The following is a 52565-nucleotide window of genomic DNA, read 5'->3' as shown; positions in this document are numbered from 1 at the left end:
CGCGTGGCGATCGCCCGCGCGCTGGCGATGGAGCCGCCGCTGATGCTGTTCGACGAACCGACCAGCGCCCTCGACCCGGAGATGGTCGGCGAGGTGCTGCTGGTGATGCGCGACCTGGCCCGCGACGGCATGACCATGGTGGTGGTAACGCATGAGATGGGCTTCGCCCACGACGTCGCCGACCGCGTGCTGTTCATGGACGCCGGCCGGGTGCTGGAGCGCGCCAGCCCCGACGATTTCTTCAACCGCCCGCAGCACCCGCGTGCGCGGAAGTTCCTCGCCGACATCCGCACCCCCTTCGCCCAACCCCTGTGAGGAACGCCATGAGCACTCCGAGTCTGCCGATCATCGATATCGCCGCCCTTGCCGGCAGCGACCCGGCGGCGCGACGGTCGGTCGCCATGCGAATCGACCGCGCCTGCCGCGAGCAGGGCTTCTTCTACGTGGTCGGGCACGGCGTCGAGGCGCAACTGGTCGAGCGCCTGGAGCGCCTGGCGCGGCAGTTCTTCGCCCTCGACGAGACGAGCAAGCTGCGCTGGCGCATGGAGCTTGGCGGGCGCGCCTGGCGCGGCTATTTCCCTCTTGGCGGCGAACTGACCTCCAACCGCCCGGACTGGAAGGAAGGCTTGTACCTGGGCAGCGAACTGGACGCTGAGCATCCCGAAGTGCGCGCCGGGACGCCGCTGCATGGCGCCAACCTGTTCCCCGAGGTGCCCGGCCTGCGCGAGACGCTGCTGGAGTACCTGGACGCAACCACCCGCGTCGGCCACCGGCTGATGGAGGGCATCGCCCTCGGTCTGGGACTGGAAGCCGACTACTTCGCCGCGCGCTATACCGGCGATCCGCTGATCCTCTTCCGCCTGTTCAATTACCCGAGCCAGCCAGTGCCGGAGGGCCTCGACGTGCAGTGGGGCGTCGGCGAACACACCGACTACGGCCTGCTCACGCTGCTCCACCAGGACGCCATCGGCGGCCTGCAGGTGCGCACCCCACAGGGCTGGCTGGAGGCTCCGCCGATACCGGGCTCGTTCGTCTGCAACCTCGGAGACATGCTCGAACGCATGACCGGCGGCCTCTACCGCAGCACGCCGCACCGGGTGGCACGCAACACTTCGGGGCGCGACCGCCTGTCGTTCCCGCTGTTCTTCGATCCGAACTTCCATGCCCGCGTGCAGCCCATCGAAGGGCTGCCCGAGGTGCCGGAACAGGATGACAGCGCCCGTCGCTGGGACCAGGCCAACGTCCACGCTTTCCACGGCGAGTACGGCGACTACCTGCTGAACAAGGTGGCCAAGGTATTCCCGCAGTTGCGCCGCGACCTGCTCTAGGCGCGCGGCCGGACGCTACGCTCCGGCCGCGCTGGCGGGTTCAGCCGAGCGGCGCCGGCGACCGCACCGGCTGGTAGGAGCGCTCGCCGCCCAGGGCTTCCGGCGTACGGCTGCTGCCCTGCAGGGCGGTGTCGAAGACCCCGGCGAAGCGCTGGCGATCCTCCAGGCTGGTGGCCAGCGCATGGCCATAGGAGACGATCGCCTGGTTCACCGGGAAGCGCTCGGCCTGGTAGCCGGCCAGGGCATCCTCCAGCGCGCAGGCGTCGCGCAAGGCCAGGTCGAGGGCGTCGGCCAGGGCGCTGGCGTCCTCGATGGCCAGGTTCATGCCCTGGCCGGTGATCGGATGCACGTTGTGGATGGCGTCGCCGAGCATCGCCACGTTGTCCGCCCAGTAGCGGTCCAGGTTCAGGTAGCCGATGGGGATGCCCTTGAAGCGCGAAGTGCCGGTGACGGCGGCGATCGCCTCGGCGCTCTCGTCGCCGACGAAGCGTTGCAAGCGTCGGCGCAGCGACTCGCCGCGGGTGTCGGCCATCAGCTCGCGCGCCTCCTCCCTGGGGAAGCTCACCACCAGTCGCGCGCGGTCGAAACCGATCGGATAGAAGTAGGCCAGCCCGCCCTGCGAGTCCACGTACAGGCGGTTGCGCTCGGCCACGCAGGGCGCCAGGGCGAAGGTGCCGACCAGCATCGGCGACGGGTAGGGGCGGCGTTCCACATCGATATCGAGCAGCCGGCGGCGCACGTAGGAGGCGATACCGTCGGCTCCCACCACCACCCGCGGACGCAGCACGCGGCCGTCGTTCAGGCGCACCTGGTCGATCGCGTGGCGCTCGTCGCGCTGCACCGCTTCGATGCGGGTCTCGAACAGCATCTCGACGGTCGCTTCGCCGTCGATCTTTTCCAGTACCAGGCGGCGCAGCGACTCGCAGGGCATGAGGATGAAATAGCCGCGCGCGTCGACGCTGGAATAGTTGAAATAGCGAAGCAGCTCGCCGTCGTGATAGACCTCCAGCTCATGGCGGACCCGCCCACCGCGACGGGTCACCTCGGCCAACAACCCGGCCGCCTCGACCACCCGGATGCCGGCCGGCTTGAGCAGGTCGGCGCCGTTGATCGCGCGTTCGCGCCGTGCCTGCTCCACTACCACCACGCGGTGGCCCTGGCGGCCGAGCAGGTAGGCGAGCATCGCCCCGCCGATGCCGCAGCCGTTGATCAGTACATCGATATGGTTGTCCGTCATGGATGAGTCTCCGTGTCGTTCCTGGCGGAAAAGGGAAGGGTGGAGGCAGCAGCATAGCGACGGAACGTTATGCAGAATGGGTGTTGTCTGCACTTGGTCGCCTGTCCGGCCCGGTTGTCCGGTCTCGCCGCCAGGCGGGAGTGCCGGCCCTTGCGGGCCGGACAGCTTCAGGAAGCGTCGATCCAGATGGTCTTCAACTCTGTGTACTGGTCGTGTGCCCAGACCGACTTGTCGCGACCGCCGAAGCCTGACTCCTTGTAGCCGCCGAAGGGCGTCGAGGCGTCGCCCTCGCCGAAGCAGTTGACGGTGACGATCCCCGCGCGGATCTCCCGCGACAGGCGCAGTGCGTGGCGCAGGCTGCCGGTGTAGGCCGAGGCGGCGAGGCCGTAGACGGTGTCGTTGGCCAGGGCGATGGCTTCGTCGATGTCGTCGAAAGAGGTGACCGAGAGCAGCGGGCCGAAGATTTCCTCGCGGAACAGCCGGCTGTGCGGCGAGACGCCATCGACCACGGTCGGCTCGACGAAGATGCCAGCCTCGGTGGCGCCGCCGAAGCGCACCGCCAACCGCTCCGTCCTGGCCTGGTCGAGGTACGCGCGGACCTTCTCGAAGTGCGCCGGGCTGACCAGCGCGCCGAGGCGATTACGCGGATCCAGCGGGTCGCCCATGCGCCACTCGCGGAGCTGCGCGCCGATGCGTTCGAGCAGCGCCTCGCGGACCTCGGCGTGGACGATCAGCCGCGAGGACGCCGAGCAGTTCTCGCCCATGTTCCAGAACGCGCCGTTGACCACGTGTTGCGCCACCAGGTCGAGGTCCTCGACATCGTTCATCACCACCGCCGGGTTCTTGCCGCCGCACTCCAGTACCACCCGCTTGAGGTTGGACTCGGCGGCGTACTTGAGGAACAGGCGGCCGGTCGCGGTGGAGCCGGTGAAGCTGACCATCGCCACGTCCGGGTGGCGGCCCAGCGGTTCGCCGGCCTCGCGGCCGCCGCCGGGGACCACGTTGAACACCCCGGCGGGGATCCCCGCCTGGCTGGCCAGTTCGGCGACGCGCAGGGCGGTCAGGCTGGTCTCGGGGGCCGGCTTGACCACTACGGAGCAGCCTGCCGCCAGCGCCGGGCCGATCTTCCAGGCGAGCATCAGCAGCGGGAAGTTCCACGGCAGCACCAGGCCGACCACGCCGATCGGCTCGCGCACCACCATGGCCAGCGCCGCCGAACCGACCGGGGCGGTGCTGTCGTAGATCTTGTCGATCAGTTCGGCATGCCAGCGCAGGGTATTGATGGTTTCCGGCAGGTCGGTGTGCTGGCATTCGCGGATCGGCTTGCCGCTGTCGAGGCTCTCCATCACCGCCAGTTCCAGCAGGTGCTCTTCCAGCAGCTCGGCCAGGCGCAGCAGCGCCGCCTTGCGCTCGGCGGGCGTGCGCGAGCGCCAGCGGCCGTCCTCGAACGCCCGCCGCGCGCTGGCCACGGCGTGCCCGACGTCCTCCGCGTCGCAGGCGGCGACCTGCGCCAGCAGCTCGCCGGTGGCCGGGTTGGTCGAGGCGAAGGTGCGGCCGCCGCAGGCATCGCGGAACCCTCCGTCGATGAAGGCGCGCTGGGGAAGGTCCAGCGTCGCGGCGATGGCCGCGTATTCCTCCCGGCTCAGCAGCTCAGTCATGGCGGCCACCCTCGACGATCCGCGCGACCTCGCCCTTGAGCCTGGCGACGATCTCCGCCAGTGCCGCCTTGCCGGCCTCGTCCAGCGCCTTCAGCGGCGCACGTACGCCGCCGGTGCGCAGGCCGGCCAGCTCGCAGCCGTGCTTGATCGACTGGACGAAGTGACCGCTTTCGAGAAAGTCCATCAGCGGCATCATCGCCGCCATGATGCGCCGGCCCTTGGCGAAGTCGTTCTCGACCACGCAGGCCTGGTACAGGGCGAGGTGTTCGCCAGGGATGAAGTTGGAGCCGGCGCAGACCCAACTGCGCGCGCCCCAGGCGAAGAACTCCAGGGCCTGGTCGTCCCAGCCGCAGGACAAGGCGATCCGCGGGTGGCGGCAGGCCAGGCGGTGCAATTGCGCGGTGGAGCCGGAGCTTTCCTTGATCGCGACGATGTTGCGGCAGCCGGCGACGGCGGCGAAGAACGCCTCGTCCATCTCCACGCCCATCCGCGCCGGATAGTTGTAGAGCATGATCGGCAGGCCGGCGGCGCGATCCACCGCCAGCACGTGCTCGGCGATCTCCCGCGAGGTCGGCAGCGCGTAGGGCGGCGAGCCGACCAGGATGGCGTCGGCGCCGATGGCGCGGGCGGCTTCGGCGTAGGCCAGCGAGTCCTCGGTGCGGATCGCGCCGGTTCCCACCACCAGCGGCAGGCGCCCGGCGATGACTTTGCTGGCGTGGGCGGCGAGGGCCAGGCGTTCCTCGGCGGTGTGCGCGTAGTACTCGCCGGTGGAGCCGCCGATCACGATGCCGTGCACCTTCGACTCGACGAGAAACTCCAGGACCTCGGCGAAGGCCTGGGTGTCGATGCTGCCGTCGGCGCTCAGCGGGGTGATGGCGGGGGTATAGATACCTTCGAATTTCACGGGGTTTCCTCCTGTGGGATGCTGGGCCGCGGCGCACCCGGCGGACGCTGCCGCGGCGGGTGGTTCAGGTGAGCGAAGCCGCCTGCTGCAGGTTCAGCGAACGGGTTTCCGGCGCCAGGGCCCAGGTCACGAGCAGCCCGAGCAGGGTCACCAGCGCGGCGGCGTACATGGTCTGGGCGGTACCCAGGGTTTCCAGGGAAAGCGGCACCAGGTAGGTGCCCACCGCGGCGCCGACGCGCGATAACGAGGTGCCGACGCCGACCGCGAAGGCGCGGATCTCGGTGGGGAACAGTTCGTTCGGGTAGACCAGTTGCAGCACCTGGGCGCCGCCGATGAACAGCGCGTAGGCACCGAACAGGCCGAGGATGGTCGCCTCCGAGCCGGCGTGGAAGACGCCCAGCCCGAGCAGCGCCAGGCCGGACCAGAGGAAGCTGTGCAGCAGCATGCAGCGCCGGCCGATGCGGTTGATCAGGCGGGTGGCGATGATGCAGCCGATGACGAACAGCAGGGTGATCGCCACCGAACCGTAGGAGGCCCAGTCGCCCTTCAGGTTCAGCGCCAGCAGCACCTTGGGCGCGAAGGCGTAGACGGCGAACACGGGGATCACCGAGCAGGTCCAGAACAGGGTGACGAAGAGCATGCGCTTGCCGTAGCCGGCGTAGAGCAGGTGCCAGATGGTGACCTTCCGTTCCAGCGCCTGTTCGGGCAGGTTCTCCAGCGAGAAGGCTTCTCCGTAGACCTGGCGGATGACCCGCTCTGCGTCCGCGTCGCGGCCCTTGCTCAGCAGCCAGCGCGGCGACTCGGGGGTGCCGATGCGTAGCAGGAACAGCACGGCACCGATCGCCGCGGTGCTGGCCAGTACCAGGCGCCAGGCGTCCTCGCCGCCGCTGCGCAGGATCAGGTCGCCGACCAGGTAGGCGAAGGCGGCGCCGGCGAACCAGAGGATGGTCAGGGTGGCCAGGCGCGGTCCGCGATACTTCTTCGGCAGGAACTCCACCAGCAAGGCGGTGGCGACCGGGTACTCGATGCCCACCGCCACGCCGATCAGGAAGCGCAGGACGAACAGCGCCGCCGCCGAGTCGACCCCGTACTGCGCCAGGGAAGCGAGGACGAACAGGCTGGGGCCGACGAAGAACAGCCTGCGGCGGCCCAGGCGGTCGGTCAGCCAGCCGCCGAGGAAACCGCCGAAGAAGATGCCGACCAGCGCCGAGGCGGCGATCATGCCCTGCCAGAAACTGCTCAGTTGCAATGCCGCGGTCATCTGCAGCATCGCCACGCCGATGATGCTCAGCACGTAGCCGTCGACGAAGGAGCCGCCGCCGGAGCGCAGGGTCAACAGCCGGTGGAAGGCGTTGAGGGGTACGTCTTCGATCGAGGTCGTAGGATTTGTCATTATTGTCTCCTGGTTCTAACCGCTGCCGGTGAATTCGGGCCGAGCGAATCCGCGAGGCTGGAACGCTCTCCAGCTCCGGTCTTCAATGGCCGTCTGAATCGAAGTCGGCGCCCGCGGGCGCGTTCCTAGGGATGCCTAGCTTTCTCTACCTGCTCGATACTGCCCCCACCTCAGGTTGAGGTTCACGCCAAGGGAAAGGAGTGGTTCGGGTGGATTGCCGCTGGGACCGGGCGCGCGCAGCAGGAAGTCGATCAGCTCGTTGCGTTCGCCCGCCAGCCAGTCGGCCAGCAGCTTCCCGGTGACGGTCCCGCGGGTTACCCCCAGGCCGTTGCAGCACAGGGCGCCATAGACGTTGGGCGCCAGCTCGCCGAAGTGCCCCATGTGGTTCCTCGACAGCGCCAGCGAGCCGCCCCAGGTGTAGTCGAAGCCGACTTCCGGGAGCATCGGGAAGCGCTGGCGGAACGAGGCGCGATGGCGTACGGCGAAGCGCTCAAGGTACTTCCCGGCGCTGCGTCCGTCAGGGTTGAAGCTGAAGCTGTTGCGGATCAGCAGGCGGTTGTCCGGGGTACGCCTCACCGTGGTGCCGTAAGGGTCGGCCGGGATCAGGCCCCAGTAGGGGCACCCGCCGAGGCGGGCCTGCTCCTCGGCATCGAGCGGCCGGGTCAGGCTGGCGTAGGTGAAGATCGGCAGCATCCGCCCCTGGAGGAAGCCGAAGCTCATGCCGAAGGCGTTGTTGGCGAGGACCAGGCGGTCGGCCAGGATGCTGCCGTGGGGATGGCTCAGCAGGGTCCTGTCGCCATATTCCACGGCGGTGATCGGTGTGTGTTCGTAGAGGCTGACGTTGCCCGGCAGGCTGTCGGCCAGGCCCTTGACCAGGGCCGAGGGCTGCACCAGCAGGGTACCGGGGGTGAACAGGGCCTTGCGATAGAAAGCGGTGCCGATGTGTCCCGGGAGGTCGTCCGCCTCGATCACCTCGTAGGCCTGGCCGAGCCGATCGAGGCCGCGCCGGTAGGCGTCGAGCACAGCCACGCCGCGCGCCTCGACGGCCGCCTGGTACTTGCCGCAGGCCTTCATCTGGCAGTCGATGGCATGGCGCTGCACCTGTTCGCGGAGCAGCGACTGGCCGGCGAGATTGAGCTTCAGGCCGATCCGGGCGGTCGCTATGTCGCCGATGTAGTCGTCGGCGCCGATGTCGTGGGGCAGGTCGATGGCGAAGCCGGCGTTGCGCCCGGCGGTACCGAAGCCGACTTCCTGGGCCTCGACCAGGACGATCTCCTCGTCGGGAAAATGCAGCGCCAGCTGGCGCGCGGCGGCGAGGCCGGTGAAGCCGGCGCCGACCACCACCCAACGGGCGGCGCTCCTGCCGTAGTGGGCCGGCTTCGGCCGCCGCGGCGGGCTGAGGTGATACCAGCCGCAGGAACGGTCGTCGGCCGGAAGGTGGGTTACTTTCGTCATCGCAGGGACCTGACTCTTGTTATTGGAACCCGGTAACCATCCCCTGCGTGACCGCCTCCGCTTCTCGGGCGGGGCCGTGGCGCGGGGGCTCGCTAACCCTCGTAGACCAGCGCCACCTCCACTCCGGCCGGTGCCGCGTACTCGGCCATGCGCCGGCGCGACAGCTCGAAATGCGCACGGACGATGTCCGCCGCCGCATCCGGATCGCGCCGCTGGATGGCATCGACGATCTGGTCGTGCTGGTCGCAGGCGAGTTCCAGGTCGCGTTGCATGTCGTCGGTGGTCGGATGGCGGTAGAAGATCTTGCCCAGCCGCGCATGGTCGATCAGCAAGCGGCGCAGGCTCGGCATGAGGTAGTCGTTGTGGGCCATCCTGCCGATCTCCAGGTGGAAGGCGTCGTTGTGGATGACGCGGTTTTCCACATGCTTCTCTTCGATGGCCTTGCGGAAATCTTCCTGGATCGCCTTGAGCGTCTCGATCTCCGCTTCGCTGGCATGGGTGGCCGCCAGTTGCGTGGTGGCGATGTAGATCAGCGGCGCGGCGAGAAAGAAGGCGTGCAGCGAGTCGTGGCTCATGGCCGCGACGCGCGGCGCACGGTTGGCTTCCAGTTCGATGTAGCCCTCGGCGGCGATCTGCCGCAGCAGTTCGCGCACCGGCGGGCGCGAGAGGCCGAACTCGTCGCACAGGGCGAGTTCGTCGACGACCGCGCCGGGCGCCAGTTCCATGCTCAGGATCCGCCGGCGCAGCGCATCGCCCAGCACCGCCTTGCGGTCGAAGGGGGCATCGGCGCTGTTCGAGTCGACGTCGGGTTGGGCTTTCATGGAGGCCTTTCTACTTGTCATGGGCTTTGTCTACAGTTTGTATAATGACTATAGGGTTCTGTTAGACAATATGTCTACAGGTTTTCGGGGCGTCTCCGCACCGTTCGTCCGCGCTGTTTCCGCTGACGCCGTGGCGTGTGAAAGGGGCAGCCCCCCGAGGGCGTATTTGAGCACATTCCCCCGGCGCGCCAGGGAGGCGCCAAGTCACATGGCTTGCGCATATGATGGAGCGCCCGGGGTTTTCGCCGTGACGGCAGGCGTCGCGGCCCGCTGGCCGGGAACAAGAAGAACAAGAGGCACGAATCGATGGAAAGAAGGCGTTTCAGCGCCGCCCTGCAAGGGCAGAACCTCAGGTTCACCGGGGCCGGGGAGGGGGGCTCGGCACGGGCGCGGGTGGGCTTCCTGCTGCTCGAACACTTTTCCCTGCCGGCCTTCACCCAGGCGCTGGACACCCTGGTGACCGCCAACCTGATCCGCAGCGAGTCCTTCGCGGTGAGCAACTTCAGCCTGAGCGGCGAGCCGGTGACCAGCGACCTCGGGTTGCTGATCTGCCCGGACCTGGCGCTCGCCTCGGCGGCGTTGCAAGGACTCGACCTGCTGGTGGTCTGCGGCGGTTTGCGCACGCCCCTGCGCTCGTCCGCCGCGCTGCGGGAAGCGTTGCAGGACGTGGCGTCGCGCGGCGTCGCCCTGGCCGGGCTGTGGAACGGTGCCTGGTTCCTCGGCGACGCCGGCCTGCTGGATGGCTACCGCTGCTGCATCCATCCCGAGCACCGCGCCGCCCTCGCCGAGATCGCCCGCAACAGCCAGGTGACCAGCGACAGCTATATGGTCGACCGCGACCGCCTGACCGCGGCCAGCCCCACCGGCGCCTTCAACCTGGCGCTGGAGTGGATCGCCCGGCGCCACGGGCGCGACCTGGTGGAGGCGGTGGTGGATATCCTCGCCTTCGAGGAGTCGCGCTACCGGCGGGTGCGCCCCGCCCTGCACGAGAAGATGAGCGAGCCGCTGCGCGAAGTGATCAACCTGATGGCGGCGAATATCGAGGAACCGCTCAGCCAGGAGCAGCTCGCCCACTACGTGGGGCGCTCGCGGCGGCAGATCGAGCGATTGTTCCAGCAGCAGCTCGGAACCACGCCGGTGCGCTACTACCTGGAGTTGCGGATCACCGAGTGCCGGCGCCTGCTGCAACATTCCGACCTGACCATGCTGGAGGTCCTGGTCGCCTGCGGCTTCGTCTCGCCCAGCCACTTCAGCAAGTGCTACACCGCCTTCTACGGCTACCCACCGTCGAAAGAAGTGCGCTACGGCAACGTCCGCTCGACGAAATGAGGGCGTTTCGCCGGACGCGGCCGGCATGCTAGAACGGACCTTTCGCCCTGGCCTGCGGAGGTCCTGCGCCATGTCCCAGCCTTTTCTCTGGCGTCGCGTCAACGACTCGTCCGGTTTCGCCGAGCCGCGGGTGTTCATCCGTGTCTACCTGGAACCGGGCAGCATCGATGCGGCCATCGCTTTCTACGAAGACCTGCAGGGCGTCGCCCACGACATGCGCTTCGACTTTCCCGAGAAACGCCTGACACTCGCCGCGGTCGGCGCCTTCCTCCTGCTGGAGGGCAGCGACGAGGCGCTGGCGCCGTTCCGCAGCACCACTGGCACCCTGCTGGTGGACGACATCGAGCCCTATCACCGGCGGTTGCTGGCTGCCGGCGCGCAGATCATCTTCGGGCCGGCGCGCGCGCCCACCGGCGCCTGCTTCAATGCGCTGCTGCCGGACGGCACGGTGGTCGAGTTCGTCCACCACCGGCCGCAGCCGGGCGAGGCCTGAACCTCAGCCGTCGCGCCGGGCGGCGCAATCGTCCATGGCCGCGCCGATCGCCTGTTCGCCGCGGGCCAGCAGCGCTGCGCTGGCGCCGCGGATATCGCGGGCTTCCTTGTTCTGGCTGAGCTTGAACTTGCCGACCAGGCGGGTGATCTCGATTTCGATGCCGACGATCAGCCGGAGCATCTCGTCGATGTAGTCGGCGGGGCCGTCGGTCATTTTCCAGGGCGTTTCCTGGGTCGCCTCGTGGGTGCGGGTCAGGCGCGCCACCAGTCCGCGCACATAGCGTTCGTCGTCGCGGATCCGCACCCGGCCGTGGGCGTGGACCACCCGGTAGTTCCAGGTCGGCACCTGGCGGTGGTGCTCCTGCTTGCTCGGGTACCACTGCGGCGAGATGTAGGCATCGCCGGCGCGGAACACCACCAGCACCTCGTCGCCGTCGCGCAGCTCGCTCCAAACCGGGTTGTTGCGCGCGACATGGGCTTCCAGGGTGCCTTGCGCGCCCTTCTCCGGGCTCAGCTCGAACGGCAGGTGGTTGGCGTCCAGGCCCGCTTCGCCGTGGCTGACCAGCAGGCCCAGCGGATAGTCCCGGATCAGCGCGTGCAGCGCCTGCGGGTCGGACTCTTCGAAATGCGAAGGCAGGTACATGTTCTGTTCTCCTCGGGGACTCGGCCCTTATACGCTGTCGGTGGGTTCCGTCGCCACGCACAGCAGGTGCGAGTCGGCGCGCATGCCGGGCATCATCAGGCGCAATTCGTCGAGCAGCAGGCCGCCCGCTTCGTGCAGGGCCGCCAGCGGCATTTCCGGCAGGCTCTCGAGGATGAACCACATGCGCTGGGCGCTGGCGTCCAGGCGGGTGCGCACGCCCTGGCGCCAGTTCCAGCGGCGGCAGGTGACGCCGAGGTCGTCGCGCCAGACCACCTCGCCGGGGTCGGGGGATTCGTCGACCGCCTCGCCGTTCTTCAGGGTGTCGAAGGTCTCGCTGCCGTCGGCGACCACCAGGCGCGGCGTGCCGGCATAGGCGGCGAGGTTCTCGCCGCCTACCGGAATGGCGAATTGCACGCTGATGGCGTTGTACAGGTCCACCACCGGGTCGATGCTCGGCAGCCCACCGTCGCGCAGCGCACGCTTGCGCAGGGCTTCGGCGGAGCAGGGGGTGCGCTGCGGCTTGGCGCCGAAGCGGCGGAACGCCTCGGCCCAGGCTGCCAGGTGCGCCTCGGCCCAGTCCGGTTCGCCACGCGCCAGCGCCTGGCAGGCGCGCTCTACGGCGCGGTCGGCGATTTCCGGACGAACGATCGGCGCCGCCTCGACGGTGAGGCTCAGGGCGCGGAAACCGGGGGCGAGGGCGGCCACCTCGGCGGCGATGACGGGGAGGATCGGGGCGTGCTCGGGCATGGTCGTCTTCAGGGTTCGGTGAGATGGAGGGGGCGGGGCATTCGGCTTGGCCGGCGCGTAAAGCGGTAGGTGGATTTTTACCATCCGGGCTCCGCCCTCACCATGAAATCAGCGAATGAATTATTAGCTGTGCTGATGATCGGGTGGTCGGGTTCAGCTGCGCTAATGGCGGGAGCGGCGTTCGCTTGCCGGCGAAGCCGGCGCCAGAGCCTTCCGCCGGCCGGGAGGGGCTGGACAGCGAGACGCGAGGGGCGCAGTGTTCGAGCGGTCAGAACCGCCACCACCCGAGGTAGAACGCAGATGGCCAAGGCAGCCGATGTGGTTGTGCAATGCCTGGAAAACGAGGGCGTGCAGTACGTCTTCGGAATTCCCGGCGAGGAGAATCTCGACCTGCTGGAGTCCCTGCGCAAGTCGCAGATCCGGCTGGTGCTCACCCGCCACGAACAATCGGCCGGCTTCATGGCCGCCACCTACGGGCGCCTCACCGGCAAGACCGGGGTCAGCCTGTCGACCCTCGGCCCGGGCGCCACCAACCTGGTCACCGCCGGCGCCTACGCCTACCTGGGCGGCATGCCGATGCTGATGATCACCGGGCAGAAGCCGATCAAGAAGTCCAAGCAGGGCCGCTTCCAGATCCTCGACGTGGTCGGCATGATGCAGCCGCTGACCAAGTACACCCACCAACTGGCCTCCGCCGACAACATTCCCTCGCGGGTCCGCGAGGCGTTCCGCCTGGCCGAGGAAGAGAAGCCCGGCGCGGTGCACCTGGAGCTGCCGGAGGACATCGCCGCCGAGCAGACCGACAGCCTGCCCATCCCGCCGAGCCTGAGCCGCCGGCCGCTGGCGGAATACAAGGCGATCTGCGCCGCGGTGGAGAAGCTGCGCGCCGCGCGCAGCCCGATCCTGGTGATCGGCGCCGGGGCCAACCGCAAGATGACCGCCAAGGTCCTCAAGCAACTGATCGACAAGACCGGCATTCCCTTCGTCACCACCCAGATGGGCAAGGGCGTGGTCGACGAGCGTCACCCGCGCTTCCTCGGCAACGCCGCGCTGTCCGCCGGCGACTTCGTGCATCGCGCGGTGGAGGCGGCCGACCTGATCGTCAACGTCGGCCACGACGTGATCGAGAAGCCGCCGTTCTTCATGGTTCGCGGCGGTACCGAGGTGATCCACGTGAACTTCCGTTCCGCCGAGGTGGACCCGGTGTATTTCCCGCAGATCGAAGTGGTGGGCGACATCGCCAACGCCATCTGGCAGATCGGCGAGGCGCTGGACGATACCGCGCACTGGGACTTCACCCGCCTGCTGGCGATTCGCGAGGCCAACGAGGCGCAGGTCGCCGAAGGCGCCGACGACCCGCGCTTCCCGCTCTATCCGCAGCGCCTGGTGGCCGACGTGCGCCGGGCGTTGCCGTCGCAGGGCATCGTCGCCCTGGACAACGGCATGTACAAGATCTGGTTCGCCCGCAACTACAAGGCACACATGCCCAACACCGTGCTGCTGGACAACGCCCTCGCCACCATGGGCGCCGGCCTGCCCTCGGCGATGGCCGCGCACCTGGTCTACCCGGACCGGCCGATCGTCGCGGTGTGCGGCGATGGCGGCTTCATGATGAACAGCCAGGAACTGGAAACCGCGGTGCGGCTGAAGATGAACCTGACGGTGATCATCCTGCGCGACAACGGCTACGGGATGATCCGCTGGAAGCAATCGAACATGGGCTTCGCCGACTTCGGGCTGGACTACGGCAACCCGGACTTCGTGCACTACGCCGAGGCCTACGGCGCCCACGGCCACCGGGTCGACAGTGCCGAGGGCTTCCTGCCGCTGCTGGAGCGCTGCCTGGGCACGCCCGGGGTGCATGTGATCGATTGCCCGGTGGATTACTCGGAGAACGACCGCATCCTCAACGTCGAGCTGCGCGAACGCGCCCTGGCGGTCTGAACCGCCGGAGCGTCGCGCCGGCGTGCGTTCCGGCGCGACGGCTCAGAACAGCGACAGGTTGTAGCTGGCGATCAGGCGCACCTCGTCCACGTCGCGCGCCGAGCGCTCGAAGTCGGTGCGGTAGGTGGCGTTGCGCAGGCGCAGGCTGAGGTCCTTGAAGCGGCCGCTCTGCACGATGTACTTCAGCTCGATGTCGCGCTCCCATTCCTTGCCCTCGTCGCCGTTGGCCAGGCGGATATGGTCGCCGTTGACGTAGCGGGTCATGAAGCTCAGGCCGGGCACGCCGACGCTGCGCAGGTCGAAGTCGTAGCGCAGTTGCCAGGAGCGTTCCTCGGGGTTGGCGAAGTCGTTCACCTGCAGGTAGTTGGCCAGGTACGGATTGCTGCCGTCGAGGTAGGGCATCGAGCTGGCGCCGTTCATCCGCTGCCAGCCGGCGCTGAGCGTGTGGCCGCCCTGGGCGTAGGCGAGCAGCAGGCTGAGGGCGCGGTTGTCGATCTTGCCGGCGCGGGCCGCGCCGGCGTCCTCGCTGTCGAACCAGCGCAGGTCGGCGCTCAGCTTGCCGGCGCCGACCTGCCGCTTGCCCACGGCACCGAGGTAGCGCTGGCGATAGACGTTGCGCAGGCCGCCCTGGGCGTATTGCAGCAGCAGGCCGTCGTTGACCTGGTAGTCGAGTTGGTAGGCGTCGAAGCGGTTGCCGGTGGTGTCGCAGGCGTAGCGTTTGTTCTTGCAGTGCAGGCGGATGTCCTGGGCGTCGCTGGAGTCCCGCGCGGTGTAGCGCTCCAGGCGGGTGGCGGAGAACCTGAGCCCGGCGATCTCCTCGCTGGTCAGCTGGGCGCCGTGGAACAGGGTCGGCAGCAGGCGTCCGTCGTTGTATTTCAGCAACGGCATGTCCGGCAGCATCGCCCCGTACCTGAACTGTGTCTGCGAGAAGCGCATCTTGCCGGCAACGCCGGCCTTGGCGTACTCGTCGACCGAGCGACGCGGATCGTGGCCGCTGGAAGGCAGCAGGCCGCTGTTGCTGTCCGCGGGGCTGGAGTCGAGCTTGATCCCGAGCATCGCCAGGGTATCCACGCCGAAGCCCAGCGCGCCCTCGGTATAGCCCGAGCGCAGGTCGAGGATGAAGCCCTGCGCGGCTTCCTCGCGCTTGGAGGCGCCCTGCGGGTTGGCCGAGCTGCCGTCGCGGAAGTCGCGGTTGAAGTAGACGGTGCGCGCTTCCAGGCGCGCGCTGCCGTCCTCGAGGAAGGCGGCAGGGGCCGGGGCGACGAATCCGCCGCACAGGGCGAGGGCGCCCAGGCCGCGAAGGGTGCGGGGCGAACGGGGGGAAAACGGGGAGGACATGCGGTGACTCTCGACAGCGGGGGTAAAAAAGCGCGCGAAGGTGTCACAGATGGCCGGCGGGGTCTTTGCGACCTTGGTCTAGCCGAGAAGGCGCGCACGGATCGTCGGCCAGGCAGGCCTCTAGCGGGTCGGACGCAGCGTGCCGAAAGCGACGAAGAATCCTCCGCAGCCCCCTGTGAAACGCTGCCCCGCCCGTGCCAGCCTGATCGTCACGTTTGCGCCAGGATATCCGGAGGCTAGCGCTTCACGCAGACGAACAGGGCATTCCCGGAGCTGCCGGCCCAGGGCGTGATCCGTTCGTAGTCGTGTTCGAAGACCTGCACCTCGAAATGCGTCTGCAACAGGTGCTGCAGCTCGGCGAAGCCGAGGGCGACCATGGGGTGTTCGTCCTCCCAGGTCTGGGTCGTTCCGTCCGTGGTTTTCTCGATACCGAGGCGCAGCGCCTGGCGCTCGCCCTCGCCGCTGTAGTACCAGCCGGAACCGAAGGTGAAGCGGCTGCCTCGATGCTCCACGGAATGGCGGACGAACGCGCGATTGTCGATCTGCCCCTTGTCCACCGTGTTGAAACAGAACACGCCGCCATCCGCCAGTGCGCCATGCACGCTGGCCAGGCATGCGCGCAAGCGCTCCAGCCCTGCGTTGTAGTGGATCGAATAGAGGAAACAGGTGATCAGGTCCAGCGGCTCGTCCACCTGGAAGCCGGCCATGTCCTGCCGGCTGAAGTGCGCTTCGGGGCAGCGCTGTCGGGCGAGGTCGAGCATCGGCTGGTTGATGTCCAGGCCGGCGCTGCGATAGCCGAAATCGAGGAAGTGCCGCACGTGAGGGCCGGTACCGCAGGCCAGGTCCAGGTGCCGCCGGCCCTGGTTGCCGAACAACTGGTGCAGGCGACGCACGCAGTGGCTCTGCGCCTGGTAGTCGATGTCGGCGCACATCAGGTCGTAATAGTGGGACAGGTCGGTGTACAGCGCGGTGGCGGACATGGGCGGCAAGGACCGGCGGCGAAGGGCGCGGCATGGTACCCCAGGCCCGGGCCTTGCCGGCGAAAAAACAGGCACCGGCCGGCGGATCGCGGGCGGACTTCAGTCGAAACGCGGCCAGTCGTCGGCGATCCTGCACCAGCAGGCCATCGATGCGACCTGGACATGCTTCTGTTTCGCCGCCGGGAAGGGCGTGTCCAGGCTGCCGAGGGCGACCGATACCCAGTCGGCGAACTCGCCTTCGCTCCTCGACCAGAACAGCGGCGAGCCGCAGCGCGAGCAGAAGCGCCGGAGCACGGCGGGTGAGGAGCGGAACGCGGCGAGCAGGTCGGCGCCGCGGTCGATGTGCAGGTCCGCGACGGGGACGCTGCCATAGCTGGCGAATGCCGCGCCATGGGCCTTGCGACACTGGCCGCAGTGGCAGTGAGAGAGTGCGTGCGGGGGCGAGGACAGTCGGTAGTGCAGCGCGCCGCACAGGCAACTGCCGTGGAAGGTCTGGCTCATCGGAGGGCGTTCCCGGATTCGCAAAGGCGGCGAGTCAAGCAGCCCTCGCCACGCTTGTCGAGCGCCTCCTCCGGTCGCGGGCTGTCGGTGCGGGCGTCGATGTCTGCTAGGCTCTGCCGTTTCACCCTAGGAGTATTTCCCCATGGCCCGAGCCACTGCCCGCCACATCCTGGTTTCCAGCGAAGCCAAGTGCAACGAACTGAAGACCGCCATCGAAGGCGGTGCCGACTTCGCCGAAGTCGCCCGCGAGCATTCCTCCTGCCCCTCCGGCCGCGACGGCGGCAACCTGGGCTCGTTCGGCCCCGGCCAGATGGTCCGCGAGTTCGACCAGGTGGTCTTCAGCGCGCCGCTGAACGTGGTCCAGGGGCCGGTGAAGACCCAGTTCGGCTACCACCTGCTGGAAGTCACCAGCCGCCAGGACTGAACGCACGGCGGCGCATAACGCCCCTCTTCCACGCGCCGATCCAGGCGTGGGGCGAATAACCGCTGCGCGGGATAGACGGCGGATAACGCCGTTGGCGTTATGCGCCCTACCTGTCCCGGACCGATGAAGGAAGCCGCACTTTCACGCGCCAATCCGGATGTGGGGCGAATAACCGCTGCGCGGGGTAAACGGCGGATAACGCCGTTGGCACCTGTTCCGGACCGATGAAAGAAGCTGCACTTTCACGCGCCGATCCAGGCGTAGGGCGAATAACCGCTGCGCGGTTATCCGCCGGTGCGCGATCGATAGCCTGGCTGGCCTCAGGGCGCGAAGTAGCGGGAGATCTGCGAATAGACGCCGCTGAAATCGGAGAAGTAGTCATTGCGCTGTGAGGTGGGCGCGCCGCAGTACGAGGGGCCGCCGTACAGGCCACCGCGCAGCTGGTAGGAGCCGTCGCCGGCGACGGTCAGCAGGCCCGAGCCGGACGAGCCGCCTTCGACCACCGCCGACGGCCAGTCGACGCGGGTCAGGGCGGTATGCCCGTCGTAGGTGACGCCCACTGCCGAGACGTTGCCCTGCGAGTACTTCTTGGCGTCGCCGCGCGGATGGTGGATGTCATGGCCGAGCGAGCCGTTGGCGATCGGCGTGGCGCTCCAGCCCTGGTAGAACACGCCGGCCGGCGGAGTGCGCTTGAGTTCCAGCAGCAGGGTGTCGCGCTTCGCGTCGCGGTGCAGGATATTCGCCCCGCCGGTCAGCACGGTGACGCTCTGGTTGATGGTCGAGGCGTCGCCGTAGCACTGGGTGGTGTTGTAGAACCAGATGGTCTGCAGCGTCGCGGCGGTGGCCTGGTCCTCGATGCAGTGCGCGGCCGACCAGAACAACTGGCGCTTGGGCGAGTTGCCGTTGTTCAGCAGGGTGCCGGTGCAGATGTAGCTGCCGCCGTCCGCCGAGCTGGTGAAGACCATCTTCGCCACCGCTGCGGTGGCGTTGTCGTAGGCCCGTGTGCCGCTCTGGGTCGCGCAGACCGCATCCACCTCGCAGCTGCCGCTGGCGCCGAAGCCGTCGCGGTAGCCGGCCTTGTACAGGGAGTCGGCGAAATACGATACCTGGGGTACCGACAGGCGCAGGTCGCCCGGTTGCAGGTTGGCCGGCAGCACCAGTTCGACGGTCAGGGTATCGCCCTCGATGACCGGGCTCCAGTAGGGACGGTTGACCGAGAGGTCCTTGCCGCTGGCCTCGAATATTTCCTTGCCGGCGCCGGCGAAGTGCAGCAGCACGTCGTCGGGCAGCGAGCCGCTGCGGGTTTCCAGGCGAATCGCGGCGCGCAGGCTGGCGGCACCCGCAGCGCTGATCGGGAAGCGCGCGGTGTGGCGCCCGTCCGGAGTGTCGATCCATTCGAGGGTTGTCAGGTCGATTTCCGGAGTCGCCGTTTTCAGGCCCACGCCCACTTGCAGCGGCGTACCCGGTTTCGGCGCCAGCGGCGCGGCGCGGGCCACGCGGCGGGCGGGGGGCGCGGCGAAGTGGATGCCGGCCGCCGAGATCGCCGCGTTGGGGTTGGCGAAGCGGGCGTGACCGGTGCTCGCCGGGGAGGCCTGGAGCACGGCGACGTCGCCAGCCATCTCGCTCGCACCGGGCGCCGCCAAGGCCTGGCTCGCGCCGGCAGCCAACGCCAGAACCAGGCATGCATTCAGGTACGTTCTCTTATGCATGAATCGACTCCTTCAGTTTTTTGGGAGGGCAACTTCCTCAATCGTTCGCGTGGCGAAAGATATGCAGGTGTGACGGAGTCGTTCAAATATTTTTTATATTCGTTTCTGCTAGCTATTAAATATGAAGAAGCGTTTGTGGATAGCAGAATAGATAGCTATTTCCTTCACTTGCCATTGATGTTGGATTGCTCTCTCTACCAACTAAAGTTTGGTCTGGAGTGGCTCTGCAGAGCCTTCGGTTTGCTTCAGAGAGGTGCAGGATGTAGTGCATGAGTGCTTTACTGGTGCAGCTGTCGATGTGATCGGGTTAACGAAATCCTGATTTTCAAGTTATCCGGTTTGACCACTGCCGAATATAAGGCTGGGTGAATCTTCCATTCACCGCTCGGAAACCGTTCCGATGTTGGCTTGGTTGAATTCCAGGATATCCGGCTTATGGTCGTATAAGTCATCTCTATAATCGCGGGGCATATATAGAGCCCTGGCCGCTTACCATTACTCCAGGGTTTTCCAGGATACGCCGCCGCCCTTGTTTCAGAGCGGCGGATGCAACGGCGGCGCATGCCGCGCGATCAGTTCGGCGACCCACTCGATGAACACCCGCAGCTTGCCGCTGACGTGGCGGTTCGGCGGGAACGCCAGGTACAGCGGCATCGGCTCCAGGCTCCAGTCCTCGAACAGCGGCAGCAGCTCGCCGCGGGCGAGGGGCTCGCGCGCCATGTAGTGCGGCAGCCAGAGGATGCCCAGGCCGGCCAGCCCGGCCGCCAGGTAGGCGTTGCCGTCGTCCACCGCCAGCACATGACGGCCCGCCACCCGCAGGCATTCCTCGCCCCTGCGCATGGCGTAGGGCAGGGCCTTGCCGGTGCGCGCCCAGAGGAAGCCGACGATACGCTGGTGGCTGTCCTCCAGTTCGCGCGGGTGGCTCGGCACGCCGGCGCGCTGCAAGTAGGCCGGTGCCGCGTAGACCCCCAGTTGCAGGTCGCCGACCCGCCGCGCCATCAGCGACTGGTCGCGCAGTTCGCCGCCGCGGATGACGCAATCGACGTTCTCGTCGATCAGGTCGACGAGCCGATCGCTCACGCCCAGGTCGATCTGGATCTCCGGATAGCGCGCATGGAACTCGGGCAACGCCGGGATCAGCAGCAGCCGCGCCAGCGGGCTCGGTACGTCGATCCGGAGACGCCCGCGGGGCGCCAGGGCGGCGCTGGAGAGGCTGGTCTCGGCATCGTCCAGTTCCGCCAGCAGACGTACCACCCGCTCGTAGTAGGCGGCGCCGTCGGCGGTCAGGTTGAGCTTGCGCGTGGTGCGGTTGAGCAGGCGTACCCGCAGCCGCGCTTCCAGTTGCTGGACCAACTGGGTGACGCTGGTGCGGCTCATGTGCAGCGTCTCCGCCGCCTTGGTGAAGCTGCCGGTATCCACCACACGGGCAAAGGCCTGCATCGCATCGAAACGGTCCATCGGGACTCCGGGTCGTCGGGGATTGTTTGGATTCTACAAACAGTCATGGCCAGGGTTGCGCGTTTATCCACGGCGCGCACGACCTTACCGTTCTTCCATCGACGATGACGGGGCCGGAGCCCCAGGATGGAGGTATCGCATGACTGTACGCGACGTGGTTTTCCCCGCCGGCCGCCAGGCCCTCTACGAGCGCAACCGCTATTCCCCGGCGGTCCGCAGCGACGGCCTGCTGTTCGTCTCCGGCCAGGTCGGCAGCCGCGACGACGGCTCTCCCGAACCCGAGCTGGAGACCCAGGTCCGCCGCGCCTTCGACAATCTGAATGCGGTGCTCGCCGCGGCCGGTTGCGGGTTCGACGATGTGCTCGACGTCACCGTGTTCATGGTCGACGCCGAGGCCAACTTCGAGCGCATCTGGAAGATCGTCCCGGAGTACTGGGGCGAGGCGCCGTACCCCACGCTGACGGCGGTGGGGGTGAACTGGCTGTATGGCTTCAGCTTCGAGATCAAGGTGGTGGCGAGGTTGCCGGAGGGGCGGTGAGAGCCGATGCGCAGTGCCGGGGCCAGCTCGGCTAGCGCCGGGGCTCTGAGGGACGCCGCAGGCTTACCCAGGCCGGCGCGTGGTCGCTGGCGTGCTCCTCGCCGCGCACCCAGCGATCCACCCCGGCGTCTTCCAGGTGGTCCGCCAGGCTGGCGCTGAGCAGCAGGTGGTCGATGCGCAGCCCGGCGTCGCGTTGCCAGTGCTGGCGGAAGTAGTCCCAGAAGGTATAGATGCGCCGGTCGGGGAAACGCTGGCGTAGCGCGTCCACCCAGCCCTGCCGCAGGAGGCGCTCGAAGCACTCGCGGGACTCCGGCTGGAGCAGGGCGTCCTTTTTCCAGGAGCGGGTGTCGTAGATATCGAAGTCGCTGGGCACCACGTTGAAGTCGCCGGCCAGCACCACCGGATGGCCGCTCTCCATCAGCTCGGCGGCGTGTCGGATGAGGTGCTCGAACCAGGCCAGCTTGTAGTCGAACTTCGGTCCCGGCTGGGGATTGCCATTGGGCAGGTACAGGCTGGCCACCAGCAGGCCGTCGACGGCCGCTTCGAGGTAGCGGCTGTGGGGATCGCTGGCGTTGCCCGGCAGGCCGCGGCGTACCTCCAGCGGCTGGCTGTCGCGGGCGAGGATGGCGACGCCGTTCCACGCCGACTGGCCCTGCCAGATCGCGCCGTATCCGGCCTTCTCCAGCGCCGCGGCGGGGAAGCGCGCGTCGGGCGTCTTCAGTTCCTGCAGGCAGACGATGTCCGGCGCTTCCCGCTCCAGCCAGGCCAGCAGCGCGGCCAGCCGGGTCTGGATGCCGTTGACGTTGAAGGTGGCGATCTTCAGGGTGTCCACCGGTCGCCTCCGCGAATGACGATCAGGCGGCCGCCTGCAGGGCTTCGCCGATGGCTTCGTTGAACGCCTGCAAGTCACCCGGGTTGCGCGAGGTGATCAGGGTCCAGCCGTTCGCCGGGCAGACTTTCACCCGCGTGTCGACCCAGTCCGCGCCGGCGTTGGTCAGGTCGATACGCACGCTGGAATAGGAGGTCAGGGTCTTGCCGCGGGCGACACCGGCGTCGATCAGCAGCCAGGGGCCGTGGCAGATGGCGGCGACCGTCTTGCCTGCGTCGCTGAATTCCCTGACCAGGCGCCGGGCCTCGCTGTCCTGGCGCAGGGTGTCGGCATTCACCGTGCCGCCGGGGACCAGCAGCAAGTCGTAGTCCTCGGCGCGCAGGCCTTGCAGCCTGGCGTCGGAATTGACGATCAGGTCCTTCTCGCTGTCGTGCACCCAGGTCTGCGCTTCGCCGCCCTCGATGGTCGCGTGGGTGACCGTGGCGCCCTGTTGCTTCAGGGTCTTCAGCGGTTCGAGCAGCTCGTCGCGCTCGATGCCGGTGTTGGCGGTGATGACCAGGACGTTCTTGCCTTGCAGCTTCGCGCTCATGGTTTTCTCCTCTGCTGGGGCGCCCGTGGCGGGCGCCGTGGCGTGACATGCAGGAGAGTGGAAAGCTGGAGCGCCGGGGAGTTCGAAAGATTTGCCGGGCGGTGGGCCGGATCCTTGGCCTGTCAGCCTCCGGCGTCAGCGGAACAGCAGCGAATGATGCGCCGCGCCACCGGTGCGCGCGCCGTCGCCCACCGCGATGGCGACGTTGCCGGCCGCCAGCGCCGCGTCGCCGCAGGCGAAGACGCCGGGAACGCTGGTTTCGCGCATGCCGTCGGTCCTGATGAACGGCCCGCTCGGGCCGTCCTCGAACTCGCAGCCGAGCAACGCCGCCAGCGGGCTGGCCATGCGCGTACGCGGCTGGGTGAACAACCCCGCGAGCGTAATCGTGCGGCCACTGGCCAGGTTCACGTCGGCGCGCGCGCCGCCCAGCGCGACCACGGCTTCGCGCTCGATCGTCACGCCGCGCCGGTCCAGCCTGGACATTTGCTCGGCATCCGGTTCGAAGACGCCGTTGAGGAAAAAGGTGGTCGCTCCCCAGTCGGGCAACATCAGGGCGTGGTGGATGGCCAGCGGTGAGGCCGCCAGTACGCCAATCGTCCCGCCGTCCAGTTCGTAGCCGTGGCAATACGGGCAATGGAACACGTGCCGTCCCCAGCGCTCGGCAAGACCGGGGATTTCCGGCAGCTCGTCGGCGACCCCGCTGGCGAGGATCAGCCGGCGCGCGGTGAAGCGTTCTCCGTTGGCGGCCTTCACCACGAAACCGTCCGCCTCCTTCTTCGCCGCGACGGCGGCTTCGGACAGCCACTCGACGCTGGGATAGGCCAGCAACTGCGCGCGGGCGTCATCGGCGATGGCCGCCGGATCGCGGCCGTCCTGGCCGAGAAAGCCGTGGGAGGCCCGGGCGAAGCGGTTGCGTCGCAGTCCCGTATCCATCACCAGCACCCTGCGCCGCGCCCGCGCCAGTTGCATGCCCGCGGAGATGCCGGCGTAGCTGCCACCCACGATGATCACGTCGAAAGTCATGGCGTATCTCCCATTCGGATAGTCACGAAACAACGTAAGTTTCATGAGATGCGCTTGTCAACGCTCTCGTAACTTTTTCTGTAGCGAGACATACTCATGGTCTTTCCGTCACGAGCCCGCCGTTCATGAGAAACGACACCCGCCTCTCGCGCATGCTCCATGTGCTGATCCATATGGCCCGCCACGAAGGGCCGGCGACGTCCGAAGCCATCGCGCAGATGCTCGGCACCAACCCGGTGGTGGTGCGACGGACCATGGCGCTGCTGAAGAACGAAGGCTACGTGAGTTCGGAGAAGGGCCATCGCGGCGGTTGGCGGCTGGCCAAGCCGTTGGCGGACATCACCTTGCTGGATATCCACCAGGCGCTGGGAGCGTCCTCGATCTTCGCCATCGGCCTGTCTACCGATCATCCGGAATGCCTGGTCGAGCAGGCGGTCAACGAAGCGCTCGGCGAGGCGTTCGAGGCGGCGCAGGCGTTGCTCCTGGAGCGCCTGGGGAGCGTCACGCTGGAGCAGTTGGCGAGCGAGTTCGAGCGCCGCTATCGGCCCTGCTGAGGCGCCTCGAAGGGCCGTTCGGACACCGCCGCCGCGCCTGCGGAGGCACGCCGGCGGTCCGGGATCAGAGCGAGTACTTCACCGTGAACATCAGGTTGCGCGGCTCGCCGTAGTTGAGGTTGCCGAAGTCGATGCCGCTGTAATAGTACTTGTCGAACAGGTTGTTGAAGTTCAGCCGCGTGTCGATCCGTTCGTTGACCTTGTAGCCGAGCATGGCGTTGACCACGGTGTAGCCGCCCTGCTGGAAACCGGTGCTGCTGTCCTCGGTCTTGCTCTGGGTGGCCAGGTCGCCGCCGACGCGCCATTTGTGCAGTTCGCCGGGTAGCGTATAGCTGGTGGCGAGCTTGAACAGGTGGCGTGGCTTGGCCGCGTCGAATGGCTTGCCCTCGTTGGCCTTGTTGCTGTCGTGCTTGTACTTGGCGTCGACGTAGGTATAGCCGGCCATCATCTGCCAGTCGTCGCTCAGCGCACCGCTCAGCTCCAGGTCGACGCCCTGGCTGCGGACCTTGCCCGAAGCGCGCGAGCAATAGCGCGAGGTGGGGCTGAAGGGGCATGGCGAGGGGCCGCCGACGTCCTCGGTGGCGCGGTTTTCCTGGTCGATCTGGAACAGCGCGATCTGCGAATTGAGCGCGCCGCCGAAGTGTTCGCCCTTCAGGCCGATCTCGTAGTTCTTGCCGGTGATCGGGTCGAGCAGGCCGCCGCCGGCGTCGAAGTTGCTCTGCGGCTTGAAGATGTCGGTATAGCTGGCGTAGACCGAGTAGGTCTGGTTCAGGTCGTAGATCACCCCGGCATAGCGGGTGACGTTGCGGGTGACCTTGTAGCTGTCGGTATCGGCGTCGGCCTTGTACCAGTCCAGGCGCCCGCCGAGGATCACTTTCAGCGGGTCGGCGAGGTTCAACCGGGTGGTGAGGTAGGCGCCTTTCTGTTCCTGGTCGAGTTTCATGCCCCACAGGCTGGTGTTCAGCCTCGGCTTGAGAGTCGAGCTCGGGTCCCACTGGGTCGGGTCCATCGGCCCGGTGGGGGTGCCGTCCTTGTTGAACAGGCTGCCCCAGCCGCCGTGGCCGTCGAAGCGTTCCTGGCGATAGCTGGCGCCGACCACCAGCTCGTGCTCGCGGCCGAGCAACTGGAAGGGACCGTTGGCATAGGCGTCATAGCTGTCGTGGTCGTCGGTGTAGCTGTAGTCGCCGGGGTTCTGGGTCATGCTGGCGCAGCCGGTGGTCGAGTAGTAGCAGTCGTTGTACAGCCCGAGCATGTTGATTCGCGCCCACAGCTTGTCGGCGGCCAGCTTCATCTGCCAACCGTTGGCGAAGCGGTGGGTCAGGTCGCTGAACAGGTGGGTGGTGTCGGTATCCCAGTAGGACCAGTCGGCGCCGTAATAGGACGAGCGCTTGAGGTCCAGGTGGCGGCCGCCCAGCGGGCTGGGCAGGCCTACCCAGTTGTCGTTGCGGTTGTCGTTCTGGTTCGAGGCGCCGATGGCGAAGGTGGTGTCCGGGCTCAGGTCGGCTTCGGCGATCCCGTAGAACACGCCGCGTTCGCTGCTGACGTGGTCCTGGAAACTGTTGCCTTTCTGGTAGGCGACCACCGCGCGGCCGCGCAGGGTTCCTTCGCTGTTCAGCGGGCCGGAAACGTCGGCCTCGCTGCGATAGCGGTCCCAGGTGCCGACGCTGCCTTGCAGGGAGGCGCGGAAGTCCTGGGTCGGACGCTTGCGCACCATGTTGATCGCCGCCGCCGGGTTGCCTGCGCCCTGCATCAGTCCGGTGGCGCCGCGCACCACTTCGACGCGGTCGAACATGGCCAGGTCGGCGGCGGAAATGACGTCCTGGGTATAGGTGGAAATGCTCGTCGGCAGGCCGTCGTACATGATGTTGTCGACGTCGAAGCCGCGCGCCGCGTACTTCACCCGGGCCGGCCCGTACTGTTGCACGGTGAGGCCGGTGACGCCCTTCACCGCGTCGTTGAGGTCGCGCATGCCCTGGTCGTCCATGCGCTGGCGGGTGACCACGCTGACCGACTGAGGGGTCTCGCGGATCGACATCGCCAGCTTGGTCGAGGTGCGCATCGCCCGCGTGGTGTAGGAGCCGCTGTCTTCGGTGATGGCGGCGGTGGCCGGGTCCTGGGTGGCGACCACGCTGAGCGCGCCGAGGTCGACGCTGTCGCCGGGGGCGATGCCGGCACCTGTCGCCGCGGCCTCGACCCAGGCGTCGCCGCCCCGTACCTCCCCGCTCAGTCCGGAACCTGCGAGCAGACGCTGCAGTGCCTCGCTTGGCTCCAGCGTGCCGCGTAGGGCCGGTGCGCGCCGGTCGGCCACGGCCGCGCGGTCGAAACGGATGCGCAGGCCGCTGGCGCCCTGCAATTGCTCGAGGGATGCGGCCAGGGGCTGGGCGGGAAGGTCAAGGGCGATGGGAGCGGCCTGGGCGGCCAGGGAAAGCGAGGAGAGACCGAGCAATAACGCACTGGAAACGACGTGTTTCATCTGCAGTGTCCTGGATGGCGGCGCAGGCAGGCCGTTGGCGCGACCGGCTGCGTTTCTTGTTTATGTGGGAAACCGGCGTAGGAATTCGCGGCGGGGCAAGTGTATGTAAATGTAAAAATGGAGTAAATGATATAGATTATCGTTATCAGTAGTATTCGCGGGAATCCGATGAACTGCGTTCTGCCAGCGGCTGGCGGGAATTTCCGCTGGATACCTCCCGTGAAGGCCGCCTGGATTCGTGATTCCAACGCAAATGAATTTGCTCGATTCGGGCCTTAATCGAAGAGATGTAAGCCGCCACACTGCGCTTCCTTCGAGTCATCCCGCCCACGGAGCGCAGCCATGTCTTCCACCACCCACCCCCTCCCGTCCTTCGGTCTCGGCACCTTCCGCCTCACCGGCCAGGTCGTCGTCGACTCGGTGCGCAGCGCCCTCGAGCTGGGTTATCGCGCCATCGATACCGCGCAGATCTACGGCAACGAGGCGGATATCGGCCGCGCGATCGCCGAGAGCGGCGTACCGCGTTCCGAGCTGTTCCTCACCACCAAGGTCTGGGTCGACAACTACGCCTGCGAAAAGCTGCTCGCCAGCCTGCGCGAGAGTCTGGAGAAACTGCGCACCGACCGGTTGGACCTGGTCCTGATCCATTGGCCGGCACCCGGCAACGGCGTCGAGCTGGCGGAGTACATGGCGGCGCTGGCGGAAGCCAAGTCCCTGGGCCTGACCCGGCGGATCGGCGTCTCCAACTTCAACATCGAACTGACCCGCCAGGCCATCGCCGCGGTCGGTGCGGGCGAGATATCCACCAACCAGATCGAACTCAGCCCTTACTTGCAGAACCGCGCGCTGACCGCCTACCTCGAGGAGCAGGGCATCGCGGTCACCTCGTACATGACCCTGGCCTACGGCAAGGTGCTGAAGGACCCGACGCTGGCCGGGATAGCCGCCAGGCACCGGGCCACGGTCGCCCAGGTGGCGCTGGCCTGGGCGATGCAACTGGGCTACGCGGTGATTCCGTCCTCGACCCGCCGCGAGAACCTCGCCAGCAACCTGCTGGCGCGCGACCTGCGCCTGGACGCCGAGGACATGGCGCGCATCGCCGGCCTCGAGCGTAACGGCCGCGAGGTCAGTCCGCAGGGCCTGGCGCCGGCCTGGGACTGAGAACCGCGTCGAGGGTCCGCCGCGCCGAGGCTCCGGTCGCGCGGTCGGTTCAGAGCTCGATGCGGTATTCGATCACGCCCGGCTTGTCCGCCACCCAGTCGTACAGGCGCTGCGCCCTGTGGTTGCTTTCCTGGGTATGCCAGTAGAGCCGCGCGCAGCGACGTTCCTCGGCCTGCCGGCGGACGTACTCGATCAACTGCTTGCCGATCTGCTGGCCGCGCACGTCGGGCGAGACATAGAGGTCTTCCAGGTAGCAGACGTCCTGTGCCGCCCAGGTCGAGCGGTGGTAGAGGAAGTTGACGATGCCATGCAGGCGGCGACCGTCGCTGGCCACGGCGCAGTGCATCGGTTCGCCCTCGTCGAAGAAGCGCCGCCAGGTGGCCTCGGTGGTCTGTGCCGAGAGTTCGACTTCATAGAACGCCTGGTAGGCCTTCCAGTGTTCGAGCCACTGCTCGAAGTCCTCGTGTGCCACGGGGCGTACCGATACCAGTGTGTGCAGGGATTGCATCCAGTGCTTCCTTCTTTGGCTTGATGGGGCGATCCGGCGTAGGCCGGGACCGAGGGTCTTGACCCGGGTGTTTTTATAGCTGCCTAATGGCTTGCCATATCCCACCAATTAGATGATCGAGGGCAGACCATTTGTTCAGGCAATCACTGCTCGAATCGGTCAAGGCGCGACTCCTCCATCCACAGCTCCAGGCCCTGCCGCTGCATGCGCGAATCCAGCGCGCGATCCGCCAACTGATCCTCGACGGTGCCCTGGCGCCGGGCAATCCGTTGCCGGCCTCGCGGGCGCTGGCGCAGTCGTTGGGGGTATCCCGCGACACCGTCGAAGCGGCCTATTCGCACCTGCATGCCGAGGGCTTCATCGAGCGTCGGGTCGGCAGCGGCAGCGTGGTCGCCGCGGCTACCCGGCTGTCCCCCGGCCGGCGCGGCGCGGGCGCTCCACGACGGGGCGGCGGCGCGCCGCGACTGAGCCGGCGTGGCGAGGCGATGCAGGCTGGCGGCGGGGTTCGCGAGCAGCTCGTCCCGCGCCCCTTCGCTCCCGGCGTGCCGGAGACCCGCACCTTTCCCCTGGCGACCTGGGAGCGCCTGCAGCGCCAGGTCCTCAAGGAATACGGCGCGCGCGCCCTGACCCACGGCGACCCGCAGGGCGCCGAGCCGCTGCGCCAGGCGATCGCCGACTACGTCAACCTGGAGCGTGGCGCACGGGCCACGGCCGACCGGGTACTGGTGTTGACCAGTTCGCAACAGGCGCTGGGGCTTTGCGCCAGCGTGCTGCTCGACGCCGGCGAGCGGATATTCGTCGAGGACCCGGCCTACTACGGCGCGCGCAAGGCCTTCGAGGCCGCCGGCCTGGAGTGCCTGCCGGTCCCGGTCGACGAACAGGGCCTGCGGCCCGAGCCGATCCTCGCCCAGCCGCAGGCAGCGCGGGCGCTGTGCCTGACCCCGTCGCACCATTACCCGACCGGCGTGACCCTGTCGCTGGAGCGCCGCCTGGCGCTGATCGAATGGGCGCAGCGGCAGCAGGCATGGATCATCGAGGACGACTACGACAGCGAGTTCCACTACGCCGGCCGGCCCACCGCCTGCGTGCAAGGCCTGGACGCCCACGAGCGGACGCTCTACATCGGCACGTTCACCAAGTCGCTGTTTCCCGGCCTGCGCATCGGCTACATGGTCCTGCCGCCGGCGCTGGTGGCGCCGATGACCGTCGCCCGCTCCCTGCAGGACGGGCACAACGCCTCGCTGGCGCAACTGACCCTGGCGCGCTTCATCGCCGGCGGCCATTTCGGCGCCTATGTGCGCGGCATGCGCAATCTGTACGGCGAGCGCCTGGGATTCCTCGCGGAGCGGGTGGGCAAGCGTCTGGGCGGCCTGGTCGAGCCGCGCGTACCGGCCGGCGGGCTACAGATGCCCGGGCTGCTTTGCGCGGGAATCGACGAAACGCGCGCCATCGCGGCGGCATACCGCGCCGGTGTCGAGCTGGTCGGGCTCAGCGCCCTGCATCTCGCCGCGCCACCGCGAGCGGGTTTCCTGATGGGCTTCGCCGCCTACACCACGGACGAGCTGGAGGCGGCGGTCGGGGTCCTCGCGAAGACCCTGCGCGGTTTGCGTGCGAATCCCTAGGCCGCCGGCAAGCGCTCAGTCGCGCAGGGCGTAGACGTAGGCATCGACCTGGGCGCCGTCGGCCAGCGTTACCCGGGTCGCCACGCGCCGGTATTCGGTGCCTTCGAATTCATCCAGCGCGGGCCAGTGCTCGGCGAGGCGGTCGGAGACGAACACATGGCCGTGGATTTCCTCGCCGTCGGCGTCGATCGCCAGGCCCGGAAAGCCCATCCCGGCACCCCAGCCCTTTTCCAGCAGGCGACCGCGGAGGCTGGCCGCCTGCCATTGCCCGCCGATCTTCTGCATCAGGTGTTCGTTGGGACGGCCGGGGCCGAGGCTGCCGTAGACGAAGAGTCGCTGCATCGATAACTCCCTTGAACGGAAGAGCGTGGGCGCAAGACGCGAAGCCTTCCGCCCGCGCCTTTCACTTGCTTGCCAGCGGTGGAGTACGCGGCGGCACGATACGCCGCGAGCCGGTCGACTCGAAGGCCGCGGCGAAGCGCAGCAGCGCCGAGTCGTCGTAGGCGCGGCCGGCGAAGGTCAGGCCCACCGGCATGCCGATGTCGGCCATCACCCCCATCGGTACGGTGACCGTCGGCACGCCGAGGTGGCGGATGGCGAGGTTGCCGTTGGCGACCCAGACACCGTTGCTCCAGGCGATGTCGGCCGAGGCCGGGTTGACGTCGGCGTCCGCCGGGCCGACGTCGGCGACGGTGGGGAAGAGCACGGCGTCCAGGCGCAGGCGTCGCATCCACTCCTCGAGGTCGATCCGCCGGGTTTCCTCGAGGCCGCGCAGGCCATCGGGGAGGGTCGCGATCCGGTCCCAGGGCTTGATGCCGCGCTCGGCCATCCGCACGTATTCGTCCATGCCGGCGGCCAGGTCGCCCTCGCGGTTGGGCAGGGTGCCGGGGTCGTGGGGGAAGATCTGCGGGCCGTCGACATCCGCCAGGCGGTTCAGCTTCGGATCGCCATTGGCGCGCAGGAAGTCGTCGAAGCCCCAGGCCGAGAGTTCCCACAGCTCGTCGTGGAGGAATTCCTTCGACACCAGGCCGCGGTTGAACACGGTGGGCGCGCCGGGTCGGTCGCCTTCGCAGTTCGACACCAGCGGGAAGTCCACCTCGATCACTTCGGCGCCGGCGGCTTCCAGGGCCTTGCGCGCCTGTTCCCAGAGGGCGATGACCGAGGGCCGGGTATGGATGCGCTGGCCGGTCGGGCCGCCGATCCCGGGGGACTCGCTGGTGCCCGCATCGGGGTCGGCGTTGATGAACATGCGCGGCACGCCGAAGCGCTTGCCGGCCAGGGCCTCGGCGCCTGCGGCCAGGGCCGGGTAGCTCGCCGGGCGTACCTCGGAGGCCTTGGGGATCGGCACCCAGGGCTGCATGCGCCAGAGGTCGCCGCGGGTATCGGGATCGTCGGCGACCACTACGTCGAGGATTTCCAGCAGGTCGGCCATGCTCCGCGCATAGGGCACCACCACGTCCATGGTCGGCGTCAGCGGCCAGTTGCCGCGCACCGAGATCACCCCGCGCGAAGGGGTGTAGGCGCACAGGCCGTTGTTCGACGCCGGGCCGCGCCCGCTCGACCAGGTTTCCTCGGCCAGGCCGAAGGCGGCGAAGCTGGCCGCGGTGGCGGTGCCGGCGCCATTGGAGGACCCCGAGGCGAAGGGCGCGGTGAGGTAGGCGGCATTGTACGGGCTCTCCGCGCGGCCGTAGACGCCGCGCTGCATGCCGCCGTTGGCCATGGGCGGCATGTTGGTCTTGCCCAGGCAGATCGCCCCGGCGGCGCGCAGGCGCTCGACGGTGAAGGCATCGCGCTGGGCCACCAGGTCCTTGAACGCCGGGCTGCCGGAAGCCGCGGTGAGGCCCTTGACCAGGTAGCTGTCCTTGGCGGTGTAGGGAATGCCGTCCAGCGGACCGAGGGGCTCGCCACGCGCCCGTCGGGCGTCGGAGGCCTGCGCTTCGGCCAGCGCATCGGGATTGCGCACCACCACCGCGTTCAGCGCGGTGGGCGTGCCGGGTGCATCGTAGGCGTCGATCCGCGCCAGGTAGGCCTGGACCAGTTCGACCGCCGTGGTACGACCGGACTCGAGCGCGTCACGCAGCTCGGCGATGGAAACCTCGGTGACCTCGATCATGCTGTCACCGCCTGGCGAATGGAGACGGGGAGACCGTTAGCGACGCTCATCATCGTTCCTCTTGTTCTCTGCTTGCTGCGACGGGGGCCGCGAGGCGGCCGGGTCGATACAGGGGATGCAGTGTACATCCTGGCCGGCGCTCGCGGCTTCCCTGGCGGGGCGCGGCAACGGCCTCGCAGGTCCTGGCCAGTGTCTGGGGTTGCCGCCGAAGCGCGGCGTCGGAGAAAGTCCGCGGGCTGTCGCCGGCCGCCGGCGAGGCGTAAGGTGCGGCGTCGGGGGGACCATTTCACACAGGGGAATCGTCATGACGAATCATCGTACCGCGCTGGTCACCGGCGCCACCCGTGGCATCGGCCTGGCCCTGGCCAGGCGCTTGGCGGCCTCCGGCTGGAGTGTAGTGGGCATCGCCCGCCATGCGAGCGACGACTTTCCTGGACGTCTGCTGTGCTGCGACCTGGCCGATCCTGCGCAAACCGCCGAGACGCTGCGCGGATTGCTCTCGGAAAGCGCCGTGGATGCCTTGGTCAACAACGCCGGGATCGCCTTGCCGCAAAGCCTGGAGAACCTCGACCTGGCCGCTCTGCAACAGGTCTTCGACCTCAACGTGCGGGTCGCCGTGCAGCTTGCCCAGGCCTGCCTGCCGGGGCTCAAGCGTTCGCCGGCGGGCCGCATCGTCAACCTGTGCAGCCGGGCGATCCACGGCGCCCGCGAACGCACCGCCTACGCCGCGGCGAAGAGCGCGCTGGTCGGGGTGACTCGCACCTGGGCGCTGGAGCTGGCGCCGCTGGGCATCACGGTCAACGCGGTGGCGCCCGGGCCGATCGAGACCGAGCTGTTCCGCCAGACCCGCCCGGTCGGCGGCGAGGAGGAACGGCGGATTCTCTCGACCATCCCCATGCAGCGGCTCGGGCGGCCGGACGAAGTGGCCGCGCTGATCGAGTTCCTGCTCAGCGAGGGCGCTTCGTTCGTCACCGGCCAGGTGATCGGTGTCGACGGCGGCGGCAGCCTGGGCGGTCGTTGAGGCCGGGGCTCAGATCCGGCGGCTGCGCAGCAGTAGCCAGAGCAGGTAGAAACCGCCGAGCAGGCCGGTCATCAGGCCGATCGGCAGGTTGGCGACGTATGCCAGGCGCTGGCCGAGCAGGTCGGCGGCCAGCAGCAGGACCGCGCCCATCAATGCGCCGGACAGCAACGGCACCCCGGCCGAGCGGGTCAGGCGCCGGGCCAGTTGCGGGCCGGCCAGGGCGATGAAGGCGATGGGGCCGGCCGCGGCGGTGGCGATGGCGGTCATGCCGACGGCGACCAGGACCATCTGCAAGCGCACGCGCTCCACCGCCACGCCGAGCTGGGCGGCGCTGGCATCGCCCAGCTCCAGCACTTCCAGGCGACGACCGTGGTACAGCGCCAGCGGCACGCTGGCGAGCAGGCCCAGCGCTGCCGGGACGACGTGCGACCAGGTCCGGGTGTTCAGCGAGCCGGCCAGCCAGAGCTGGGCATACATCGCCTGGTCGAGGTTGCCGGTGACCAGCAGCAGGCTGTTCAGGCCCGACAGGCTGGCGCCGACACCGATGCCCACCAGCACCAGGCGGTAGCCGCCGGCGGTGGCGCCCCGGCGCGCCAGCAGCACCACCGCCAGCGCCGTGCAGAGGCCGGCGGCCAGCGCCGCCAGCGAGGTGGCCAGCGGGCCGGCATCGAACAGGATGATCTGCACGATGGCGCCGCTGGCGGCGCCGGTGGTGAAACCGATGACGTCGGGCGAGCCCAGCGGATTGCGCGAGATCGACTGGAAGATCGCCCCGGCCATGCCCAGCGCGGCGCCGACCAGGCAGGCGGTGAGCACCCGTGGCAGGCGTACGCGCTGGACGATGCGCTGGGCGGTGGTGTCCTGGCCCTGGCCGAGCAGGCTGGCGAACACCTCTGCCGGGCCCAGCGCCAGGCTGCCGGTCCCCAGCAGCGCCGCTGCCAGCGCCAGTCCGACCCCCGCGAGGACCAGGCAGGCCAGCGCCGCCCGTGGCCGCCAACGCAGCGACAGGGAGCCCAGGCGCAGGGCGTGGAGACCGTTCACAGGCGGCTCAGGCGGAAGCGCCTGACCAGGACGATGAAGGCCGGTCCGCCGAGCAGCAAAGCGACGATTCCGGCGGCGATCTCCGCCGGCGCCGCCAGCAGCCGCCCGAGGATGTCGGCGCCGAGCAGCAGGCCGGCGGCGATCAGCGCCGAGAAAGGCAGGATCCAGCGCTGGTCCGGTCCGGCCAGCAGTCGCGCGAGGTGCGGGGCGACCAGGCCGACGAAGGCGATCGGCCCGGCCAGGGCGGTCGCCGCGCCGGCCAGCAGCATCACCGCCAGGCAGGCGAGCAGCCAGGTCAGGCGCAGGTCGACGCCGAGCGCCCGGCCGATCTCCTGGCCCAGGGCCAGGGCATTGAGCCTGGCGGCGAGGGCGAAGGCGGCGGCCAGCCCGGCGCCGATGGCCAGGCCCGGCCATCCGAGCAGGGCGAAGCCGCTGCCGGAAAGCGAGCCGGCGGCCCAGTGGCGGAAGCGGTCGAAGACTTCCGGCGGGGCGTTCAGCACGATGATCCCGGTCAGCGAGGCGAGCATCACTGACAAGCCGGCACCCGCCAGCACCAGGCGCACCGGGTTGGTGCCGGTCTCGCGGGCCTGGCCGAGAAGGAATACGGCGATGCCGGCCAGGCCGGCGCCGAGGAAGGCGCAACCGAGGTACTGGCCCATGCTCGCCAGGTCGAACAGCGCGACCCCGACGATCACCGCCAGCGCCGCGCCGGCGTTGATCCCCAGCAGGCCGGGTTCGGCCAGCGGATTGCGCGTCAGCGCCTGCATCAGCGCGCCGGCCACTCCCAGCGCCGCGCCGGCCAGCAGCGCCACCAGGGTGCGTGGCAGGCGCAGTTCGCGTACCACCAGGTGGCGATCATCGTGCGGATCGACGGCTTGCAGGGCGTCCAGGGTGACCGCCAGGGGCACCGGCCGCGAGCCCAGCGCCAGGCTGGCCAGGGCCGCCAGCGCGAGCAGCAGCGCGCCGGCGAGCAGGCCCCAGGCGCGCAGGCGCCGGCGGCGCATCGGGGACGCCTGCATGAGCGGACTTCCGGCGAACGGGCGCATGGCTCAGCGGAAATGGCGGGCGACGTTGTCGATCATCTGCCGTCCCGAGTAATAGTCGATGCGGAAGGAACTGGGGCCCAGGGCGTACACGCGCTTTTCGCGGACCGCCGACAGGTTGGCCAGCACCGGGTCGGCGAGGAACGCCTGCACGTCGTCGTCGCTGGCGCCGAGCAGGAACACGCTGTCGCCGGCGATGGCGGCGGGCAGGTTTTCCCGCGAGATGAACTGGAAGTCCGAGGCGCGCGTCACCTTGCCCGCCAGCGCCTCCGGCAGTTCCGCCACCTGGAAGCCGAGGGCCTCGAGCAGGCGTGCCTGGGGGCTGGCCTGGCGGCCGATGGAATAGCTGCCGGCGATGTTGTAGCCGACCACGCTGACCGGGCCCTGCGGCGGCGCGATGGCCGCGGCGACTTCGGCGGTGTAGGCGTCGAAGCGCTGGATGGCGGCCTGCGCCTGGCGTTCCAGGCCGGTGTGCCGGCCCAGCTCGGTAGCCAGTTCCTGCCAGCTGTGTTTCGAGTAGTCGACCACCAGCGTCGGTACGCCCTGCGCCTCCAGCTCCGCACGGTATGGCGCGGCGCTGTCGGCGCCGGTGGCGGAGGCGACCAGCAGGTCCGGATCCTGGGCGATCACCGCTTCGATGTCGAAGCGCAGGTTGCGGTAGAGCACCTCGACGCCACGTTGGTCGGCGACCTTCGCCCATTGCGAGAAGAAGCCCTTGGCGTCGGTCAGGCGACTTGGCGTGGTGGCGGCGCTGGCCACCAGCGGTGCGTCCATCGCCAGCAGGATGCCGGTGACGCTCGGGGTGGTGGAGACGATCCGCGCCGGCTTCGGCTCCCCGGCCGCGGCGAGGGTGGCGAACAGGCTCAGGGCGAGGGCGAGTAACGGCAGGGCGGAGCGGCGGCGGGTCGGCATGAAGGCTGTTTTCGCTGTAGGGGAAGCCGGGCGGACGGATTCATATGATAATGCTTCTCATGCAGTCTATTCCATAATGTAGAATCGATTCCACATATTCGAGCCATTCTTATCCAGGAACCTCCCATGACCCATCGCCTGCACGCGGACGCCGTGACCTTGCGCCGCGACGCGCGGACCGTTTCGCGGAATCTCTCGCTGGCCATCCCCGAGGGTTCGTTCAGTGTGATCGTCGGGCCCAACGCCTGCGGCAAGTCGACCCTGCTGGCGGCATTGTCGCGCCTGTTGGCGCCGGCCGAGGGCCGGGTGGTGCTGGACGGCAGGGATATCCACAGCCTGCCGGGACGGGAAGTGGCGCGGCGTCTCGGCCTGCTGCCGCAGAGCGCGCTGGCGCCGGATGGCATCACGGTGGCCGAGCTGGTGGCGCGCGGGCGCTATCCGCACCAGTCGTTCCTGCGCCAGTGGTCGCCGGCGGATGAGCGCGCGGTAGCGGCGGCGTTACGCGCCACGCGGGTCGACGGCCTGGCCGAGCGACCGCTCGATGCGCTCTCCGGCGGCCAGCGGCAACGCGTGTGGATCGCCATGGTGCTGGCGCAGGAAACCCCGTTGCTGCTGCTCGACGAGCCGACCACCTACCTGGATATCGTCCACCAGATCGAATTGCTCGAACTGCTCGCCGAGCTGAATCGCCAGGGGCGCACCATCGTCGCCGTGCTGCACGACCTCAACCAGGCCTGCCGCTATGCCTCGCACCTGATCGCCATGCGTGACGGCGCGATCCTCGCCGAGGGCGCGCCGGCGCATATCTTCACCGAGCGTCTGGTGGAGGAGGTGTTCGGCTTGCGCTCGTTGATCATCGCCGACCCGGTCAGCGGCACGCCGCTGCTGGTGCCGCGCGGGATCGCCGCCGACGCGCCGGGCTGAGGTGGCTCAGCGCGGCGGCGGCCGCATGCCGGGGTGGAGTACCAGGCCACCGGTGGACTGGTTGACCTGCAGCGCCTCGTGGAACAGCGCGTCGCGGTCTTCCGCCGACTGCAACTGGCCGAGATCGGTCACCGTGGTCATGGCGCAGACGATCTCCTGCTGGGCGTCGAACACCGGCGCCGCCTGGCCGGTGACATTCGACAGCAGGTGGCTGGTCAGTTCGGCCCAGCAGCGCTCACGCACCTCGTCGAGCAGCGCGCGGCTCGGCGGGCTGCCGCGGAAGTGCGCCGGTTGCTGCTTGCGCGCGGCGTCGACCACGGCCTTCGGCAGGAAGGCCTGGAACACCAGGCCGCAAGCGGTATTGTCGATGGGCAGGATATCGCCCAGGGCCAGCGGGTTGATCGAGAAATAGGCGCTGCGGTACCAGCGCACCAGGGTCGGGCCGCGCTCGGTCCAGATCGCCACCCCGCCGCTGGCGGCATGCCGTTGGGCCAGGGCCTTCATGTGGCGGGCGGCGATATCCACCGCGTCGATCCGCTTCAGCGCGCCTATGCCGATGCTCAGCGCCGCCGGCCCGAGGTCGTAGAGACCGCTGAGCGGGTCCTGGCGGGCCAGGCCTTCCTTCACCAGGCTCTGCAGGTAGCGGTGCGCGGTGGAGCCGCCGGTGCCGGTGCGCCGGGCCACTTCGCCGAGGGCCAGTTCGCCTTCGGCGTTGGCCAGGGTCTTCAGGAAGCGCGCGGCGATGGACACCGACTGGATGGTGCCGGAGCGCTTTTCGCCCGGGGCGTCCGGCATCTCGTCCGCCGGGGGCTGCGAAGTATTCAACGGCTCGGTCTCCTCACCACGGTTGATCCATAGGCTTCGGTCCGCGCTGCGGTGGCGCGGGCGGCGCCCATGATACCGATTCCCCGGGGCGGTGGGGCGCCGCGGAAGGGACGGGCGTAGGAGATTTAATATTTCGCAATGAGGAATCTATTCCCCATTGAGGAATGATCTGGTGGCGTGATAGCCTGAATGGAAAAGAGAGTCATTCCCATTTGGAGAGGATCCTTGAACGCCCGCACACACCGCACGCTCAACCGGGGAATCGGCGTCGTCACGCTGTCCACCCTGCTCGCCTCGCCATCGGCACTGGCCCGGGAAAACCCGCCCGCCGAGGACGAACCCGCCGCCCTCGAGGCGCTGGTCGTGACCGGCGAGAAACGTGAACGCTCGCTGAAGGACACGGCGTCCTCGGTATCGCTCATCAGCGCCCGCGACATCGACCGCAAGCAGACCGGCAATGCCTCGGTCGCCGAGGTGATCAATGGCAGTCCCAACGTGGTCTACACCGACTCGGTGGGCGCGCCGATCATCCGCGGCCAGGACACCCAGGGCCCGAACAACGGGCAGAACGTGTTCTGGGGCGGCACAGTGCCGCGGGCGACGATCAACCTCGATGGCCACTACCTGAACTACAACGAGATGTTCTTCGGCGCGACCTCGGTCTGGGACGTCGACAGCATCGAGGTGTTCCGCGGCCCGCAGACCACCTCCCAGGGCGCCAACGCCATCGCCGGGGCGATCATCGTCAACACCAAGGACCCGACCTTCAGCCCCGAGGCTGCCTACCAGGCGGAGATCGGCAGCTACCATTCGCGGCGCAGCTCGATCGCAGTGTCCGGCCCGCTGGCGCAGGACTTCGCCGGGCGCCTGGCGGTGGACTACGCGGGTCGCGACACCTTCATCGACTACGACAACCCGAAGTTCCAGGACAGCGGCACCGACCAGGACTTCCGCGCCCTCAACGCGCGCGCCAAGCTGCTCTGGCTGCCCAGCGGAATTCCGGGCCTGGAGAGCAAGTTCACCTTCTCCCACAACGACAGCAATCGCCCGACCCAGGAAGCGGCGACCCGCCCGTTCGACAAGCTCGACCATCGCTCGACCACCATGCCCAGCTGGGAGCAGGACACCAACACCAGCATCCTCGACGTCGCCTATGACCTCGACAACGGCATCCGCCTGTTCAACCAGGCGCAGTACTCGCTGTCCTCGGTGCACCGCACCACCGGCGCGGGCGGCGAGGGCGACGCCGACATCCGCCAGAAGAACGCCTCCAACGAATCGCGGGTCAGCTTCGGCGAGCAGGAGGACCGGATCAGTGGCATGGGCGGGGTCTACTACGCCCGCACCCGCACCGACGAGACACTGCACCTGCGCGGGCTGTCGGCCTTCGACGACACGAAGAAGAACCTCGGTGTGTTCGGCGAGCTGAACTACCGCCTGAGCGACCGCTGGACCCTGACCACCGGCCTGCGCTACCAGGAGGATCGCATCGAGCGCAGCGGCAACTCGGTGCTGGCGCCGCGTCCGCTGGACTACCAGAAGACCTTCTCGGCCTTCCTGCCGAAAGTCTCCCTGGCCTTCGCCGCGACCCCGGACTGGACCGTCGGCGGCCTGGTCAGCCGCGGCTACAACCCCGGGGGCGTGTCGCTCAACCTGACCACCCGCAACTGGGCCTACTTCAAGGAAGAAACCATCTGGAACTACGAACTGTTCACCCGCGCCAGCCTGCTCGACGGCCGCCTGCTGCTGAACGGCAACCTGTTCTTCATGGATTTCAAGGACGCCCAGTACAACATCCCGGTGGTGGTTTCGCCGGGGGTGGCGCAGTCGTACACCATCAACGCCGAGAAGGCCCACGCCTACGGCATGGAGCTGGACCTCGACTATCGCCTGCGCGACGACCTGCGGCTGAAGGCCAGCGCCGGCGTGCTACGCACCCGGATCGACGAGATGTCCGGCAATACCGGCTACGAGCACAACGAGTTCGCCCGCTCGCCGGGCTATACCCTCAGCTTCGGACCGAGCTGGGACTTCACCGAGCGCCTCAACCTGAACGCCCAGGTGCGCTACCTGGACGGCTACTACTCGGACACCGCCAACACCAAGGCCTACTCGATCAAGGCCTACACCCTCACCGACGCCCGCGCCAGCTACCGCTTCAACGACCAGGTGCAGCTCTATGGCTACGTGAAGAACGTGTTCGACGACCGCTCGCCCACCTACATGCAGGAAAACCGGGGGATCGGCGGCATCGAGGCGAGCATGACGCAGCCGCGGACCCTCGGCATCGGCATCAAGGGCACCTTCTAGGCGCCCCGAGAAGCCGGCCCCGCGCAGGGCCGGCCCAGCCCCAGAGCCCATACAGGAGATTGGCACGATGAGTACCCCGAAACGCCTGCACATCGGCATGTCGCTGGCCCCCACCTGGCTCAGCGGCGATGCCTGGCGGCGCCCCGACAGCAATATCGAAGGCATCTTCGGCAGCGATTTCGCCGTCGACATCGCCAGGCGCTCCGAAGCCGCCCACCTCGACTTCGTGTTTCGCCCGGACGTCAGCAGCCTGCCACTGGACGTGCTGGAGACCGGCTCCGGCTTCGCCAGCCTGGATCCCACCGTACTGCTTGCCGCGGTCGCCCGCGAAACCTCGCGGATCGGCCTGGTGTCGACGGTCTCCACCACGTTCTATCCGCCCTACGTGGTGGCCCGGCAGCTGCAATCGCTGCACTGGATCAGCAACGGCCGCGCCGGCTGGAACATCGTCACCGCGCTGCAGGGCCACGAGAACTTCGGCCTGGACGCGATGCCCGATGCGGAGCAGCGCTACGCGCGCGCCGCCGAGTTCACCCGGCTGGTGCACGACCTGTGGGACAGCTTCCCCCGCGAGGCACTCCTGGTCGACCGCGAGAGCGGCCGCTACGCCGACGTTTCCCGGGTGCACCCGGTCGACCACGACGGCGAATTCCTCAAGGTCAAGGGACCGCTCAACCTGCCGGCCTTCGGCGAGGCGCGGATTCCCCTGGTGCAGGCCGGCGCCTCCGAGAGCGGGCGCGACTTCGCCGCCTCGGTGGCCGACCTGGTGTTCGCGCCGACCCCGGACAAGGAGGCTGCCCTGGAACTGCGCCGCGACCTTTCCCGCCGCGCCGAACGCCACGGTCGCTCGCCGCGCGACGTGCGCCTGCTGCCGGGCTTCAGCCTGTACCTGGCGGAGAGCCGCGAGGAGGCGCGGGAAATCTTCATGCAGACCCACGCGCGCCTGGACCGCGCGCGCAAGTTCGCCACGATCAGGCAGATGCTCGGCCTCGACCTCAGCGACTGGCCGCTGGACCGGCCGATTTCCGCGGCCGACCTGCCGCCGCCGGTGGCCAACCCCGGCAGCCGCACCCACACCGACCTGCTGCGGCGCCTGATCGAGCGCGAGACGTTACGCCTGGACCAGTTGCTGCTGCGCCCCGAGGTGGTTTCCGCGGCGCACTGGCAGGTCATCGGTACGGTGGACGATGCCGTCGAGCAGATCGTCGACTGGGCCGCCGCCGGCGCCATGGACGGTTTCATCGCCGCGCCGGGAGGCTCGGTCGGCTCGCTGCGGCTGTTCCTCGAACAGGTGGTGCCGCGCCTGGTGGAAAAGGGGCTGTTCCGCGAGCGCTACAGCGCCACTACCTTCGCCGGGCACCTGGCAGAGGAATGATGGAAAGGGCCGGCGACGGCCGCGTCCTGGCGGCGATGGCGAGCGAGTGACCGCCTGCGGATTGGCCGCCTGACGGGCCCGCTGTATCGCAGCACGCCATCCGACCGGTGGGACGTGGTACAGGCGAGGGAGCCTCTGCCTTGGCGTAGATACCGTCGTACCCCGGGGATCATCCGGACAGGTCGCAGCCTGGGCAGCGCTGGCCGTCGGCAGGCCTGGCATTCTGCTGTTACAACCATCCATCCATTCCTGCGGAAACGAGTGAACTCAATCGCCCCGAGCGCTGTCTGTCAGCCGTCGGCCCAACCGGGCCGGGCGCATGGCCCTTGGCCATGCGGTAGCCCCGCCCCGGTCGCGCGCTTGTCCATAACAATTCGACTGGCCGGCTTTTTCGCTCCCCTTTGCGGGTTTCGTTCTCTCGCCATGTGAAGATTGCCATGTCCCTATCCCGTCGCATCCCCGCCGCTCTTTCCCCGTTCCAGAACCGCGTCATCGGAGCCTGCCTGCTCGGCGGCCTGCTGGCGGCCGGCGCCCCGGCGCAGGCCGAGGAGGCGACCGGCAACGCGCGCTGGGTGAGCGACAGCCTGACCACTTTCGTGCGCAGCGGCCCCACCGATGGCTATCGCATCGTCGGCACCCTCACCTCCGGGCAGAAGGTCGAGCTGCTTGGCACCCAGGGCAACTACAGCCAGGTGCGCGGCGAGAACGGCAGCACCGTGTGGATTCCCAGCCGCGACTTGCAGGAGGTTCCCGGCCAGGCCGAGCGCCTGCCGCAACTGGAACAGAAGGTGGCCGCCCTGACCGCCGAGCTGGACGGCATCAACGACACCTGGAAGACCCGCGTGCAGGGCATGCAGGAAACCCTCGACACGCGCAAGAAGCTGATCGACGAATTGCAGGCGGCGCGCAGCAACCTGGACGCCGAGCTCGGCAAGGCCCGCTCCGACCTGCGTGCGGTGCAGGCGCAACTGGGCGACGAGAACAAGCAGGTGCTGATGCGCTACATGGTCTACGGCGGCAGCATCGCCGGCGCCGGCCTGTTCGCCGGGCTGATCCTGCCGTCGCTGCTGAGGGTGCGGCGCAAGCGCAACGACAAGTGGTTCTGAGCCTCCGCCCGCGTCTCTGCGTTTCGTAAAGCAAGCCCCGCCGGCCGCGGGGCTGTGTCGCAAGCGCGACAAGGGCTGAAGCGTCAGCCGCCCGGCGAGACGATGATCTTCACGTTGTGCTCCTTGTTGTTCACCAACTCTTCGAAACCGCGCTCGACGATTTCTTCCAGGCCGATGCGACCGGTCACCAGCGGTGCGATGTCGAGGCGGCCGTCGGCTATGAAGGCGATCACGTCGGCGAACTCGCCGTTGTAGGCGAGGGCCCCGAGCAACTGCTTCTCGGTGGAAACCAGCTCGAAGAAATTGAATTCACTGGGCTCCTCGAAGATTCCCACAAGCACGCATTTGCCGGCCTTGCGGATGGCATCGATGGCCAGCTTGGCGGTGTGCTTGTTGCCGATGCATTCGAAGCTGACGTCGGCGCCAAGCCCGCCGGTGAGGGCGCGGATTTCGCCTAGGGCGTCGCACCGCGAGGGGTCGAGCACCTGGCTGGCGCCGACCTCCAGGGCCTTGGCCTTGCGCGCCGAGGACATCTCCAGGGCGATCACCTGTGCCGCGCCGGCGGCGCGCGCGCACATGATGGTGCTCAGGCCGATGGTGCCGGCGCCGACCACCACCACGTTCTGCCCGAGCAGGCTGCCGGCCTTCTTCACCGCGTGCATGCCCACCGCCAGCGGCTCGATCAGCGCGCCGGCCTCGCTGGGAAATCCGGCCGGCAGGGCGTAGAGCAGGTTGGCCGGTACGTTGACGTATTCGGCGAAGGCGCCGTTGTTCATCAGCCCGGTGAAGGCCAGGTTCTCGCAGATGTTGTACAGCCCATGCCGGCAGTAGTAGCAGGTGCCGCAATGCTGGCAGGCGTCTGCGGCGACCGCCTGGCCGACGGCGAAGCCGGTCACGCCGTTGCCGAGGCGGACGATTTCGCCGCTGAACTCGTGGCCGAGGATGCATTGATCCTTGAGGCCGGTGAGCGGGTGCGGCGCCTCCACGGGGATGAATACCGGGCCGGCCAGGTATTCGTGCAGGTCGGAGCCGCAGATGCCGCACCAGTGCACACGGATCTGCACCCAGCCGGGCGGCGGCTCGGCCGGGAGCGGCACGTCTTCCACGCGGATATCGTGGCGGCCGTGCCAGACGGCGGCGCGCATCGCCGCGTTGGCTTGCGGGGAACTGTTCATGTCGGTCGTCTCCTCAATGCTGGCGGAGGAAGTCGAGCAGCAGGCGGTTGACCTGCTCGGCGGCTTCCATCTGCACCATGTGCGCCTGTCCGGGAATGATCTCCACCTGGGCTGGCAGGCCCTCGGCATGCCGCGCCGGGATGATCGCGTCATCGCTGCCCCAGATCGCCAGGACCGGCTGGCGGCCCTCGCTCGCCACGGCACGCAGGTCGTTGCGCTGGCGACCGTCGGCGAACAGGTTGTCCAGCAACTGGCGCAGGGCCGCATCGACGCCTTCCAGGCGCTTGTAGCGGAGCATGTCCTCGAGCATCTGCCGGGTGACCAGCGCGGGGTCGGAGAACAACTGCACCAGTTGCGGCTTCAACGCGTTGCGGTTGGCCGCCTCGACGAAGCCGCGCAGGTAGTCGCCGTTGATCTCCTCGCCGAGGCCGGCGCTGCCGATCAGGCTCAGCGACAGCACCCGCTGCGGCGCCAGGCGCGCGCAGTTCAGCGCCACCGCTCCCCCCATGGAGTGACCGGCCAGGTGTACCTGTTCCAGGTCGAGGTGGTCGAGCAGGGCCAGCACGCTGCCGCTGAGTTCATCGAGGTCGCCGCGCACCAGGGCCTTGCCGGACTCGCCGTGGCCCGGCAGGTCTAGAGCGATCACCCGCCGCTCGGCGGCCAGCGCCTCGTGGTTGAACAACCAGTTGTTCAGGTCGCCACCGAAACCGTGGATCAGCAGTAGCGCCGGATCGCCCTCGCCGCGGTCGAAATAGCGCAGGAGGCGCCCGTCCAGCTCGACTTTCCGCGGTGCCGGTCCGCTATCCCCAGCGTCCTCGTCGGCGGGTACGAATTCGGCCTGGAAGCGTTGCACCAGTGCGTCGATCTCCTCGTCGCTCGCCTCGCCCTCGACCACCACGCCGAGCAGCGCGCCGACCGCCAGGGTCTCGTCCTCGCGCGCCACCTTGCGCCGCAGCACGCCCGAGAAGGGCGCCTCGACGCTGCTGGAGATCTTGTCGGTCTCCACGTCGAGCACCTCGTCGCCTTTCTCGATATGCGCGCCCTCTTCCTTGAGCCAGGCGTCCACCCGACCCTCGGTCATCGACAGGCCCCACTTGGGCATGGTCAGTGTATGGATCCGGCTCATGCCGCGTCCCTCCCTTCCAGGGCCTGGCGCACGGCTGCCTCGATCTTCGCCGCGTCGGGGATGTAGAGGTCTTCCAGGGCGTCGGAGAAAGGCACCGGCGTATGGGGCGCGGTGACCCGGCGGATCGGCGCGCGCAGCGCGGAGAAGGCCCGTTCGGCGACCAGCGCGGCGATGTCGGTGGCCATCGAGCAGCGTGGGTTGGCTTCGTCGACCACCACCAGGCGGCCGGTCTTTTCCACGCTTTCGAGAATGCTGTCCTCGTCCAGCGGGCTGGTGCTGCGCAGGTCCAGTACTTCGCAGGAGATGCCCTGGCGCGCCAGGCTGGCGGCGGCGTCCAGCGCCAGGTGGACCATGCGGCCGTAGGTCACCAGGGTGACGTCGTCGCCGTCGCGGAGGAAGTTCGCCTCGCCGAAGGGTACGCTGTACAGCTCCTCGGGTACCTCGCCCTGCATCGAATAGAGCAGCTTGTGCTCGCAGAAGATCACCGGGTCGTTGTCGCGGATCGCCTGGACCAGCAGGCCCTTGGCGTCGTAGGGCGACGACGGGCAGACCACCTTGAGGCCGGGGATGTGGGTCCATAGCGAAGTGAGCATCTGCGAATGCTGGGCGGCGGCGCGCAGGCCGGCGCCGACCATGGTACGGATCACCAGCGGGGTGACCGCCTTGCCGCCGAACATGTAGCGGAACTTGGCGGCCTGGTTGAGGATCTGGTCCAGGCAGCAACCGGCGAAGTCGACGAACATCAGTTCGCACACCGGGCGCATGCCGCGGGTGGCGGCGCCGACCGCGGCGCCGACATAGCCGATCTCTGACAACGGGGTATCCAGCACACGGCCGGGGAACTGGTGGTAGAGGCCCTTGGTGACCCCCAGCACGCCGCCCCAGGCGTCGTCCTCGCCGGGCGCGCCGGCGCCGCCGGCATTGTCTTCGCCCATGATGAAGACGCTCGGGTCGCGGCGCATTTCCTGGGCCAGCGCCTCGTTGATGGCCTGCTGGTAGCTGATCTTTCTCGCCATGATGGTTCTCCTCGTTCTTGTTTTCGGGCGGCTCAGGGATAGGACACGTAGACGTCGCGCAGCAGGTCGTCCGGCTCCGGCTTGGGATCGTTCTTCGCGCGCTGCACGGCATCCTCGATGCGCGCCTCGACCTCGGCGTCGATGGCGTCCAGGTCGCTGGCGGAGAGCAGGCCGGCGTGGCAGGTGCGTTCGCGGAACTGCTTGAGGCAGTCGCGGGTTTCCCGGTAGTGCTTTACTTCGTCGGGATCGCGGTAGGTCTGTGCGTCGCCCTCGAAGTGTCCGTAGTAGCGGGTCAGCTTGACTTCGATCAGCGACGGCCCCTCGCCGGCGCGGGCGCGCTCGATGGCGGCGCCGGCAGCCTCGTGGACGGCGAAGAAGTCGAAGCCGTCGACGGTCACCCCGGGCATGCCGAAACCGGCGGCGCGGTCGGCGATGTGGTCGCAGGCCACCGACCAGTTGGCCGCGGTGGCCTCGGCATAGCCGTTGTTCTCGGCGACGAACAGGCACGGCAGGTTCCACACCGCTGCCAGGTTCATCGCCTCGAACACCGCGCCTTCGTTGGAGCCGCCATCGCCGAAGAAGGCCACCGCCACCGCATCGCTGCCTTTCAGCTTGGCCGCCAGCGCGGCGCCGGCGGCCAGCGGCGCGCCGGCGCCGACGATTCCGTTGGCGCCGAGCATGCCTTTCTCCAGGTCGGCGATATGCATGGAGCCGCCCTTGCCCTGGCAGACCCCGGTCTTCTTGCCATAGATTTCCGCCATCATGCCGTGCACGTCTACGCCCTTGGCGATGCAGTGGCCGTGGCCGCGATGGGTGGAGGCGATGCAGTCGTCGTCGCGCAGGTGCGCCATCACGCCGGCGGCGGAGGCTTCCTCGCCGGCGTAGAGGTGGACGAAGCCGGGTATCTCGCCCGTGGCGAACTCGACGTGCAGGCGTTCCTCGAAGGCGCGGATGGTGCGCATCACGCGGTAGGCATGGAGCAGTTGGTCGGTGCTCAGAGTGGACATCTTGTTGTTCTCCAGGTTGTCTTCACGGGGTCATCGGGGTTCGCTGGCCGGCCAGCAGGCGATGGCGGGCGGCGTAGGCGAGGGTGGCCGGCACATCGACGCTGAACGGGCCGGAAGGGTCGAGGGTGATGCTCGGGCGGTCGGTGGCGCTGAACTCGATCTCGCGCTCTCCGTCCAGCGCCAGGGTCCCGCTGGACAGGCTCGGCGCGTGGGCCACGCCGGGTTGCAGGTAGCCGGCGGCAGAGACCCCGCAGCCCACCAGCAGGCCCGGCGCCAGCGGCACCAGCAGGCTCTCGCGGGCGTCCGGATGCAGGCGCATCCAGGCGCCGTGGGGCTCCTCGCGGCTCACCGGCGACCACAGTCCGCAAAGCGCCGAAAGGCCGATGGCGTGGGGTTCGGCGAAGCTGACGAAGACTTCGGCGAGGTCTTCGGCGCGACTGATGGCGCGGGCGCCGATGAACGGCTGCGGCGACACCGCGACGTCCACCAGCGCCCACTCGCAGAGCCCGCGGCGCGGCTCGCGCACCAGCAGGCGCTTGTTGCGTCGCAGGCCGATCTCCGGCGGCACCCGGTTGCTGGCGCAGAGGCCGCCGGCGAGCCCCGCGCCGGTGGCTTCGCGCAGCTCCGGGAAGGCGTTGTTGGTCCCGGTGGACAGCGCCAGCAGGGGGACGTCGCCGACCTCGGCGGCCACTGCCTTGTGCGTGCCGTCGCCGCCGAGCACGGCGATCAGCGCCACGCCGCGCTCGACCATGCGCCGCGCCGCCAGGCGGGTATCCTCGACGCTCTGGCGCAGCGGCATGTCGAGGAACTCCAGGAACGGCCAGTGGCCGTCGCGGGCCTGGCGGGTCTGGCTGGCCCGGAGCACGGCGGCGGCGATGCCGGTCATGTCCGGCGGCAGCAACGCATGGCGGATGCCGGTGGCGCCGAAGGCGGCGAGCAGGCGTTGCACCACCGATGCCTTGTCGGTGCTGGAGTGCAGCCCGGCATGGGCGGTGAGGCGACGCAGGTCGCGACCGGAGGCCGGGTTGGCGATGATGCCGACGATCGGCGAGGGCGGGGTCATAGCGAGAATCCGCCGTCGACGGCGATGGCCTGGCCGGTGACGTGCGGCGCGCAGGCCAGGTAGACGACGAGCTGGCCCATGTCTTCGACGGTCTGCGCCTCGCCCTGGGGCAGCAGGCTGGCCTGGTGGCGTTCCCAGGACTGCGCCTCGCTTTCGCCGGCCTGCCGCCAGCGGCCCGACAAGCCGTCCTCGCCGCGCCACATTCCGGTGCCGACGATTCCCGGGCAGAGCGCGTTGACCGTCACCCCGTCGCGCGCGACCTCCTTGGCCAGGGCATTGCTGAAACCGATCACGGCAAACTTCGAGGCACAGTAGTGGGCGAGGTCGGGGAGACCGACCTTGCCGGCGATCGATGACAGGTTGACGATCCGCCCCCAGCGCTGCGCCTGCATCAGCGGCAGTTCGGCCTGGCAGCAGAGGAACACGCCGCGGGCGTTGACGTTCATCACCCGGTCCCAGTCGGCGAGGCTGAGTTCGGCGACCTTGCGGATGCTGATCACCCCGGCATTGTTCACCGCCACGTCGAGCCGGCCGAACTCCGTGGCGACCCGCTCGACCATCGCCCGGACGCTGTCGCCGTCGCTGACGTCGACCCCAAGGGCCAGGCTGCGGCGACCGAGGCTGCGGATCGCGGCGGCGGTTTCCTCGGCGACCTGCGGATCGAGGTCGGCCACCGCCACGTCGGCGCCGGCGCGCGCCAGGGCGAGGGCGATGCCCCGGCCGATGCCGCGTCCGGCGCCGGTCACCAGCGCGACCCGGGAAGACAGGGAGAAATCGTCGGACGACGTAGCGTGCATGCTTCACCTCTGATTGTTCTTGTAGGTGTATGCGGCAGGGCGTTGGGAGGAGCGGACAGTCCGCCCTGCCGTCGCCGTGGCTGGAGCAAGGCCGATGCCAGGTTGCGGCGTGGCGGCCGGAAGGCCCGTCGTAGAGCGCCGGCATGGGAAGGCCGGCGACCGCCGGGGCGACGTCCGGCGAGACAACCCATGTCATCGCGCACGGGTTCCCGGCGAGACGCTGAGACGCTCCGTCTCAGTCGTCGGCTGTGGCGGCCCGGCGCTTGTCGAGGGTCGCCGATGGGCGCTTAATGGGCGGCACAACAACAAGATGCCGAGCAACGGAGGCCCCATGCTTTCCGCACACTCGAAGGACCATGTGGACTGTGTCAGCCGTGTCCTGAGGAACGCCGCGCGCCTGCCGCAGGCGCCGGTGCCGACGCCGATCCTCGACTCCTGGCGCCGCTCCATGGAGCAGCACCGTCTCGACCCGGGGTCCCTGCAAGGGCCGCGGATTCTCTCGCAGACCCTCCTCGACGAATGTCGCGAGCGTTCCGAACTGTTCCTGCGCATCGCCAGCGAAGAGGTGGCGCGACTGCATGGACGGGTGCGCGATGCCGACTACTGCGTACTGCTCACCGATGCCCAGGGGCGGACCATCGACTACCGTGTCGAGTCGATCATCCGCAACGACTGCCGCAAGGCCGGGCTGTACCTCGGCACCTGCTGGTCGGAAGGCGAGGAGGGCACCTGCGGGGTGGCCGCCGTACTCACCGACAGGACTGCGGTGACGGTGCACAAGCGCGATCACTTCCGCGCCGCCTTCATCGACCTGACCTGTTCCGCGGCGCCGGTCTTCGATCCGCAGGGCGAGTTGCTCGGTGTGCTCGACGTTTCCGCCGTGCAATCGCCGGACGACCGCCGCAGCCAGCATCTGATCCGGCAGATGGTGGCGCAGAGCGCGCGGGAGATCGAGAACGCCTTCTTCATGCACAGCGCCCAGGGCCATTGGGTGCTGCGCGCGCACCGTGCGCCGGGCTACGTCGACAGCCAGCCGGACTACCTGTTCGCCTGGGACGCCGATGGGCGCCTGCTGGCGTTGAACCCGGCGGCGCGGCACTACCTGCGGCAGCGCCTGGGGCAGGTGCCGAGCCACATCGGCGAGGTGTTCGACCTCGACGCCCTGCACGCCGCCGCCGACCAGGCGCCGTGCCTGCTGCGCGGCCAGGCCGGCGAGCTGCACGTGCGTCTCAGCGCGCCGCGGGCCAAGGCGCGGCGGCTGGAGCGCGAGGTGCCCGACGACGCTGCGCTCGACCCGCGCATCGCCGAAAGCCTGCGCCTGGCGGTGCGGGTCAAGGACCGCAACCTGCCGGTGCTGATCCAGGGCGAGACCGGTGCCGGCAAGGAGGTTTTCGCCCGCCAGTTGCACCAGGCCAGCGCCCGTCGCGACAAACCCTTCGTCGCGCTCAACTGCGCGGCGATTCCCGAAAGCCTGATCGAGAGCGAGCTGTTCGGCTACGTTGGCGGAGCCTTTACCGGCGCGGCGGCGAAAGGGATGCGCGGCCTGCTGCAGCAGGCCGATGGCGGTACCCTGTTCCTCGACGAGATCGGTGACATGCCGCTGGGCCTGCAGACCCGCCTGCTGCGCGTGCTGGCCGAGGGCGAGGTGGCGCCGCTGGGGGCTGCGCGCCGGCAGGCTGTGGATATCCAGGTGATCTGCGCCACCCACCGCGACCTGGCGGCGCTGGTGGCGGCCGGCGGCTTCCGCGAGGATCTCTACTTCCGCCTCGGCGGCGCCCGCTTCGAACTGCCGCCGCTACGCGAACGCAGCGACCGGCTGGCGCTGATCCGGCGCATCCTCGACGAGGAAACCGCGCACTGCGGCGTACGCATCGAACTCGGCGAGGCAGCCCTGGAATGCCTGCTCGGCTATCGCTGGCCGGGCAATGTCCGCCAGTTGCGGCATGTGTTGCGCTACGCCTGCGCGCTGTGCGGCGGCGCCACCCTGCAACTCGCCGACCTTCCGGCAGAGCTGCGTGGCGAAGGCCGGACACCGGCCAGTGCGTGCGAGAGCGGCGGCGGTCCGGAGCGCGACGCCCTGCTCGACGCCCTCGTGCGGCATCGCTGGAAACCCATGGCCGCGGCGCGGGAACTGGGTATCTCGCGAGCGACCCTGTATCGGCGGGTGCGCCGGCATGGCATCCGCATGCCGGGCCAGGCGGACGACTGAGGTGCGCCGGCGGCCGGCGCAGTCGTCAAGCGCGGAAAATCAAAACCAGCCTTGAGCCTTGCCCCGTTAATGCCGGTGGGCTTTCCCTGTAGCGTTCCGGGCAGCGGCGCAACCCGTTCGGTCGCGCCCCGCCAGGAGCCTACGGAGGAAACCCATGCCCGCCCCGCACCAGCCAGCCCGCAATCCGACCGGGGAGTTCGACCCATGCCGCTAGCCCTGCTGCTCGCCATGGGCGCGTTCTCCCTGAGCCTGTCGATTTCCCCCGGTCCGGTGAACCTGACCATCGTCGCTTCCGGCGCCAACCATGGTTTCCGCCGGACCCTGCCGTTCGTCACCGGCGCCACCCTCGGCTTCGTCCTGCTGCTGGCCTTCGTCGGCTTCTGGTTCGTCCGCGCGATCGAGGCCTACCCGCGCTTCTTCGACTACCTGGGGATGGCCGGCGCGGCGTTCATCGCTCATGTGGGCTACCGCATCGCCACCGCGGATCCACGCCTGGCCCTGGAGGAAAACGGGGTCCCCGGGTTCTTCCAGGGCGTGCTCCTGCAATGGCTCAATCCCAAGGCCTGGATCGCCTGCGCTTCCGGCGTGGCCTTGTTCGCCAGCCCGAGCACGCACGCGCCGCTGCTGGTCTTCATGGCCATCTACCTGGTGGTCTGCTACCTCTCGCTGGCCGCCTGGGCACTGCTCGGTGACCGCGTGGCGCTGCTGCTCGACAGCCCCCGGCGGGTGCGCCTGTTCAATCGGGCGATGGGCGGCACCCTGGTGCTGACCGCTGGCTACATGCTCTACCTGCAGCTCGCCGCTAGCCCGGATTGAAGGCCTCGTAGAGGCGATTGATGAGGGTATAGGCGATGCTGCTGGCGGGTACGTTGGGCGGCCACACCGCATACACCTTCAACGGCTCCAGGCGCCATTCCGGCAGCACCGCGCGCAACTCGCCGCGGCGGATCGGCTCGTCGCTCAGGTAGGTCGGCGGCGCGGCCAGGCCGACGCCGAGGCGGGCCAGGCGGCAGGAGGCTTCGACGCTGTCGACGCGCACCCGCGGGGTGTAGTCGACGCGTACCTCCTCGTCGTCCCGCGCATGACGGAATAGCCGGCTGTCGGGGCGCATGCCGAGCCCGATCCATTCCAGCCGCTGCAGGTCGCGCGGGTGTTCCAGCGGCGCGTGCCGGGCCAGGAATGCCGGTGCCGCCACTACCTGGCGCGGCAGCAGGAACAGGTGACGGGCCTTCAGCGAGCTGTCCGGCAGGTCGCCGATGCGGAAGGCGATGTCGATGCCGTCGCCGATGATGTCGTGGCGGCTGTCGTCGCAGGCGATGCCGAGGTCGAGGTCGGGATGCTCCTCGATGAAGGCTGCCAGGTGACGGGTGAAGTCGCCGTTGACGAACACCGCGGGCATCGAGATGCGCAGGCTGTTGCGGGTCGAGACGGCGCGCTGGCGGAACTCGATGAAGCCCTTCTCGTAGAGTTCCAGCATGGAGCGGGCGGTGTCCAGCAACTGCGTGCCGTCCTGGGTCAGCGACAGCTTGCGGCTGTTGCGGTAGAGCAGCGCACGGCCCAGGTTCCGTTCCAGCCTGGACAGGTGCAGGCTGGCGGTCGCGGCGCTCAGGCCCAGCGCCTCGGCGCCGCCGGAGACGGAGCCGGTCTCGGCGATCTTGGCGAATACGATCAGGTAGCGGATGTCGTCGATCATGCGGTCTCTCGTCGCGGGGGCTGGGTGCATCCTGCGCGATGGCGGCCAGCCGGACAAGCGCGAGAGGTAGAGAGCGGCGGCGCTTCCCGGGCTTTTCAGCGCAGGCTCCAGAAACCCAGGCGACCGAGGCTGGCCGCCAGTCGCAGGCGCG

General features: G+C 68.7%; 47 protein-coding genes and 1 pseudogene. 17 read left to right on the top strand and 31 right to left on the bottom strand.

Annotation, left to right across the window (positions count from 1 at the left end; translation table 11 throughout):
• A pseudogene (locus tag HMPREF3014_RS29355) lies at positions 1-315 on the top strand (amino acid ABC transporter ATP-binding protein); the annotation flags it as partial.
• Positions 316-323: 8 nt separating this feature from the next.
• A complete protein-coding gene (locus tag HMPREF3014_RS29350) occupies positions 324-1328 on the top strand; it encodes an isopenicillin N synthase family dioxygenase (protein ID WP_023086943.1) in 1005 nt (334 codons plus the stop codon).
• Positions 1329-1368: 40 nt separating this feature from the next.
• Here HMPREF3014_RS29350 and pqsL read toward each other — a convergent pair whose 3' ends face one another.
• The 6 genes from pqsL to HMPREF3014_RS29320 form a co-directional block, all read right to left on the bottom strand.
• Positions 1369-2565 (bottom strand): FAD-dependent monooxygenase PqsL, encoded by a 1197-nt coding sequence (gene pqsL, locus HMPREF3014_RS29345; RefSeq protein ID WP_003101379.1) that lies wholly within the window; start codon positions 2563-2565, stop codon positions 1369-1371.
• A gap of 167 nt (positions 2566-2732) precedes the next feature.
• The gene (locus tag HMPREF3014_RS29340; protein WP_003101377.1) at positions 2733-4223 is read right to left on the bottom strand and encodes an aldehyde dehydrogenase; all 1491 of its coding nucleotides are present in this window, start codon (positions 4221-4223) and stop codon (positions 2733-2735) included.
• Entirely contained in the window at positions 4216-5127 is a 912-nt protein-coding gene (locus HMPREF3014_RS29335) for a dihydrodipicolinate synthase family protein (RefSeq protein WP_003144543.1), read from the bottom strand. Before HMPREF3014_RS29335 ends, HMPREF3014_RS29340 begins: the two co-directional genes overlap by 8 nt.
• Before the next feature lie 64 nt (positions 5128-5191).
• Positions 5192-6520, bottom strand: a complete 1329-nt coding sequence (locus tag HMPREF3014_RS29330; protein ID WP_003101374.1) for an MFS transporter — start codon at positions 6518-6520, stop codon at positions 5192-5194.
• 135 nt (positions 6521-6655) lie between these two features.
• Positions 6656-7975, bottom strand: coding sequence for an NAD(P)/FAD-dependent oxidoreductase (locus tag HMPREF3014_RS29325; RefSeq protein WP_003454371.1), 1320 nt, complete (start codon positions 7973-7975; stop codon positions 6656-6658).
• 92 nt (positions 7976-8067) lie between these two features.
• A complete protein-coding gene (locus HMPREF3014_RS29320; protein ID WP_003101372.1) occupies positions 8068-8796 on the bottom strand; it encodes a GntR family transcriptional regulator in 729 nt (242 codons plus the stop codon).
• 306 nt (positions 8797-9102) lie between these two features.
• Between HMPREF3014_RS29320 and HMPREF3014_RS29315 the strand changes: the two genes are divergently transcribed.
• Positions 9103-10125 carry a GlxA family transcriptional regulator gene (locus tag HMPREF3014_RS29315; RefSeq protein ID WP_003118991.1) on the top strand — a complete coding sequence of 341 codons (1023 nt, stop codon included), beginning with the start codon at positions 9103-9105 and terminating at the stop codon, positions 10123-10125.
• A 25-nt stretch (positions 10126-10150) separates the two neighbouring features.
• A complete protein-coding gene (locus HMPREF3014_RS29310; protein ID WP_003118992.1) occupies positions 10151-10618 on the top strand; it encodes a VOC family protein in 468 nt (155 codons plus the stop codon).
• 3 nt (positions 10619-10621) lie between these two features.
• Here the strand turns inward: HMPREF3014_RS29310 and HMPREF3014_RS29305 are convergent, their stop codons facing one another.
• On the bottom strand, positions 10622-11260 hold the full coding sequence (locus HMPREF3014_RS29305) for an FMN-binding negative transcriptional regulator (protein WP_003101360.1): 639 nt from the start codon (positions 11258-11260) through the stop codon (positions 10622-10624).
• A 27-nt stretch (positions 11261-11287) separates the two neighbouring features.
• Positions 11288-12007 (bottom strand): B3/B4 domain-containing protein, encoded by a 720-nt coding sequence (locus tag HMPREF3014_RS29300; RefSeq protein WP_016562283.1) that lies wholly within the window; start codon positions 12005-12007, stop codon positions 11288-11290.
• Positions 12008-12307: 300 nt separating this feature from the next.
• Between HMPREF3014_RS29300 and HMPREF3014_RS29295 the strand changes: the two genes are divergently transcribed.
• Entirely contained in the window at positions 12308-13951 is a 1644-nt protein-coding gene (locus HMPREF3014_RS29295) for an acetolactate synthase large subunit (RefSeq protein ID WP_003101357.1), read from the top strand.
• A gap of 42 nt (positions 13952-13993) precedes the next feature.
• Here the strand turns inward: HMPREF3014_RS29295 and HMPREF3014_RS29290 are convergent, their stop codons facing one another.
• The 3 genes from HMPREF3014_RS29290 to HMPREF3014_RS29280 all read right to left on the bottom strand — a co-directional run bounded on the left by HMPREF3014_RS29290 (position 13994) and on the right by HMPREF3014_RS29280 (position 16770).
• Positions 13994-15289, bottom strand: coding sequence for an OprD family porin (locus tag HMPREF3014_RS29290; protein WP_003454365.1), 1296 nt, complete (start codon positions 15287-15289; stop codon positions 13994-13996).
• A gap of 236 nt (positions 15290-15525) precedes the next feature.
• Positions 15526-16269 carry a class I SAM-dependent methyltransferase EftM gene (eftM, locus tag HMPREF3014_RS29285; RefSeq protein ID WP_003101353.1) on the bottom strand — a complete coding sequence of 248 codons (744 nt, stop codon included), beginning with the start codon at positions 16267-16269 and terminating at the stop codon, positions 15526-15528.
• A gap of 99 nt (positions 16270-16368) precedes the next feature.
• Positions 16369-16770, bottom strand: a complete 402-nt coding sequence (locus tag HMPREF3014_RS29280; protein ID WP_023086944.1) for a GFA family protein — start codon at positions 16768-16770, stop codon at positions 16369-16371.
• A gap of 142 nt (positions 16771-16912) precedes the next feature.
• On the opposite strand from HMPREF3014_RS29280, the gene HMPREF3014_RS29275 reads away from it, so the two are divergent.
• Positions 16913-17194: a peptidylprolyl isomerase gene (locus HMPREF3014_RS29275; RefSeq protein ID WP_003101349.1), complete on the top strand. Its 282-nt coding sequence runs from the start codon at positions 16913-16915 to the stop codon at positions 17192-17194.
• A gap of 320 nt (positions 17195-17514) precedes the next feature.
• On the opposite strand, the gene piv is transcribed toward HMPREF3014_RS29275, so the two are convergent.
• Both piv and HMPREF3014_RS29265 read right to left on the bottom strand, forming a co-directional pair.
• The gene (gene piv / locus HMPREF3014_RS29270) at positions 17515-18903 is read right to left on the bottom strand and encodes a protease IV (RefSeq protein ID WP_003101348.1); all 1389 of its coding nucleotides are present in this window, start codon (positions 18901-18903) and stop codon (positions 17515-17517) included.
• Positions 18904-19437: 534 nt separating this feature from the next.
• A complete protein-coding gene (locus HMPREF3014_RS29265) occupies positions 19438-20361 on the bottom strand; it encodes a LysR family transcriptional regulator (protein WP_003101343.1) in 924 nt (307 codons plus the stop codon).
• 139 nt (positions 20362-20500) lie between these two features.
• Between HMPREF3014_RS29265 and HMPREF3014_RS29260 the strand changes: the two genes are divergently transcribed.
• A complete protein-coding gene (locus HMPREF3014_RS29260; RefSeq protein ID WP_003101334.1) occupies positions 20501-20899 on the top strand; it encodes a RidA family protein in 399 nt (132 codons plus the stop codon).
• A 31-nt stretch (positions 20900-20930) separates the two neighbouring features.
• On the opposite strand, the gene xth is transcribed toward HMPREF3014_RS29260, so the two are convergent.
• From xth to HMPREF3014_RS29245, 3 genes are all read right to left on the bottom strand, one after another.
• A complete protein-coding gene (gene xth, locus HMPREF3014_RS29255; protein WP_003093556.1) occupies positions 20931-21731 on the bottom strand; it encodes an exodeoxyribonuclease III in 801 nt (266 codons plus the stop codon).
• 22 nt (positions 21732-21753) lie between these two features.
• Positions 21754-22317 (bottom strand): type 1 glutamine amidotransferase, encoded by a 564-nt coding sequence (locus HMPREF3014_RS29250; RefSeq protein WP_003118177.1) that lies wholly within the window; start codon positions 22315-22317, stop codon positions 21754-21756.
• Between the two features lie 135 nt (positions 22318-22452).
• Complete coding sequence (locus tag HMPREF3014_RS29245; protein WP_073647879.1) at positions 22453-23385, bottom strand: NAD(P)/FAD-dependent oxidoreductase; 933 nt, start codon at positions 23383-23385, stop codon at positions 22453-22455.
• Between the two features lie 80 nt (positions 23386-23465).
• On the opposite strand from HMPREF3014_RS29245, the gene HMPREF3014_RS29240 reads away from it, so the two are divergent.
• Positions 23466-23894, top strand: a complete 429-nt coding sequence (locus HMPREF3014_RS29240; RefSeq protein WP_003101327.1) for an Rrf2 family transcriptional regulator — start codon at positions 23466-23468, stop codon at positions 23892-23894.
• A 64-nt stretch (positions 23895-23958) separates the two neighbouring features.
• Here the strand turns inward: HMPREF3014_RS29240 and HMPREF3014_RS29235 are convergent, their stop codons facing one another.
• Complete coding sequence (locus HMPREF3014_RS29235) at positions 23959-26367, bottom strand: TonB-dependent siderophore receptor (RefSeq protein ID WP_003093547.1); 2409 nt, start codon at positions 26365-26367, stop codon at positions 23959-23961.
• A 342-nt stretch (positions 26368-26709) separates the two neighbouring features.
• Here HMPREF3014_RS29235 and dkgB point away from each other — a divergent pair, with 342 nt between their 5' ends.
• Positions 26710-27528: a 2,5-didehydrogluconate reductase DkgB gene (gene dkgB / locus HMPREF3014_RS29230; RefSeq protein WP_070753862.1), complete on the top strand. Its 819-nt coding sequence runs from the start codon at positions 26710-26712 to the stop codon at positions 27526-27528.
• A 49-nt stretch (positions 27529-27577) separates the two neighbouring features.
• Here dkgB and HMPREF3014_RS29225 read toward each other — a convergent pair whose 3' ends face one another.
• Positions 27578-28036, bottom strand: coding sequence for a GNAT family N-acetyltransferase (locus HMPREF3014_RS29225; protein ID WP_003110534.1), 459 nt, complete (start codon positions 28034-28036; stop codon positions 27578-27580).
• A gap of 131 nt (positions 28037-28167) precedes the next feature.
• On the opposite strand from HMPREF3014_RS29225, the gene HMPREF3014_RS29220 reads away from it, so the two are divergent.
• Positions 28168-29658 (top strand): MocR-like pyridoxine biosynthesis transcription factor PdxR, encoded by a 1491-nt coding sequence (locus HMPREF3014_RS29220; protein ID WP_003101316.1) that lies wholly within the window; start codon positions 28168-28170, stop codon positions 29656-29658.
• 15 nt (positions 29659-29673) lie between these two features.
• On the opposite strand, the gene HMPREF3014_RS29215 is transcribed toward HMPREF3014_RS29220, so the two are convergent.
• Both HMPREF3014_RS29215 and HMPREF3014_RS29210 read right to left on the bottom strand, forming a co-directional pair.
• Positions 29674-30000: a gamma-glutamylcyclotransferase family protein gene (locus tag HMPREF3014_RS29215; RefSeq protein WP_003093540.1), complete on the bottom strand. Its 327-nt coding sequence runs from the start codon at positions 29998-30000 to the stop codon at positions 29674-29676.
• 61 nt (positions 30001-30061) lie between these two features.
• Positions 30062-31771, bottom strand: a complete 1710-nt coding sequence (locus HMPREF3014_RS29210; RefSeq protein WP_003101313.1) for an amidase — start codon at positions 31769-31771, stop codon at positions 30062-30064.
• 304 nt (positions 31772-32075) lie between these two features.
• Here HMPREF3014_RS29210 and HMPREF3014_RS29205 point away from each other — a divergent pair, with 304 nt between their 5' ends.
• The gene (locus HMPREF3014_RS29205; RefSeq protein ID WP_003101310.1) at positions 32076-32792 is read left to right on the top strand and encodes an SDR family oxidoreductase; all 717 of its coding nucleotides are present in this window, start codon (positions 32076-32078) and stop codon (positions 32790-32792) included.
• Positions 32793-32801: 9 nt separating this feature from the next.
• Here HMPREF3014_RS29205 and HMPREF3014_RS29200 read toward each other — a convergent pair whose 3' ends face one another.
• The 3 genes from HMPREF3014_RS29200 to fepB are packed head-to-tail and all read right to left on the bottom strand — an operon-like array spanning position 32802 to position 35788.
• Entirely contained in the window at positions 32802-33833 is a 1032-nt protein-coding gene (locus HMPREF3014_RS29200) for a FecCD family ABC transporter permease (protein WP_023086946.1), read from the bottom strand.
• Positions 33830-34852, bottom strand: a complete 1023-nt coding sequence (locus tag HMPREF3014_RS29195) for a FecCD family ABC transporter permease (protein WP_003118181.1) — start codon at positions 34850-34852, stop codon at positions 33830-33832. Before HMPREF3014_RS29195 ends, HMPREF3014_RS29200 begins: the two co-directional genes overlap by 4 nt.
• A gap of 30 nt (positions 34853-34882) precedes the next feature.
• Complete coding sequence (fepB, locus tag HMPREF3014_RS29190; protein WP_003093531.1) at positions 34883-35788, bottom strand: Fe2+-enterobactin ABC transporter substrate-binding protein; 906 nt, start codon at positions 35786-35788, stop codon at positions 34883-34885.
• Between the two features lie 126 nt (positions 35789-35914).
• Here fepB and HMPREF3014_RS29185 point away from each other — a divergent pair, with 126 nt between their 5' ends.
• Positions 35915-36712, top strand: coding sequence for an ABC transporter ATP-binding protein (locus HMPREF3014_RS29185; protein WP_003093530.1), 798 nt, complete (start codon positions 35915-35917; stop codon positions 36710-36712).
• 6 nt (positions 36713-36718) lie between these two features.
• Here the strand turns inward: HMPREF3014_RS29185 and HMPREF3014_RS29180 are convergent, their stop codons facing one another.
• Positions 36719-37507: an IclR family transcriptional regulator gene (locus tag HMPREF3014_RS29180; protein WP_003119004.1), complete on the bottom strand. Its 789-nt coding sequence runs from the start codon at positions 37505-37507 to the stop codon at positions 36719-36721.
• A gap of 255 nt (positions 37508-37762) precedes the next feature.
• Here HMPREF3014_RS29180 and HMPREF3014_RS29175 point away from each other — a divergent pair, with 255 nt between their 5' ends.
• From HMPREF3014_RS29175 to HMPREF3014_RS29165, 3 genes are all read left to right on the top strand, one after another.
• Positions 37763-39847 (top strand): TonB-dependent receptor, encoded by a 2085-nt coding sequence (locus tag HMPREF3014_RS29175; RefSeq protein ID WP_019371438.1) that lies wholly within the window; start codon positions 37763-37765, stop codon positions 39845-39847.
• 67 nt (positions 39848-39914) lie between these two features.
• Complete coding sequence (locus HMPREF3014_RS29170) at positions 39915-41222, top strand: NtaA/DmoA family FMN-dependent monooxygenase (protein WP_003104777.1); 1308 nt, start codon at positions 39915-39917, stop codon at positions 41220-41222.
• Between the two features lie 437 nt (positions 41223-41659).
• Positions 41660-42328: a TIGR04211 family SH3 domain-containing protein gene (locus tag HMPREF3014_RS29165; protein ID WP_003104779.1), complete on the top strand. Its 669-nt coding sequence runs from the start codon at positions 41660-41662 to the stop codon at positions 42326-42328.
• Positions 42329-42411: 83 nt separating this feature from the next.
• On the opposite strand, the gene HMPREF3014_RS29160 is transcribed toward HMPREF3014_RS29165, so the two are convergent.
• Genes HMPREF3014_RS29160 through HMPREF3014_RS29135 form a run of 6 tightly spaced genes read right to left on the bottom strand, consistent with a single transcriptional unit; the run spans position 42412 to position 48512 of the window.
• On the bottom strand, positions 42412-43473 hold the full coding sequence (locus HMPREF3014_RS29160) for a 2,3-butanediol dehydrogenase (protein ID WP_003104781.1): 1062 nt from the start codon (positions 43471-43473) through the stop codon (positions 42412-42414).
• Positions 43474-43516: 43 nt separating this feature from the next.
• On the bottom strand, positions 43517-44629 hold the full coding sequence (locus HMPREF3014_RS29155) for an acetoin dehydrogenase dihydrolipoyllysine-residue acetyltransferase subunit (RefSeq protein ID WP_003093511.1): 1113 nt from the start codon (positions 44627-44629) through the stop codon (positions 43517-43519).
• Positions 44626-45645 (bottom strand): alpha-ketoacid dehydrogenase subunit beta, encoded by a 1020-nt coding sequence (locus tag HMPREF3014_RS29150; RefSeq protein ID WP_003104786.1) that lies wholly within the window; start codon positions 45643-45645, stop codon positions 44626-44628. The genes HMPREF3014_RS29155 and HMPREF3014_RS29150 overlap by 4 nt, the downstream gene beginning before the upstream one ends.
• 32 nt (positions 45646-45677) lie before the next feature.
• Positions 45678-46652, bottom strand: a complete 975-nt coding sequence (locus HMPREF3014_RS29145; protein ID WP_003093507.1) for a thiamine pyrophosphate-dependent dehydrogenase E1 component subunit alpha — start codon at positions 46650-46652, stop codon at positions 45678-45680.
• Between the two features lie 22 nt (positions 46653-46674).
• Positions 46675-47715, bottom strand: coding sequence for an ATP-NAD kinase family protein (locus HMPREF3014_RS29140; protein ID WP_003112999.1), 1041 nt, complete (start codon positions 47713-47715; stop codon positions 46675-46677).
• Positions 47712-48512, bottom strand: a complete 801-nt coding sequence (locus HMPREF3014_RS29135; protein ID WP_003104791.1) for an SDR family NAD(P)-dependent oxidoreductase — start codon at positions 48510-48512, stop codon at positions 47712-47714. The genes HMPREF3014_RS29140 and HMPREF3014_RS29135 overlap by 4 nt, the downstream gene beginning before the upstream one ends.
• A gap of 331 nt (positions 48513-48843) precedes the next feature.
• Here HMPREF3014_RS29135 and HMPREF3014_RS29130 point away from each other — a divergent pair, with 331 nt between their 5' ends.
• Both HMPREF3014_RS29130 and HMPREF3014_RS29125 read left to right on the top strand, forming a co-directional pair.
• Positions 48844-50721: a sigma-54-dependent Fis family transcriptional regulator gene (locus HMPREF3014_RS29130; RefSeq protein WP_023086947.1), complete on the top strand. Its 1878-nt coding sequence runs from the start codon at positions 48844-48846 to the stop codon at positions 50719-50721.
• Positions 50722-50925: 204 nt separating this feature from the next.
• Positions 50926-51537 (top strand): LysE family translocator, encoded by a 612-nt coding sequence (locus HMPREF3014_RS29125; RefSeq protein ID WP_003104796.1) that lies wholly within the window; start codon positions 50926-50928, stop codon positions 51535-51537.
• Here HMPREF3014_RS29125 and HMPREF3014_RS29120 read toward each other — a convergent pair.
• Positions 51524-52414: a LysR family transcriptional regulator gene (locus tag HMPREF3014_RS29120; RefSeq protein WP_003093500.1), complete on the bottom strand. Its 891-nt coding sequence runs from the start codon at positions 52412-52414 to the stop codon at positions 51524-51526. The genes HMPREF3014_RS29125 and HMPREF3014_RS29120 overlap by 14 nt on opposite strands.
• Positions 52415-52565 lie beyond the last annotated feature (151 nt).

The sequence above is a fragment of the Pseudomonas sp. HMSC065H01 genome, assembly GCF_001815235.1.
In the GTDB taxonomy this organism is placed as follows: Bacteria; Pseudomonadota; Gammaproteobacteria; order Pseudomonadales; family Pseudomonadaceae; genus Pseudomonas; species Pseudomonas aeruginosa.
This window is presented reverse-complemented; position numbering and strand designations above follow the sequence as displayed.

Coding starts and splice junctions, on each gene's coding strand:
- eftM (WP_003101353.1), bottom strand. CDS start 16,269: ATGTCCGCCACCGCGCTGTACACCGACCTGTCCCACTATTACGACCTG.
- HMPREF3014_RS29325 (WP_003454371.1), bottom strand. CDS start 7,975: ATGACGAAAGTAACCCACCTTCCGGCCGACGACCGTTCCTGCGGCTGG.
- HMPREF3014_RS29150 (WP_003104786.1), bottom strand. CDS start 45,645: ATGGCGAGAAAGATCAGCTACCAGCAGGCCATCAACGAGGCGCTGGCC.
- dkgB (WP_070753862.1), top strand. CDS start 26,710: ATGTCTTCCACCACCCACCCCCTCCCGTCCTTCGGTCTCGGCACCTTC.
- HMPREF3014_RS29195 (WP_003118181.1), bottom strand. CDS start 34,852: ATGCAGGCGTCCCCGATGCGCCGCCGGCGCCTGCGCGCCTGGGGCCTG.
- HMPREF3014_RS29245 (WP_073647879.1), bottom strand. CDS start 23,385: ATGAAACTTACGTTGTTTCGTGACTATCCGAATGGGAGATACGCCATG.
- HMPREF3014_RS29275 (WP_003101349.1), top strand. CDS start 16,913: ATGGCCCGAGCCACTGCCCGCCACATCCTGGTTTCCAGCGAAGCCAAG.
- HMPREF3014_RS29250 (WP_003118177.1), bottom strand. CDS start 22,317: ATGAGCGCGAAGCTGCAAGGCAAGAACGTCCTGGTCATCACCGCCAAC.
- HMPREF3014_RS29210 (WP_003101313.1), bottom strand. CDS start 31,771: ATGATCGAGGTCACCGAGGTTTCCATCGCCGAGCTGCGTGACGCGCTC.
- HMPREF3014_RS29305 (WP_003101360.1), bottom strand. CDS start 11,260: ATGTACCTGCCTTCGCATTTCGAAGAGTCCGACCCGCAGGCGCTGCAC.
- HMPREF3014_RS29260 (WP_003101334.1), top strand. CDS start 20,501: ATGACTGTACGCGACGTGGTTTTCCCCGCCGGCCGCCAGGCCCTCTAC.
- HMPREF3014_RS29140 (WP_003112999.1), bottom strand. CDS start 47,715: ATGACCCCGCCCTCGCCGATCGTCGGCATCATCGCCAACCCGGCCTCC.
- HMPREF3014_RS29135 (WP_003104791.1), bottom strand. CDS start 48,512: ATGCACGCTACGTCGTCCGACGATTTCTCCCTGTCTTCCCGGGTCGCG.
- HMPREF3014_RS29330 (WP_003101374.1), bottom strand. CDS start 6,520: ATGACAAATCCTACGACCTCGATCGAAGACGTACCCCTCAACGCCTTC.
- HMPREF3014_RS29145 (WP_003093507.1), bottom strand. CDS start 46,652: ATGTCCACTCTGAGCACCGACCAACTGCTCCATGCCTACCGCGTGATG.
- HMPREF3014_RS29160 (WP_003104781.1), bottom strand. CDS start 43,473: ATGCGCGCCGCCGTCTGGCACGGCCGCCACGATATCCGCGTGGAAGAC.
- HMPREF3014_RS29315 (WP_003118991.1), top strand. CDS start 9,103: ATGGAAAGAAGGCGTTTCAGCGCCGCCCTGCAAGGGCAGAACCTCAGG.
- fepB (WP_003093531.1), bottom strand. CDS start 35,788: ATGCCGACCCGCCGCCGCTCCGCCCTGCCGTTACTCGCCCTCGCCCTG.
- HMPREF3014_RS29130 (WP_023086947.1), top strand. CDS start 48,844: ATGCTTTCCGCACACTCGAAGGACCATGTGGACTGTGTCAGCCGTGTC.
- HMPREF3014_RS29155 (WP_003093511.1), bottom strand. CDS start 44,629: ATGAGCCGGATCCATACACTGACCATGCCCAAGTGGGGCCTGTCGATG.
- HMPREF3014_RS29320 (WP_003101372.1), bottom strand. CDS start 8,796: ATGAAAGCCCAACCCGACGTCGACTCGAACAGCGCCGATGCCCCCTTC.
- HMPREF3014_RS29215 (WP_003093540.1), bottom strand. CDS start 30,000: ATGCAGCGACTCTTCGTCTACGGCAGCCTCGGCCCCGGCCGTCCCAAC.
- HMPREF3014_RS29280 (WP_023086944.1), bottom strand. CDS start 16,770: ATGAGCCAGACCTTCCACGGCAGTTGCCTGTGCGGCGCGCTGCACTAC.
- HMPREF3014_RS29295 (WP_003101357.1), top strand. CDS start 12,308: ATGGCCAAGGCAGCCGATGTGGTTGTGCAATGCCTGGAAAACGAGGGC.
- HMPREF3014_RS29225 (WP_003110534.1), bottom strand. CDS start 28,036: ATGCAATCCCTGCACACACTGGTATCGGTACGCCCCGTGGCACACGAG.
- HMPREF3014_RS29310 (WP_003118992.1), top strand. CDS start 10,151: ATGCTAGAACGGACCTTTCGCCCTGGCCTGCGGAGGTCCTGCGCCATG.
- HMPREF3014_RS29240 (WP_003101327.1), top strand. CDS start 23,466: ATGAGAAACGACACCCGCCTCTCGCGCATGCTCCATGTGCTGATCCAT.
- HMPREF3014_RS29205 (WP_003101310.1), top strand. CDS start 32,076: ATGACGAATCATCGTACCGCGCTGGTCACCGGCGCCACCCGTGGCATC.
- HMPREF3014_RS29120 (WP_003093500.1), bottom strand. CDS start 52,414: ATGATCGACGACATCCGCTACCTGATCGTATTCGCCAAGATCGCCGAG.
- pqsL (WP_003101379.1), bottom strand. CDS start 2,565: ATGACGGACAACCATATCGATGTACTGATCAACGGCTGCGGCATCGGC.
- HMPREF3014_RS29125 (WP_003104796.1), top strand. CDS start 50,926: ATGCCGCTAGCCCTGCTGCTCGCCATGGGCGCGTTCTCCCTGAGCCTG.
- HMPREF3014_RS29170 (WP_003104777.1), top strand. CDS start 39,915: ATGAGTACCCCGAAACGCCTGCACATCGGCATGTCGCTGGCCCCCACC.
- HMPREF3014_RS29300 (WP_016562283.1), bottom strand. CDS start 12,007: ATGCCCGAGCACGCCCCGATCCTCCCCGTCATCGCCGCCGAGGTGGCC.
- HMPREF3014_RS29185 (WP_003093530.1), top strand. CDS start 35,915: ATGACCCATCGCCTGCACGCGGACGCCGTGACCTTGCGCCGCGACGCG.
- piv (WP_003101348.1), bottom strand. CDS start 18,903: ATGCATAAGAGAACGTACCTGAATGCATGCCTGGTTCTGGCGTTGGCT.
- HMPREF3014_RS29290 (WP_003454365.1), bottom strand. CDS start 15,289: ATGTCCTCCCCGTTTTCCCCCCGTTCGCCCCGCACCCTTCGCGGCCTG.
- HMPREF3014_RS29265 (WP_003101343.1), bottom strand. CDS start 20,361: ATGGACCGTTTCGATGCGATGCAGGCCTTTGCCCGTGTGGTGGATACC.
- HMPREF3014_RS29340 (WP_003101377.1), bottom strand. CDS start 4,223: ATGACTGAGCTGCTGAGCCGGGAGGAATACGCGGCCATCGCCGCGACG.
- HMPREF3014_RS29235 (WP_003093547.1), bottom strand. CDS start 26,367: ATGAAACACGTCGTTTCCAGTGCGTTATTGCTCGGTCTCTCCTCGCTT.
- HMPREF3014_RS29180 (WP_003119004.1), bottom strand. CDS start 37,507: ATGCCGGACGCCCCGGGCGAAAAGCGCTCCGGCACCATCCAGTCGGTG.
- HMPREF3014_RS29350 (WP_023086943.1), top strand. CDS start 324: ATGAGCACTCCGAGTCTGCCGATCATCGATATCGCCGCCCTTGCCGGC.
- HMPREF3014_RS29165 (WP_003104779.1), top strand. CDS start 41,660: ATGTCCCTATCCCGTCGCATCCCCGCCGCTCTTTCCCCGTTCCAGAAC.